General features: G+C 71.7%; 49 protein-coding genes. 26 read left to right on the top strand and 23 right to left on the bottom strand.

Translation table 11 applies throughout. From position 1 onward, the window contains the following. Window positions 1-149 precede the first annotated feature (149 nt). Complete coding sequence (locus HHL10_RS19885) at window positions 150-2,549, top strand: bifunctional diguanylate cyclase/phosphodiesterase (RefSeq protein ID WP_169162146.1); 2,400 nt, start codon at window positions 150-152, stop codon at window positions 2,547-2,549. A gap of 54 nt (window positions 2,550-2,603) precedes the next feature. On the opposite strand, the gene HHL10_RS19880 is transcribed toward HHL10_RS19885, so the two are convergent. Continuing rightward, window positions 2,604-4,424 carry a sensor histidine kinase gene (locus HHL10_RS19880; RefSeq protein WP_169162145.1) on the bottom strand — a complete coding sequence of 607 codons (1,821 nt, stop codon included), beginning with the start codon at window positions 4,422-4,424 and terminating at the stop codon, window positions 2,604-2,606. Between the two features lie 140 nt (window positions 4,425-4,564). On the opposite strand from HHL10_RS19880, the gene HHL10_RS19875 reads away from it, so the two are divergent. From HHL10_RS19875 to HHL10_RS19865, 3 genes are all read left to right on the top strand, one after another. Then, window positions 4,565-4,903 carry a DUF1161 domain-containing protein gene (locus HHL10_RS19875; RefSeq protein ID WP_169162144.1) on the top strand — a complete coding sequence of 113 codons (339 nt, stop codon included), beginning with the start codon at window positions 4,565-4,567 and terminating at the stop codon, window positions 4,901-4,903. Window positions 4,904-4,984: 81 nt separating this feature from the next. Next, the gene (locus tag HHL10_RS19870) at window positions 4,985-5,905 is read left to right on the top strand and encodes an aldo/keto reductase (protein ID WP_235971669.1); all 921 of its coding nucleotides are present in this window, start codon (window positions 4,985-4,987) and stop codon (window positions 5,903-5,905) included. Beyond that, window positions 5,905-6,573: a DUF6064 family protein gene (locus HHL10_RS19865; RefSeq protein WP_169162142.1), complete on the top strand. Its 669-nt coding sequence runs from the start codon at window positions 5,905-5,907 to the stop codon at window positions 6,571-6,573. Before HHL10_RS19870 ends, HHL10_RS19865 begins: the two co-directional genes overlap by 1 nt. A 20-nt stretch (window positions 6,574-6,593) precedes the next feature. On the opposite strand, the gene HHL10_RS19860 is transcribed toward HHL10_RS19865, so the two are convergent. Next, on the bottom strand, window positions 6,594-6,923 hold the full coding sequence (locus HHL10_RS19860) for a type II toxin-antitoxin system RelE/ParE family toxin (RefSeq protein ID WP_169162141.1): 330 nt from the start codon (window positions 6,921-6,923) through the stop codon (window positions 6,594-6,596). Further along, entirely contained in the window at window positions 6,920-7,171 is a 252-nt protein-coding gene (locus HHL10_RS19855; RefSeq protein WP_169162140.1) for a type II toxin-antitoxin system ParD family antitoxin, read from the bottom strand. Before HHL10_RS19855 ends, HHL10_RS19860 begins: the two co-directional genes overlap by 4 nt. Before the next feature lie 131 nt (window positions 7,172-7,302). Between HHL10_RS19855 and HHL10_RS19850 the strand changes: the two genes are divergently transcribed. The 3 genes from HHL10_RS19850 (at window position 7,303) to HHL10_RS19840 (ending at window position 12,442) form a co-directional block, all read left to right on the top strand. Next, window positions 7,303-8,127 (top strand): ABC transporter substrate-binding protein, encoded by an 825-nt coding sequence (locus HHL10_RS19850; RefSeq protein WP_169162139.1) that lies wholly within the window; start codon window positions 7,303-7,305, stop codon window positions 8,125-8,127. A 128-nt stretch (window positions 8,128-8,255) separates the two neighbouring features. Further along, entirely contained in the window at window positions 8,256-9,293 is a 1,038-nt protein-coding gene (locus HHL10_RS19845) for a diguanylate cyclase domain-containing protein (protein ID WP_169162138.1), read from the top strand. 173 nt (window positions 9,294-9,466) lie between these two features. After that, window positions 9,467-12,442 carry a CHASE3 domain-containing protein gene (locus HHL10_RS19840; RefSeq protein WP_169162137.1) on the top strand — a complete coding sequence of 992 codons (2,976 nt, stop codon included), beginning with the start codon at window positions 9,467-9,469 and terminating at the stop codon, window positions 12,440-12,442. Window positions 12,443-12,452: 10 nt separating this feature from the next. Here HHL10_RS19840 and HHL10_RS19835 read toward each other — a convergent pair whose 3' ends face one another. The 3 genes from HHL10_RS19835 to HHL10_RS19825 all read right to left on the bottom strand — a co-directional run bounded on the left by HHL10_RS19835 (window position 12,453) and on the right by HHL10_RS19825 (window position 16,379). Next, on the bottom strand, window positions 12,453-15,488 hold the full coding sequence (locus tag HHL10_RS19835) for a hybrid sensor histidine kinase/response regulator (RefSeq protein ID WP_169162136.1): 3,036 nt from the start codon (window positions 15,486-15,488) through the stop codon (window positions 12,453-12,455). Between the two features lie 339 nt (window positions 15,489-15,827). Then, window positions 15,828-16,034, bottom strand: coding sequence for a hypervirulence associated TUDOR domain-containing protein (locus HHL10_RS19830; RefSeq protein WP_169162135.1), 207 nt, complete (start codon window positions 16,032-16,034; stop codon window positions 15,828-15,830). Between the two features lie 63 nt (window positions 16,035-16,097). Continuing rightward, a complete protein-coding gene (locus tag HHL10_RS19825; protein WP_169162134.1) occupies window positions 16,098-16,379 on the bottom strand; it encodes a YkvA family protein in 282 nt (93 codons plus the stop codon). Between the two features lie 331 nt (window positions 16,380-16,710). Between HHL10_RS19825 and HHL10_RS19820 the strand changes: the two genes are divergently transcribed. After that, the gene (locus HHL10_RS19820; RefSeq protein WP_169162133.1) at window positions 16,711-17,217 is read left to right on the top strand and encodes a YidB family protein; all 507 of its coding nucleotides are present in this window, start codon (window positions 16,711-16,713) and stop codon (window positions 17,215-17,217) included. 150 nt (window positions 17,218-17,367) lie between these two features. Next, the gene (locus HHL10_RS19815; protein WP_169162132.1) at window positions 17,368-17,832 is read left to right on the top strand and encodes a GNAT family N-acetyltransferase; all 465 of its coding nucleotides are present in this window, start codon (window positions 17,368-17,370) and stop codon (window positions 17,830-17,832) included. A 25-nt stretch (window positions 17,833-17,857) separates the two neighbouring features. Here the strand turns inward: HHL10_RS19815 and HHL10_RS19810 are convergent, their stop codons facing one another. The 5 genes from HHL10_RS19810 to HHL10_RS19790 form a co-directional block, all read right to left on the bottom strand. Beyond that, on the bottom strand, window positions 17,858-18,064 hold the full coding sequence (locus HHL10_RS19810; protein ID WP_169162131.1) for a hypothetical protein: 207 nt from the start codon (window positions 18,062-18,064) through the stop codon (window positions 17,858-17,860). Between the two features lie 640 nt (window positions 18,065-18,704). Continuing rightward, complete coding sequence (locus tag HHL10_RS19805) at window positions 18,705-18,911, bottom strand: 4-oxalocrotonate tautomerase (RefSeq protein WP_169162130.1); 207 nt, start codon at window positions 18,909-18,911, stop codon at window positions 18,705-18,707. A gap of 26 nt (window positions 18,912-18,937) precedes the next feature. Next, a complete protein-coding gene (locus HHL10_RS19800; RefSeq protein WP_169162129.1) occupies window positions 18,938-19,693 on the bottom strand; it encodes a class II aldolase/adducin family protein in 756 nt (251 codons plus the stop codon). Beyond that, window positions 19,690-20,577 (bottom strand): class I SAM-dependent methyltransferase, encoded by an 888-nt coding sequence (locus HHL10_RS19795; RefSeq protein WP_169162128.1) that lies wholly within the window; start codon window positions 20,575-20,577, stop codon window positions 19,690-19,692. Before HHL10_RS19795 ends, HHL10_RS19800 begins: the two co-directional genes overlap by 4 nt. 94 nt (window positions 20,578-20,671) lie before the next feature. Continuing rightward, window positions 20,672-20,992, bottom strand: a complete 321-nt coding sequence (locus HHL10_RS19790; protein WP_169162127.1) for a hypothetical protein — start codon at window positions 20,990-20,992, stop codon at window positions 20,672-20,674. 503 nt (window positions 20,993-21,495) lie between these two features. On the opposite strand from HHL10_RS19790, the gene HHL10_RS19785 reads away from it, so the two are divergent. Together HHL10_RS19785 and HHL10_RS19780 are read left to right on the top strand one after the other, a co-directional pair. After that, window positions 21,496-22,362 (top strand): hypothetical protein, encoded by an 867-nt coding sequence (locus HHL10_RS19785; RefSeq protein WP_169162126.1) that lies wholly within the window; start codon window positions 21,496-21,498, stop codon window positions 22,360-22,362. 150 nt (window positions 22,363-22,512) lie between these two features. Further along, complete coding sequence (locus HHL10_RS19780) at window positions 22,513-25,524, top strand: EAL domain-containing protein (RefSeq protein ID WP_169162125.1); 3,012 nt, start codon at window positions 22,513-22,515, stop codon at window positions 25,522-25,524. Between the two features lie 121 nt (window positions 25,525-25,645). Here the strand turns inward: HHL10_RS19780 and HHL10_RS19775 are convergent, their stop codons facing one another. Together HHL10_RS19775 and HHL10_RS19770 are read right to left on the bottom strand one after the other, a co-directional pair. After that, on the bottom strand, window positions 25,646-26,092 hold the full coding sequence (locus HHL10_RS19775; protein ID WP_169162124.1) for a GNAT family N-acetyltransferase: 447 nt from the start codon (window positions 26,090-26,092) through the stop codon (window positions 25,646-25,648). A gap of 292 nt (window positions 26,093-26,384) precedes the next feature. Further along, on the bottom strand, window positions 26,385-27,017 hold the full coding sequence (locus HHL10_RS19770; RefSeq protein ID WP_169162123.1) for a dioxygenase family protein: 633 nt from the start codon (window positions 27,015-27,017) through the stop codon (window positions 26,385-26,387). A 185-nt stretch (window positions 27,018-27,202) separates the two neighbouring features. Between HHL10_RS19770 and HHL10_RS19765 the strand changes: the two genes are divergently transcribed. Then, a complete protein-coding gene (locus tag HHL10_RS19765) occupies window positions 27,203-28,273 on the top strand; it encodes a metallophosphoesterase (protein ID WP_169162122.1) in 1,071 nt (356 codons plus the stop codon). A gap of 90 nt (window positions 28,274-28,363) precedes the next feature. Here HHL10_RS19765 and HHL10_RS19760 read toward each other — a convergent pair whose 3' ends face one another. Both HHL10_RS19760 and HHL10_RS19755 read right to left on the bottom strand, forming a co-directional pair. Next, window positions 28,364-28,966, bottom strand: coding sequence for a DUF2242 domain-containing protein (locus HHL10_RS19760; protein WP_169162121.1), 603 nt, complete (start codon window positions 28,964-28,966; stop codon window positions 28,364-28,366). Between the two features lie 34 nt (window positions 28,967-29,000). Beyond that, window positions 29,001-29,930 carry a LysR family transcriptional regulator gene (locus tag HHL10_RS19755; protein WP_169162120.1) on the bottom strand — a complete coding sequence of 310 codons (930 nt, stop codon included), beginning with the start codon at window positions 29,928-29,930 and terminating at the stop codon, window positions 29,001-29,003. 156 nt (window positions 29,931-30,086) lie between these two features. Here HHL10_RS19755 and HHL10_RS19750 point away from each other — a divergent pair, with 156 nt between their 5' ends. From HHL10_RS19750 to HHL10_RS19720, 7 genes are all read left to right on the top strand, one after another. After that, entirely contained in the window at window positions 30,087-31,433 is a 1,347-nt protein-coding gene (locus HHL10_RS19750; protein WP_169162119.1) for an MFS transporter, read from the top strand. Between the two features lie 124 nt (window positions 31,434-31,557). Continuing rightward, window positions 31,558-32,076, top strand: coding sequence for a 2-oxo-4-hydroxy-4-carboxy-5-ureidoimidazoline decarboxylase (gene uraD / locus HHL10_RS19745; protein ID WP_169162118.1), 519 nt, complete (start codon window positions 31,558-31,560; stop codon window positions 32,074-32,076). A gap of 14 nt (window positions 32,077-32,090) precedes the next feature. Further along, on the top strand, window positions 32,091-32,594 hold the full coding sequence (locus HHL10_RS19740; protein ID WP_169162117.1) for a hydroxyisourate hydrolase: 504 nt from the start codon (window positions 32,091-32,093) through the stop codon (window positions 32,592-32,594). 90 nt (window positions 32,595-32,684) lie between these two features. Further along, window positions 32,685-33,041: a hydroxyisourate hydrolase gene (gene uraH, locus HHL10_RS19735; protein ID WP_169162116.1), complete on the top strand. Its 357-nt coding sequence runs from the start codon at window positions 32,685-32,687 to the stop codon at window positions 33,039-33,041. A gap of 17 nt (window positions 33,042-33,058) precedes the next feature. Further along, a complete protein-coding gene (locus HHL10_RS19730; RefSeq protein ID WP_169162115.1) occupies window positions 33,059-33,526 on the top strand; it encodes a nucleoside deaminase in 468 nt (155 codons plus the stop codon). Between the two features lie 300 nt (window positions 33,527-33,826). Next, window positions 33,827-35,203 carry a S8 family peptidase gene (locus tag HHL10_RS19725; protein WP_169162114.1) on the top strand — a complete coding sequence of 459 codons (1,377 nt, stop codon included), beginning with the start codon at window positions 33,827-33,829 and terminating at the stop codon, window positions 35,201-35,203. 29 nt (window positions 35,204-35,232) lie between these two features. Beyond that, window positions 35,233-35,472: a hypothetical protein gene (locus HHL10_RS19720; RefSeq protein WP_169162113.1), complete on the top strand. Its 240-nt coding sequence runs from the start codon at window positions 35,233-35,235 to the stop codon at window positions 35,470-35,472. Between the two features lie 43 nt (window positions 35,473-35,515). Here the strand turns inward: HHL10_RS19720 and HHL10_RS19715 are convergent, their stop codons facing one another. Next, the gene (locus tag HHL10_RS19715) at window positions 35,516-36,151 is read right to left on the bottom strand and encodes a glycoside hydrolase family 19 protein (RefSeq protein ID WP_169162112.1); all 636 of its coding nucleotides are present in this window, start codon (window positions 36,149-36,151) and stop codon (window positions 35,516-35,518) included. A gap of 280 nt (window positions 36,152-36,431) precedes the next feature. Here HHL10_RS19715 and HHL10_RS19710 point away from each other — a divergent pair, with 280 nt between their 5' ends. Together HHL10_RS19710 and HHL10_RS19705 are read left to right on the top strand one after the other, a co-directional pair. Next, window positions 36,432-37,115, top strand: coding sequence for a DUF4197 domain-containing protein (locus HHL10_RS19710; RefSeq protein ID WP_169162111.1), 684 nt, complete (start codon window positions 36,432-36,434; stop codon window positions 37,113-37,115). Between the two features lie 193 nt (window positions 37,116-37,308). Then, window positions 37,309-39,054 carry a methyl-accepting chemotaxis protein gene (locus tag HHL10_RS19705; RefSeq protein WP_169162110.1) on the top strand — a complete coding sequence of 582 codons (1,746 nt, stop codon included), beginning with the start codon at window positions 37,309-37,311 and terminating at the stop codon, window positions 39,052-39,054. Window positions 39,055-39,173: 119 nt separating this feature from the next. On the opposite strand, the gene HHL10_RS19700 is transcribed toward HHL10_RS19705, so the two are convergent. Together HHL10_RS19700 and HHL10_RS19695 are read right to left on the bottom strand one after the other, a co-directional pair. Then, entirely contained in the window at window positions 39,174-40,388 is a 1,215-nt protein-coding gene (locus HHL10_RS19700; protein ID WP_169162109.1) for a urate hydroxylase PuuD, read from the bottom strand. A 271-nt stretch (window positions 40,389-40,659) separates the two neighbouring features. After that, window positions 40,660-41,583: a LysR family transcriptional regulator gene (locus HHL10_RS19695; RefSeq protein ID WP_169162108.1), complete on the bottom strand. Its 924-nt coding sequence runs from the start codon at window positions 41,581-41,583 to the stop codon at window positions 40,660-40,662. A 104-nt stretch (window positions 41,584-41,687) separates the two neighbouring features. Here HHL10_RS19695 and HHL10_RS19690 point away from each other — a divergent pair, with 104 nt between their 5' ends. Genes HHL10_RS19690 through leuD form a run of 3 tightly spaced genes read left to right on the top strand, consistent with a single transcriptional unit; the run spans window position 41,688 to window position 44,760 of the window. Further along, window positions 41,688-42,653, top strand: a complete 966-nt coding sequence (locus HHL10_RS19690; protein ID WP_169162107.1) for a tripartite tricarboxylate transporter substrate binding protein — start codon at window positions 41,688-41,690, stop codon at window positions 42,651-42,653. Between the two features lie 51 nt (window positions 42,654-42,704). After that, window positions 42,705-44,123: a 3-isopropylmalate dehydratase large subunit gene (gene leuC / locus HHL10_RS19685; protein ID WP_169162106.1), complete on the top strand. Its 1,419-nt coding sequence runs from the start codon at window positions 42,705-42,707 to the stop codon at window positions 44,121-44,123. Beyond that, entirely contained in the window at window positions 44,116-44,760 is a 645-nt protein-coding gene (leuD, locus tag HHL10_RS19680; protein ID WP_169162105.1) for a 3-isopropylmalate dehydratase small subunit, read from the top strand. Before leuC ends, leuD begins: the two co-directional genes overlap by 8 nt. A 329-nt stretch (window positions 44,761-45,089) precedes the next feature. Here the strand turns inward: leuD and HHL10_RS31230 are convergent, their stop codons facing one another. The 5 genes from HHL10_RS31230 to HHL10_RS19655 form a co-directional block, all read right to left on the bottom strand. Continuing rightward, entirely contained in the window at window positions 45,090-46,823 is a 1,734-nt protein-coding gene (locus tag HHL10_RS31230; protein ID WP_169162104.1) for a methyl-accepting chemotaxis protein, read from the bottom strand. 204 nt (window positions 46,824-47,027) lie between these two features. Next, window positions 47,028-47,930, bottom strand: a complete 903-nt coding sequence (locus tag HHL10_RS19670; protein WP_169162103.1) for a LysR family transcriptional regulator — start codon at window positions 47,928-47,930, stop codon at window positions 47,028-47,030. A 59-nt stretch (window positions 47,931-47,989) separates the two neighbouring features. Beyond that, window positions 47,990-51,736: a trifunctional transcriptional regulator/proline dehydrogenase/L-glutamate gamma-semialdehyde dehydrogenase gene (gene putA / locus HHL10_RS19665; RefSeq protein WP_169162102.1), complete on the bottom strand. Its 3,747-nt coding sequence runs from the start codon at window positions 51,734-51,736 to the stop codon at window positions 47,990-47,992. A gap of 137 nt (window positions 51,737-51,873) precedes the next feature. Next, window positions 51,874-52,353 (bottom strand): Lrp/AsnC ligand binding domain-containing protein, encoded by a 480-nt coding sequence (locus HHL10_RS19660; RefSeq protein ID WP_169162101.1) that lies wholly within the window; start codon window positions 52,351-52,353, stop codon window positions 51,874-51,876. A 164-nt stretch (window positions 52,354-52,517) separates the two neighbouring features. Then, the gene (locus tag HHL10_RS19655) at window positions 52,518-53,222 is read right to left on the bottom strand and encodes a GntR family transcriptional regulator (protein ID WP_169162100.1); all 705 of its coding nucleotides are present in this window, start codon (window positions 53,220-53,222) and stop codon (window positions 52,518-52,520) included. A gap of 459 nt (window positions 53,223-53,681) precedes the next feature. On the opposite strand from HHL10_RS19655, the gene HHL10_RS19650 reads away from it, so the two are divergent. Beyond that, window positions 53,682-54,971 (top strand): Glu/Leu/Phe/Val family dehydrogenase, encoded by a 1,290-nt coding sequence (locus HHL10_RS19650; RefSeq protein WP_169162099.1) that lies wholly within the window; start codon window positions 53,682-53,684, stop codon window positions 54,969-54,971. Window positions 54,972-55,059: 88 nt separating this feature from the next. Then, a partial coding sequence (locus HHL10_RS19645; RefSeq protein ID WP_169162098.1) for an ABC transporter substrate-binding protein occupies window positions 55,060-55,349 on the top strand: 290 nt, incomplete at its 3' end.

Here is a 55,349-nt window from a genome sequence, read left to right as displayed (position 1 = left end):
TACAAGCCTGGGCTTGTGAAAGCGGCCTGCGAGACCGGGCCGGGAAAACAATGTGTATCAAGCTGGCCCCTTGGCGCCCCTGACGCCGGGCCGTGGATGCGGTAGAGCAGCAGACGGCATCACGGCCATGTGCCCCGCGGAGGTTTTCCATGGCAAGCAACGGCTCCGGCACCGAAGAGTACGAACGCCTCGCGCGCGCCCTGCGCACGCTCAGCGGCTGCCACCGCGCGCTGCTGCGCGCCACGGACGAGCCCTCGCTGCTGCGCGAGGTCTGCCGCCTCGTGGTCGAGGAGGCCGGCTACCGGCTGGCGCGCATCGGGCGCGCCGAGCATGACGCGCAGCAGAGCGTGACGGTGCTGGCCCAGGCCGGGCTGGACCCCGAGGCGGCCGAGGTCGCGGCCCTGCGCTGGAGCGACACCGAGCAGGGCGGCAGCGCCACGGGCCAGGCCATCCGCAGCGGCCGGCCCTGCGTGATCCGCGACGCGCTGGACGAGCCGTTTCCGCCGCTGTGGCGCGACTTCTGCCGCCGCCACGGCATCGGCTCGCTGCTGTCGCTGCCGCTGCGCATCCAGGGCGAGGTCTTCGGCGCGCTGACCATCGCGGCGCCGGAGACGGACGCCTTCAACGGCTCCGAGCGCCAGGTGCTCGACGAGGTGGCCGACGACCTGGCCTTCGGCCTGGAGGTGCTGCGCCTGCGCCAGCACCGCGAGCAGGCCGAGGGCGAGCTGCGGCGCCTGCACCGCGCGCTGCGCACGCGCGCCTCGGTCAACCGCGCGCTGGCGCAGGCGCAGGACGAGACGGCGCTGCTGCACGAGCTCTGCCGCGTGGTGGTGGACGACTGCCGCTACGAGCTGGCCTGGATCGCCTACCTGGACGACGACGGCGGCCTGCGGCCCATGGCGCAGGCCGGCTGCGGCGAGGTGCAGATGGCGCCGCGCCGGCGCTGGGGCGCCACGGAGGCCGCGCGCGCGGTGGTGCGGCGGCTGCGCGGCGGCGGCCCGGTGATCCTGCGCGAGCTCGCGCGCAACGCCGCCTATCCCTTCCCGGAGGAGGCGCGCGAGCGCGGCTACGGCGCGGTGGTGGTGCTGCCGCTGAGCGTGGAGGGCGCGCTGGCGGGCTCGCTGCACATCGTGGCGCTGGACGCCGACGCCTTCGACGCCCAGGAAGTCGAGCTACTGCTGGCCACCACCGCCGACCTGGGCTATGGCCTGGGCGCGCTGCGCCAGCGCGTGCGCGCCGCGGCGGCGGAAGAGCGGCTGCGGCGCCTGGCGCTGACCGATGCCGTCACCGGGCTGCCCAACCGCGAGCGGCTGCGCGCGCTGCTGGAGGAGGCCATCGCCGCGGCGCGGCGCGAGCACCGGCCGCTGGCCTTCCTGCGCGTGGGCCTGGAGCATTTCCGCGACATCAACGAGACGCTGGGCAGCGCCGAGGTGGACGCCTTCGTGCACGCCGTGGCGCAGCGGCTGGAGCAGGCCGTGGGCGCGGCCGGGCAGCTGGGCCGGCTGCTGGAAGCCGAGTTCGCGGTGCTGCTGCCGCGCGCCGGCGCCGAGCCCGCCCGGGCCCTGGCGCACCGGCTGCTGACGGCGCTGTACGAGCCCATCGAGATCCAGGGCCTGCTGCTCGACGCGCGCGCCAGCGTGGGCCTGAGCCTGTTCCCCGGCCACGGCACCGACGCCGATGCGCTCATGCGCCGCGCCGGTATCGCGCTGACGCAGGCCCGCGGCTCGGGCAACTCGGTGGCGCTGTTCAAGGGCGGGCTGGACCGCGAGTGCGCGCGGCGCATGGCGCTCATGAGCGAGCTGCGCGGCGCCATCGAGCGCGACGAGCTCATGCTCTGGTGCCAGCCCAAGCTGCAGGTGAAGTCGGGCCGGGTCTGCGGCGCGGAGGCGCTGGTGCGCTGGAAGCATCCGCGCCTGGGGATGGTCAGCCCGGGCGACTTCATCAAGCACGCCGAGAACACCGGACTGATCACGCCGCTGACCTACTGGATGCTCGATGCCGCGCTGCGCCAGCTCTACGCCTGGCACGAGCAGGGCGAGTGGCAGCCGCTGTCCATCAACCTCTCGGCACGCGACCTGCACGACCCCAAGCTGCTGGAGCGCGTGGAAGGGGCGCTGGCCACCTGGGGCGCCGAGCCGGGGTGGATCGAGTTCGAGCTCACCGAGAGCGCGCTGATGCTGGACCCGACCGCGGCGCTGGAGACGCTCTCGCGGCTCAAGCGGCTGGAGCTGCGCCTGGCCATCGACGACTACGGCACCGGCTATTCCTCGCTGGCCTACCTGCGCCAGCTGCCGGTGGACACGCTCAAGATCGACCAGTCCTTCGTGCACGGCATGCAGCGCGACCAGGGCTGCGAGGCCATCGTGCACTCCACCATCGAGCTCGCGCACAGCCTGGGCCTGAGCGTGATCGCCGAGGGCGTGGAGGACCAGGCCACGCTCACCCGGCTCGATGCGCTGGCCTGCGACATGGCGCAGGGCTACTGCATCAGCCGCCCGCTGCCGGCCGAGGAGTTCAAGGGCTGGTGGATGCAGAAGGCGCGGCATTGAGCCGGCAGGGCGGGGTGCCTCGGCCCGGACATCGGCATGGCCGCAGTTGCGTGCTCACCCCGGCGCACGCTCCTCGGCATCCACCTTCGCCTCTGCGTGTGTCTGGGCCGCCACCGCCTCGGCCGGTGCCGGCGGCAGCGGCAGCTCGCACCAGAACTCGCTGCCCTGGCCGGGCTCGCTCCTCACGCCCAGCGTGCCGCCGTGCAGCTGCACCAGCCGCTTGACGATGGACAGGCCCAGCCCGATGCCGCCGCCGCCCTGCGCCGGCGCGCCCTCGGCGCGCGTGAAGGGCTCGAAGATGCGCCGGCGCTGCTGCGTGGTCATGCCCACGCCGGTGTCGGTGACGGTGAGCCGCCAGCGCCCGGGGCCCAGCGGCACGATGCCCAGCGCCACGCTGCCCGAGAGCGTGAAGCGCAGCGCGTTGGACAGCAGGTTGTGGAGGATCTGCGCCAGCCGCACGGGATCGCCCAGCACCGGCGCGCCGCTGGCCGCCGCGCCCATGTACAGCTCCAGCTTCAGGCCCTTGGCGCGGGCCTCGGCCTCGAACAGCCCGACGCACTCCTGCGCCACCGCCGCCAGCGTGAAGGGCACGCGCTCCAGCTCCAGGCGGCCGGCCTCCAGCCGCGCGTAATCGAGCAGGTCGTCCACCAGCGCCAGCAGCAGCCGGTTCGAGCGCTCCATGGCCTGCAGCTCCTTGCGCTGCGCCCCCAGCGGCGGCAGCGCCGCCGCCAGGCGCCGCGTCATGCCCAGCAGCCCGTGCAGCGGGGCGCGGATCTCCTGGCTGATGGTGGAAAGGAACTCGGTCTTCTCGCGGTTGGCGGTGGCCAGCTCCCGGATGGCCGCGCGGCGGCGGCGCAGCACCACGTAGGTCCACAGCGCCAGGGCGGCGATCACGGCATCGAGCGCCAGGGTACCCAGGCCGACCAGCCAGGCCGTCTGGCGCCAGGCGCGCAGCATCAGCGTCTCCGTGACGGTGGTGATCACGGCCAGCGGGTAATCGTCCAGCGCCTGCGCCACCGCCAGCCGGGCATCGGCCTCGCCGGGGTCAGCGGCGCGCAGCGTCTCGGTGTACAGGCTCACGCTGCGGCGTCCCTGCAGCAGCGCCTCGGTCAGCGCGCGCAGCGCCGGCCCGTCGCGGTAGGAGGCGGTCATGGCGCCGGGGCGCTGCGGGTGGCGCACCAGCAGCGTGCCGTCGCGGCGCAGCAGCAGGATGGCGGTGTGCTCGGGGCTGAGGTTGATGGAGCCGTAGAAGCGGTCGAAATACGCCACCTCCACGCCCGTGATCGCCAGCCCCAGCGTGTGCCCGGAGCGCGAGCGGATCTTGCGCGACAGGAAGAAGGTCCAGCGCCCGGTGTCGCGGCTGAGCACGGGGGCGGAAACGAAGGTCTCCAGCGCCGGCTGCGCCAGGTGCGCCTTGAAATAGTCGCGGTCGTGCACGTTGACATGCGGCGGCGGGAAGGCCTGGCTGTTGACCAGGATCTGCCCCTGCAGGTCCACCACCGCCACGTCGCCGGCCAGCCCGGCCTCGACGCGGCGCTCGCGCAGGAAATCGAACATGCGCCGCGTGCCGGCGATCTCGCGCAGCCGCGCCTCGCTGTCGCCGTCCTGCGCCTGCACCTGCTCCACCACGCTGCCCAGCGCGGTGTTGGCGGTGCGCACCACCTGCCGCGCATGCTCGGCCACGGTGGCCGAGTAGTTGTCCATGTACAGCCGCCAGGTGGCGAGCGCGTCCTCGCGCTGGCGCCACAGCATCAGCGCCGAGGTCAGGCTCAGCGCCAGCATCAGCACGCCACCGGCAACGAGCACCAGCATCTCGCGCAGCCGCTCGGGCTGCCGGGTGCTGCGCGGGGCGGGCAGGGCTTCGGTGCTGGACATGGGCAGAGCAAGACAGGGCGCCGAAGGCAACCCGGGAATAGGGAGGGGGCGGGCGGGGCGGCGCATCATAGCCACGGGGCTGGAGCGCGGATTGCCGCCGCACAAGCCGTTGACAACTTTTCGGACTAGGAGAAACCCTGATGTTGAAGCCGACCCTGGCCGCTTTGGCGCTGCTGCTGGCGGGAGGGGCCGCCCGGGCCAGCAACTGCGAGGAGATCCAGGCCGAGATCGCGGCCAAGTTCCGCGCCAACGGCATCGGCGGCACCCGGCTCGCCATCGTGGACATGGACGCCGACGTGCCCGGCCGCGTGGTGGGCCGCTGCGCCCAGGGCAGCAGGAAGATCGTGGTGGTGCAGGCCGGCGTGCCGGAAGCCGGCGCCGCGCCGCGCGAGGCCGCACCGCCCGCGCCGCGGCGCCGGGAGGTCATCACCGAGTGCCGGGACGGCACGGTGGTGCTCCGCGGGGACTGCCCGCGCTGAGCGCGGGCCGTCCCGACGCGGCAACCCCAGCAACACCGCGCCGGCCGCCCGCATGGGATGCTCGCCCGCATGAACCATCGGATGCTGTCTGGACGCCGCCGCGCGCTGGCCCGGCTCGCGGGCCTGGGCGCGGGCCTGCTCGCATCCGCCGCCCCGGCCCAGCCGGTCGCGGCGCTGCCGCTGCGCCCCATTCCCTCCAGCCGCGAGCGGCTGCCCGTGGTCGGGCTGGGCACCTGGATCACCTTCAACGTCGGGCGCGACGCCGAGCTGCGCGAGGAATGCACCCGCGTGGTGGAAGCCTTCCTGGCCGGCGGCGGCCGGCTCATCGACTCCTCGCCCATGTACGGCTCCGCGCAGGAGGTGGTGGGCCATACGCTGCGCACGCTGGGGGCGCGTGACCGCGTCTTCGCCGCCGACAAGGTCTGGACCGGCAGCGGCAAGGACGGGCCGGCGCAGGTCGAGACCTCGCGCGCTTATTGGGGCCTGCCGCGCCTGGACCTGCTGCAGGTGCACAACCTCCTGGCCTGGGAGGAGCATTTGCCCATGCTGCAGCGCATGAAGGCCGCCGGGCGGCTGCGCTACGTGGGCATCACCACCAGCGAGGGCCGGCGCCACGCCGAGTTCGAGCGCGTGATGGCGAGCCGGCCGCTGGACTTCGTGCAGTTCACCTACAACCCCGTGGACCGCGAGGCCGAGCAGCGGCTGCTGCCGCTGGCGGCCGAGCGCGGCATCGGCGTCATCGTCAACCGGCCCTTCCAGCAGGGCGAGCTGCTGCGGCGGCTGGCGCGCCACCCGGTGCCGGCCTGGGCCGCCTCGGAGCTGGGCGCCACCAGCTGGGCGCAGCTGGTGCTGAAGTTCATCGTGTCGCACCCGGCCGTGACCTGCGTGATCCCGGCCACGACCCAGGTGGCGCATGTGCGCGAGAACCTGGCCGCCGCCACCGGCCGGCTGCCCGACGCGGCGCTGCGCCAGCGCATCGCGGCCCACGTGCAGGCGCTGTGATGCCGGAGTGGTGGACCTACGCCCCGGCCGACTTCCAGCTCTTCTCGGCGCGCACCTACGCGCGGCTGGTGGAGGCCCACAACCGCGCGCTGTGGCCGGCGCAGTGGCTCGACCTGGCCTGCGGCGCGGTGCTGTGGCTGGCGCTGCTGCGGCGCGTGTCCTGGGCGGCGCGGGCCCTGGCGGCGCTGGCCGCGCTGTGGTGCATCGGCCTGGCCTGGGACTTCTTCCACCTGCGCTACGCGCAGATCCACTGGGGCGCGCCGGCCATGGCCGTGGGTTTCTCGTGGCAGGCGTTGCTGCTGGCGGTGCTGGCGCGGCGCAATGCCTTCCAGCCGTTGCCCGCGCCGCGCGCCCGTGCCGCGGCCCTGATGCTGCTGGCGCTGGCGCTCGTGGGCTGGCCGCTGCTGGCGCCGCTGACGGGCGCGTCGTGGTGGCGCGCCGAGGTGCCGGGCCTGATGCCCGCGCCCACCGTGCTGGCGATGCTGGCGCTGGCGCCGCTGGCCACGGCCCGCGCGCGGCGCTGGCTGCTGCCCTTGCCGCTGTTGTGGTGCGCGGTGGAGGCGCTGACGCTGGCGGCGCTGGGCTCGGCGGCCTGGCCGCTGCTGCCGCTGGCGGGGCTGGCGTGCCTGGTGGCGCCCACCGTGTGCAGCGCGCACCGGGCCGGGTGAGCCTGGCGCGGCCGGTGTTGTCAGGGCGCTTTGGGCTCGCGCAGCCACTGCGGCAGATCGCGCGCGCCATGCAGCACGCGCCAGACGTCGATGCGGTCCGCGCGCTCGACGTAGAACACCAGGTACGGATAGCGCTTGAGCGGCCAGCAGCGCAGGCCGGGCAGGTTCAGCTCGTGGGCCCAGCGCGGCGAGCCCGTGGCCGGATGGCGGCCGATGTGGGTGTAGGCCAGTTCCAGCGCATCGACGAAGCCCAACGCCGCCTCTTCGGCGCCTTCCGCGACATAGCCGTCCATGGCCGCCTCCACGTCGCGGCAGGCCTGGGCGCGAGGAATGACGGGCTTGAACCTCACTCGGGACCGGCCGGCTTGCGCGCCGGGCGGACCCGCTCGCGCAGCCCGTCGAAGTATTCCGGCGTGGCCGGCGCCGCCGGCTCGGACGCCGCGCCCGCGAGCAGCAGCGCGCGCAGCTGCTGCCGCTCCTGCTCCTTGCGGATGAGCTCGCGCACGTACTCGCTGCTGGTGCCGTAGCCGCGCTGGCTGACCTGCTCGTCGACGAAGGCCTTGAGGCTGTCAGGCAGGGAAATGTTCATGGTGCCCATCGGGGCAGGGTAGGCAGCCTGCCAAAATTTGGCAAGAACAGGGCCGGCCCGCCCGGGCGATGCCCTCCCACATCGAGAAGGAGCACGGACTTGCCTTCCCTTCACTTTCCGCGCCGCGCGCGCCACCGGTCATGAGCGGCGCCGACTTCCAGGACAGCGGCGCGCGGCCCGAGCGCATCGTCTGCCTGACCGAGGAGCCCACCGAGGTGCTGTACGCGCTGGGCGAGGAGCGGCGCATCGTGGGCATCTCCGGCTTCACGGTGCGCCCGCCGCGCGCGCGCCAGGACAAGCCGCGGGTGTCGGCCTTCACCAGCGCCAAGGTGGACCAGATCCTGGCGCTGCGCCCGGACCTGGCCATCGGCTTCTCCGACATGCAGGCCGACATCGCGCAGGCGCTCATCCGCGCCGGCGTGGAGGTGTGGATCGCCAACCACCGCAGCGTCGCCGGCATCCTGGGCTACGTGCGCCGGCTGGGCGCGCTGGTGGGCGCCTCGGCGCGGGCCGAGGCCTATGCGGCACAGCTCGAAGCACGCGTGGAGGCGGTGCGCGCCGCGGCGCGGCGGCTGCCGCGCCGGCCTCGCGTGTACTTCGAGGAATGGGACGAGCCGCAGATCAGCGCCATCCGCTGGGTCAGCGAGCTCGTGGGCATCGCCGGCGGCGACGACATCTTTCCCGAGCGCGCCGCGGCGCCGCTGGGGCGCGATCGCATCATTGCCGACCCGGGCGAGGTCATCGCGCGCCGGCCGGACCTGATCGTCGGCTCCTGGTGCGGGAAGAAGTTCCGCCCCGAGAAGGTGGCGGCGCGTCCGGGCTGGCAGGACGTGCCGGCGGTGCGCGACCGCGAGTTGCACGAGATCAAGTCGCCGCTGATCCTGCAGCCCGGCCCGGCCGCGCTCACCGACGGGCTGGACGCGCTGCACGCGCTCATCGCGCGCTGGGCCGCCGCCCGCGGCTGAGCCGCCGCCAGCGCGCGCGGCGTGCGTGCACTATTGCTCGAAGGCGCGCGGCGGCGGCGGCATCGGGGCTGAAATCGCGCCGATCCGCGCCGAAAGTGCGGGGTTCCGCTCCGCGCCGCTGCGCCGCCATGCCCGAAGAACAACGCCCCGTGCCCGCCTTGCCCTGCCTGCTGGTCGTCGATGACGACCCGGGCTCCATCCTGCTGCTGAGCCGGGTGCTCGAAGCCGAGGCCCGCATCGTCTTCGCCACCAGCGGCGAGGCCGCGCTGCAGCAGTTCCAGGCGCATCAGCCCGACCTGGTGCTGCTGGACGCGCACATGCCCGGGCTCAGCGGCTTCGACACCTGCCTGCGCCTCAAGGCCGATCCGCGCAGCGCCGACGTGCCGGTGATCTTCGTCACCGCCTTCACCGACACCGAGACCGAGACGCACGCGCTGGACATCGGCGCGGTGGACTTCATCCACAAGCCCATCAATCCGCCGGTGGTGCGCGCGCGCGTGCGCACGCACCTGGCGCTCAAGCAGAAGACGGACGCGCTGCGCCGGCTCTCGGTGGTGGACCCGCTCACCGGCATCGCCAACCGCCGCGCCTTCGACGACACGCTCAGGAAGGAGTGGCTGCGCGCCATGCGCCACCAGCACGCGATATCGCTGCTGATGATCGATATCGACCATTTCAAGCGCTACAACGACGCCCACGGCCACCGCGCCGGCGACGCCTGCCTGCGCCAGGTGGCCGAGCTCATTGCCGGGAGCACGCGCCGCAGCGGCGACCTGGCCGCGCGCTACGGCGGCGAGGAGTTCGCGGTGATCCTGCCCCATGCCGCTGCCGCGCGGGCGCAGGCCTTCGCCCAACGCCTGTGCGAGGCCGTGCGCGGGCGGGCCCTGCCGCACGGCGCCTCGCCGGTGGGGCCGTGCGTGACGGTGAGCATCGGCGCGGCCACGCTGCGCCGGCCCTGCGAGACGCCGGCCGGGTGCCGCGCGCCCTGCCGGGACTGCCCGCGTTTCGAGCGTTGCCTGGCGGCGCCGGAACACCTGGTCGAACTGGCGGACCGGGCGCTGTTCCAGGCCAAGCACGACGGACGCGCCCGCGTGGTGGCGCACGAGAACCTGATCGGCGGCGACGCCGGCTCCAGGGCCCGGGCCCTGGACTCCGCCGCTCCCTGACCCCGCCGCCCCGCACCCCAGCCTCCCACGCCATCCGTGCGCGCCGGGGCCGTCGCGGCGGCCTCCCATGCACATCTCCCGGCCACCGCATGCCCGAGCTTTCCACGCTTTACTCTTCGCCGCCTCCTTCGGCCGCTCCTGCCGGCGGCCGCCCGGCCGCGGCGCGGCGGCGCATGCTGTCATGGCTGCGCGCCGCGGCCACCGCCGCCGCGCTGCTGGCGCTGATCGCCATCGGCTCGGTGACGGCGCGGCAGCTCTCGGCGCTGGCCGAGTCCGACTGGTGGGAGCGCCACTCCCTGCAGGTGCAGCGCGACCTGGAGGAGTTCTCGGCGGCGCTGTTCGAGGCCGAATCGTCCCAGCGCGGCTACCTCATCACCGCCGACGACGGCCAGCTGGAGCAGCACCAGCGGGCGCAGCGCGAGGCGCGGCACCGCCTGGCGGCGCTCAAGCAGCTGACCCGCGACAGCCCGACGCAGCAGGCGCTGCTGGCCGGGCTGGAGCCGGCCTTCGAGGGGCGCCTGGCCGACATGGAGCGCGTGGTGCAGCTGCGGCGCCGGCGCGGCTTCGAGGCGGCGCGCGCCGAGTTGGAGCGCATCTCGACGCAGGGCCTGATGACGCAGATCCGCCACACGCTCGATGCCGCCGGCGCCGAGGAGCAGCGGCTGCTGGCGCAGCGCAGCGCTGCCAAGGCCGCCGATGCCGCAGACACGGTCTGGCTGCTGGCCGTGGGCGGGGCGCTGGCCACGCTGACGCTGCTGGGCGTGCTGGTGTTCTTCTGGCGCGAGGCGCGCCGGCGCCGCCGCTCCGAGGCGGCGCTGCAGGCGCAGCAGAACCAGCTCGAAGCGCTGGTGGCCGCACGCACCGCCGAGCTCGCGCGCAGCGAGGCGCGCCAGCGCCTGTTCACCGAGCAGGCGCCGGTGGCGCTGGCGATGTTCGACCGCGAGATGCGCTACCTGGCCGTGAGCCGGCGCTGGCTGCGCGACAACGCGCCCGGCGACGCCGATCTCATCGGCCGCTGCTTCTACGACCTGCTGCCGGCCGTGCCCGCGCACTGGCGCACCATCCACCAGCGCGCGCTGGCCGGGGAGGTGGTGACGACGGAGGGCGAGCGCATCACCCGCGCCGACGGCGAGCTGCGCTGGCTGCGCTGGGACGTGCGCCCCTGGCACGACGCGCAGGGCGCCGTGGGCGGCATCCTGATCTTCACCGAGGACATCACGGCGCGGCGCGAGGCCGAGCTGGCGCTGGCCGACACCCAGGAGCGGCTGCGCCGCTACAACAGCGACCTCGCGCGCGAGGTCGAGCTGCGCACGGCCGAGCTGTCGCAGCGCCAGCAGGAGCTGCAGGCGGCCAAGGAGGCGGCGGAGCAGGCCAGCCAGGCCAAGAGCGCCTTCCTCTCCACCATGAGCCACGAGATCCGCACGCCCATGAACGCCATCCTGGGCACGGCGCAGCTGCTGGAGCGCCAGGTGCAGGACCCGGAGCAGCAGCGCCTGGTGCGCACGCTGCGCCAGGCCGGGCGCGGGCTGCTGGCGCTCATCGACGACGTGCTGGACCTCTCGCGCATCGAGGCCGGCCATGCCGCCGTGGTGCGCGCGCCCTTTGCGCTGCGCGAGGTGCTGGACCCGCTGCTGGACGTGCTGGGCGCCAGCGCCGCGGGCAAGGGACTGGCGTTGGCGCTGGCGCCGCTGCCCGAGGGCGTGGACACGCTGGTGGGCGACGCCCAGGGCCTGAGCCAGGTGCTGACCAACCTGGTGGGCAACGCCGTCAAGTTCACCGACGTGGGCAGCGTGGTGCTGGGCGTGGCGGTGCACTCGCGCCAGCCCGGCTCGGTGAGCCTGCGCTTCTCGGTGCGCGACACCGGCATCGGCATCGCGGCCGAGCGCATCGACGGCATCTTCGAGGCCTTCGTGCAGGCCGATGCCTCCATCCACCGCCGCTACGGCGGCACCGGGCTGGGCCTGGCCATCTGCCGCCGCTTCGTGGACCTCATGGGCGGCGAGATCGGCGTGCACAGCCAGCCGGGCGTGGGCAGCGAGTTCTGGTTCGTGCTGCCCTTCGGCCTGGCGTCGCCGCAGTGCACGCGCCCGGCCGCCGCGCCGGCCGAGGTGGCCGAGGCCCCGCGCGCGGCGGCGCGCCTGGCGGGGCGGCGGCTGCTGCTGGTGGACGACAGCCCGGTCAACCTGGAGATCCTGCAACGGCTGCTGGAGCACGAGCGCGCCGAGGTCGTCACCGCCGCCGACGGGCTGCAGGCGCTGGAGCAGCTGCGCGCGCGGCCGCGCGATTTCGACGCCGTGCTGATGGACCTGCAGATGCCGCACATGGACGGGCTGCAGGCCACGGCCTGCATCCGCACCGACCCGGCCCTGGGGACACTGCCCGTGATCGCGCTGACCGCGGCCGTGCTGCCCAGCCAGCGCGAGCAGGCCATGGCGGTGGGCATGGACGACTTCCTGGTCAAGCCTTTCGAGCTCGACACCCTGGTGGCCGTGCTGCTGCGCTGCACCGGCGGCCCGGCCCGGCCGGAGCCGGTGGCGCCCGTACCGGCCCCGGCCACGGGCCAGGACACGGGTTTCCCGGTGGTGCCGGGCATCGACACCGCGCGCGCCGCGCGGCGCATGCTGGGCGACAAGGCGCTGTTCCTGCGCCTGCTGCACGGCCTGCGCGAGGATTTCGGCGCCGTGGTGGAGGCCTGCCGTGCCGACCTGGCGCGCGGCGAGGCCAAGGCGGCCGCGGCCCGGCTGCACAAGCTGCGCGGCATTGCCGGCAACCTGGCGGCCGAGGAGGTGGCGCGCCGCGCCGGCGAGCTGGAAAACCTGCTGCGCGAGGGCGCCGCGGCGCAAGCCGGGCCGGGGCTGCAGGCGCTGGAGGCGGCGCTGCGCGTGCTGCTCGGCGGCCTGCCGCCCCTGCCGCCGCGCGAGGTGCCGGCGGAGGGCGCCACCGCCGAGATCAGCCCGCAGGCCGTGCGCGAGCTGGTGACGGCGCTGGACGAGGGCGACCTGAGCGCGCTCAACGCCTTCGAAACCCTGCGCGGGGCACTGGCCGCGCGCCATGGCCCCGAGGCGGTGATGGACATGGCCCGCGCCGTGGACAACCTGCGCTTCCCGGCCGTGGCAGCGCAGCTGCGGGCCTGGTATCCGGGGGAGTGAGGCGGCTCCCTCACTCCTCTGCCGCGTAGCGCCGGATCGAGCCCAGCGCCTCCTCCAGCGCCACCTGCAGCGCCCCGATGCACACGCGCATCTCGGGCGTGCCGCAGCGCCGCTCGACCGCGTCGGCGCGGGCCTGCACCTCGGTCAGCGCCAGGCTGGCGGCGGCGCCCTTGAGCTTGTGCGCCAGCGCCCCGGCGGCGGTGGGGTCGGCCGTGGCCATGGCGTGCGCGCTGTCGGCGTACTCCTGGGCGAACAGGCGCAGGCAGTGCCGGTACAGCCCCAGGTCACCCCAGGCCGCCAGCCCCTGGCGCACCGACACGCCGGGCCAGTCGACGATGGCGTCGGCGCTCTGCGCATCGGCCGCTGCCGGTGAGGCAGCGCCAGTGGTCCGGACCACGGCCGGGGCCGACGTGGCGATGGCCGTGTCCCCGGGCACGTCGTCCGCCCCGCAGGCCGCGTCGGCGTCCGTGCCGGGCTCCTCGGTGCGGCGCGCGAGCCGGCGGATCAGCGCCAGGGAGGCGGGGATGTCGAAAGGCTTGGGGATGAAGCCGTCCATGCCGGCAACGGTGGCAGCGTCGCGCTCGTCGGGCATGGCGCCGGCGGTCAGCGCCACCACCGGCAGCCGGGCCAGGGCGGCATGGCTGCGGATCTGGCGCAGCGTCTCGTAGCCGTCCATGCCGGGCATCTGCACGTCCATCAGCACCAGGTCCACGGCATCGGCATGGGCCTGCAGCCACTGCAGCGCGTGTGGCCCGTCCTCGGCCAGCGCAACCTGCGCGCCCTCGCGGCTGAAGATGCGCTGCGCCACCTCGCGGTTGATGTCGCTGTCGTCCACCACCAGCAGGCGCAGCCCCTGCAGCGGCGCGCCGGCCGCCGGTACCGTCGCCTTCGTCTTCGCCTTCGCCGTCGTTGCCGCCGCCGCGCCGGGCCGCTGCCGCGCGCGGCGCACGGCGGCCTGCAGCATGGCCGGCGTCACCGGCTTGGTCAGCACCGCGTCGGCCAGGGCGCCGGCGCCGCCGGCATGGAGCAGCTGGCGCGTGGTGGAAACGGCGCTGGCGCGGGTCAGCGCCACCACCACGGGCGCCGGGGCCGTGCCCCTGCGGCGCAGGACGCGGGCCGCGGCCACCAGGTCCATGTCGGGACACTGCGCGTCGAGCAGCACCACGTCGGCGCGCGTGCCCGCCAGCACCTGTTCGGCCGGCAGGTCGTGGCGCAGCGCGCGCGCGCTCCAGCCCAGCAGCGCCGCACCCCGCAGCAGCGCCTCGCGCGTGGCCGGGTGGCCGGCGGCCAGCAACAGGTGCAGGCCGGCATCGGCCGCCGGCGGGGGCGCGGCCGCCGCGTCCCGTGCCAGGGCCACGGTGAACCAGAACTCGCTGCCCGCGCCGCTCTGGCTGCTCACACCCATGCAGCCGCCCATCAGGTTCACCAGGCGGCGGCAGATGGCCAGGCCCAGCCCGGTGCCGCCGTAGCGCCGCGTGGTCGAGGCATCGGCCTGGGTGAAGGGCGCGAACACCGCCTCCTGCTGCGCCGGGGTCAGCCCGATGCCGGTGTCGCGCACCGTGAAGCGCAGCATCACCCGCGGCGCGTCCTCGGCCTCGACGTCCACCTGCACCTCCACCTGCCCGCGCTCGGTGAACTTGATGGCGTTGCCCACCAGGTTGACCAGGATCTGTTCCAGCCGCAGCGCGTCGCCGCGCAACCCGTCCAGGCCCGGCGGGGGCGGGTGGATCACCAGCTCGATGTCCTTGGCGCCCGCGGTGGTGCTCATCACCGTGGCCAGGCCGTCGAACAGCTCGCCCAGGCGCAGCGGCGTCTCCTCCAGCTCCAGGCGGCCGGCCTCGACCTTCGAGTAGTCCAGGATGTCGTTGATGATCGCCAGCAGCGAGCGGCCGGCGTGGTGCACCTTGCGCACGAGCTCGCGCGCCTCGCCGGGCAGCTCGGTCTTCTCCAGCAGGTAGGCCAGGCCCAGCACCGCGTGCATGGGCGTGCGGATCTCGTGGCTCATGTTGGCCAGGAAGCGGCCCTTGGCCTGGTTGGCGGCCTCGGCCTCGCGCACGCGCAGCGCCAGCTCGGCATTGAGCCGGGTGCGCTCCTCCAGCAGCGCCTGCACCGCCATGCCGGCGCGCTCGCGCTCGGCCGTGGCCAGGCGCTGGCGCCGCACCGCGCGCTGGATCAGCGCCGTGGCCACCCCGGTGGTCAGCACCACCAGCAGCCCCAGCCCCGAGATGGTCAGCGCGTTGCCTTGCCAGTCCGACAGGTAGTCCGCGGTGGCCAGGCCGACGAAGGCGTAGAACGGGTACTTCTGCAGCCGCCGGTAGGCCACGCTGCGCTCGACGTCGTCCACGGGCGTGGTGGTGAGGTAGGTGCCGGCCTCGGGGTCGGCCTGCAGCCCGTTGAGCGCCTGCGGCGAGATGTTGCGCGTGCCCACGGCGTCGCGCGACGGCGGCTCGCGGTGCACCAGCGACAGGTCGGTGCTGCGCAGCGTCGCCGCGCCGCGCGGGCCCAGCGCGATGGACATGGTCTTGCTGAAGGCCGTGGTGGGCAGGCTGGCGTAGACCACGCCGGCGAAGCTGCCGTCGGGCCCGGCCAGGCGCCGCGCCAGCACGATCACCCACTGCTGCGAGGCGCGCGCGTACACCGGCCCGAACACGACCGGGGCGGCGGCGTCATGGTGGCGCGCGAGCTGGAACTGCTCGCGCTCGGCCAGGCTCAGCGGCGTGCGCCGCGTCACGGCCTCGCCGAAGCGCACGATGCCGTCGGCGCCGGTCACGCGCAGGCTGGCGAGCTCGGGCAGCAGCGCCTGCTGGTCGGCCAGGAACTGCTCGAAGCGCTCGGTGTTCACCGGGCCCTGCGCGGCCTGGGCGGTGTAGTGCGCGGCCACCGAGCGCAGCACGACGTCGGTGCGGTCGAACACGGCGCTGAGCTGGCGCTCCAGCAGCTCGGCCAGGTTCTGCGTGGCCACCAGCGCCCGCGCGCGGTACTGCTGCTTGTCGTGCCACAGCGCCATGGCCACCAGCAGCCCCACCAGCACGACGATGGTGAGCATGAACAGCGCATACGGCAGCCTCGACAGCGGCGGCAGCAGCTCCTGCGCCGGCGCGGAGGGCGGACCGTCCGAAACCGCCGGGGCCCCGGGGGGAGGTGCGAAGCGCTGGGCTGGCGTGACAAAGGACATGGGCCGCGGAGGGGGAGCGGATTAATTAACAAAGTGTAAGAGCCTGCGCTGCTCCTCCTGTCGCGGCGCCGCGTCGCTGCAAGGCCGGGCGGGCCCGGACACCGGGCGCGGACATGCTCCCGGCCGGGGACGGGGGACGGGGGACGGGGGACGGGGGACGGGGGACGGGGTGGCGCCCGGGCCAGCCCGACTTGTGCGGCGTGCGCGCCCTCAGACCTTCTTCAGCGCCCCGGCCTTGTGGATGGCCTTCTTGCCGGTCTTGGAGCTCCGGACCTCGTATTGCGGCTCATCCCTGGAGGCCTTGACGGTGTGGCCGCCGGCCTGGGCCTCGCCGGTGAGCCTGCGCGTCACCGTGCCGCGCGTGGGGCCCTGCGGCGTGTTCCATTCGACCTCGTCGCCTTTTTTCAGATCGGCCATGTGCGGCTCCCGGGCTGGGCAAGGCCCCTGGCGGGGCGGCTCGGGCCAGCGTCCGCCACGGCGCTATGAGCGCGCGCCGGAGCGCTGCTCGGCGGCGCGGGCGATGTCGGGCGGCAGGCGATTGAGCAGGAAGCGGATCGCCAGCGGCACCAGCACCAGGTCGTCCACCACGCCGATGATGGGCAGCGTGTCGGGCAGCAGGTCCACCGGCGACAACAGGTACAGCGCGATCAGCGCCGTGCCCCATTTCAGCCAGCCCGGCGACCCGGGATGGCGCAGCGCGAACCACAGCCGCCGCGCGTCGCCGCGCACCAGGCTCCACAACACGGTCAATCGCTTCCACATGTCTGAACTGCTCCATGAGGGCTCGAACGGCGGCCCCGGCACCGCAGGTGACGGCAGGCCGCCGCCAGGCAAGAGGAGTCGGCACCAGCGGTAACAGTTCCGTGCCGCCGCCGCTTTGCCGCCGGGGCAGTGTCGCCTCGGGTGAGATTCCGCACCGCGGGGGTGGCAATCGCCGTCGGCCCGCACGTGAGCACGCGAGGCATGGGCAGCGCCCTGGATCTTTCCCGGAGTGTGGCGGACCGGCCCGGGACGGGTTCCAGGCATCGAGCGCGGCAGCCGCGTACGGCGCTTGCCGTGCCCGGGAATTTGCTGCACCCGCGAGGAGGGCGTCATGGGCTTGCTTGATCAGTTGCTGGGCGGTGGCGTGGGCGATGCGGCAAAGGACCCGCAGGTCGCCGCGGTGCCGGAAGCGGTGCTGAGGCGGCTGCTGCCGGTGGTGCTGGGCCTGCTGGCGGACCGGCGCGGCCCCGGGGCGGCGGCCGTCGTGCCGCCGGGCGCGGTGCAGGCCCCGGTGGCGGCGCCGGCGCTCGGTGACCTGGGCGGGCTGGCGGGCCTGCTGGCGCGCTTCTCGCGCCACGGCCATGGTCCGCTCGCCAGCTCCTGGGTGCGCCGCGGCGCCAACGAGGCGCTGGCGCCGGAGATCGTGGCCGAGGTGCTCGGCGCGCAGGAGCTGGCGGCCATCGCCGCGCACGCCGGCGTGGGCGAGGAGGAGGCGCGCCACGGCCTGGCGGTGCTGCTGCCGGCGGTGGTGGACCACTTCACACCCACCGGCGAGCTGCCCGCGCGCGCGGAGCTGCTGACCCGCCTCACCGACTACGAGAAACGGCTGCCGCGCTGAGCGAGGCCACCCCGTCCTTCACGGCGAAGCGATTCCGTGCGGCGGGCAAAGCCCTGTTGCGGCCCGGGTGACTCGGCCGCGCCGCATTGGAGGCGCGGCGGCGGCGCGATGCTGGCGAGCGGCCCTTTGGCCGTGAGTGGTGTGGTTGACATGTTCATCGTTCCCGCGATCCGGCTCGCCTTGCCGGATGACGCTGCCGGCATCGCGCGCATGTCGCGCGAGTTCATCGAAGACGGGCTGGACTGGAGCTGGCGGCGCGAGCGCGTGCTGCGCGCGATGGCCGATCCGGCCGTCAACGTGGTCGTGGCCCACGACGGACGCACCCTCACGGGTTTCGGGATCATGGAATACGGCGATCTGCACGCGCACCTGGCGCTGCTGGCGGTGGCGCCGCCGTACCGGCAGCGGCGCGTGGGCTCGCGCCTGGTGGCTTGGCTGGAGCAGCCCGCGCGCATTGCCGGGCTGGAGAAGGTGCGCCTCGAAGCGCGGGCCGACAACCCGGGCGCGCTGCTGTTCTACCGCCGCCTGGGCTTCGAGGCCACCGGCCGGGCCGCCGGCTACTACGGCGGCGAGATCGACGCGGTCCGCTTCGAGAAGTCGCTGCGCCTGGGCTGAGCCCGCGCCGGCCCGCGGGCCGCGCTCAGCGCCGGTCGGAGCGCGCGCACAGGTGCACGACCAGCGCGAAAGCATTCATTGCCAGCCCCAGCACGCCCAGCATCACGAAGAAATTCCGGCCCGGGAGGTTCGATTCGGCCAGCAGCAGGATGCCGATCAGGTTCAGGCCCAGGCCGATGAGGGCCATGGCGATCGGATGCTTCTGGTGCAGTTTCCGGCTGGAGAGCAGCATGTCCATTCCTTCCACGACAGACCAGCCTCGTGGGCCGGTTTGGACGACGCCGTCGCGCACGGCGCGGGACCGAATCGCTCGTCCTGCCGCCCACTGTCAAACCTGTGGGCCGGCCACGCCAGCGGAAATTTCACCTAGCCGCTCCCGCAATATGGGGGCACCCGCCGCGGAACTTCATCCCGGCCATTGCCGGGGTTATGCCGGTGGTAGGGCCATTTGAATGGCCGCCGCGGTGGGTGCAAATTGGGGACGAATATGGCGGGATTTGTCGCCATGCCGGGCCTGCCCGAAAAGCGTCCGTGAGCTTGGGCGCCGCAATGCGCGGCCGGCAATGGTTCACACTGTTGAAATAAGAAATACGAGGCCGGGTTTACATAAGCTTGATTGGCGACCGGCGCCACGGCGGAGTACGACCACGCGCCGCAATCGGATGCGCAAATGCGGTTGCTCCGTGCCGGATCGAATGCCGGCGGTGTTTTGCCCGGGTCGTACGCAATATCGCGGCGGCGTGGCGATATTGCGCTCGGCGTACAGCGCGGCCCGGTACTTCAAATTCATCCGCCCGGCCCGGCATGCCGGCGCCGCGCGTTTGTCGCTCCTCGCCGCACGGCGCTTGTCAGCGCCCGGCGCGGGACCGGCTTCACGTTGCGGGCTTGTCCGGCGTGCGCTCGCTCCAGAGCACGCCGCCGGTGGCCCAGTCCTGGCGGGCGATGTCGTAGAAGACGACGTCCACGCCGTCGGGGCTGCCGCCGAGGACGCGCACGCAGGCCTGGGTGAGTTCGCGGGCCAGATCGGCCTTTTGCTGGGGGGTTCGGCCTTCGAAGAGTTCAACGCGGAGGGTGGGCATGGTGTGGTTCCTGGGGTTGTGATGTTTCAGTCGCGAAAGCCCGGCGACAGGCGTTCGGCGCGGCGCAGCAGGGCCGGCCATTCGGCGTCGCCGTCCCACTCGCTGCCGTCGCCGACCCACTGGCGGTAGGTGCGCTCGGCCAGTTCGGGGCTGGCCACCCGGATATCGGCACCCGCGGCCATGGCCTGCAGTTGCGCTTGCGCCGCGCGCTCCAGCAGGTGCATCAGCAGGAAGGCCTCGGCCACCGTGCGGCCCACGGTGAGCGTGCCGTGGTTCTCCAGGATCAGGCCGTCGAGCGTGCCGAGGCGGGCCACCAGCCGCTGCTGCTCCTCGCCGCCCAGCGCCAGGCCCTCGTAGGCATGGCGGCCCAGCCGGCCGTACAGCCGCATGGCCCATTGCGAGGTCGGCAGCAGCCCTTCGGGGCGCATCGCCAGCGCCACGCCCCAGGGCGCATGCAGGTGGATGACGCACTCCACGTCCGTGCGCGCGGCATGCACCGCGCCGTGGATGGCAAAGCCGCTGGGATTGACGCGGCGGCCGCTGCCGTCCACCACCCGCCCGTGCAGGTCCACCTTGACCAGGTTGGAGGCGCACACCTCCTCGAAGGCCAGCCCGAACTCGTTGAGCAGGTAGACGCCCGGCTCGCCGGGCACGGCGGCGGAGAGGTGGGTGTAGATGGTGTCGTCCCAGCCGGCCAGCGCGGCCAGGCGGTAGGCGGCGGCGAGATCGATGCGCACTTCGCGCTCGGTGCGCGGACGCCGGGAGGTGGTGGCGGCGCTCATGGCTTGACGAACTTCAACACGAACTGGTCCTTGGGCTGCAGCGGGTGCGGGATGTTGCGGTCGCGGGGGTCGGCGGGATTGCGCAGGAAGTCGCCCTGTCCCACCAGCTGGAACCCGGCGGCCTCGACCTCGCGGCGCAGGAAGGCCTCCTCGATGCGGTGCAGCGTGCCGGACTCGGAGATGCCCGTGCCCGGCCGCCCGGCGTGGTCGGCGATGACGTAGAAGCCGCCGGGCTTGAGGGCGCGGAAGATGGCGCGGTTCATGGCGCCGCGGTCCACGCCCAGGAAGCCCAGGTCGTGGTAGTTGAACATCAGCGTGACGAGGTCGAGCCGGCCCTGCGCCTCGGGCAGCACCGGGTCCTCGAAGTTGCGCACCACCGGCACGATGCGCGCGGCGGCGACGCCGGCGCCCAGCAGCCGCTGCTCCCGCTCGGCCAGCGCCACCGGCGAGGGAGGACGCGGCGGTGGCGCCGCGGCCGGCATGCCGTCGGTGGGCACGGACGCCGGCGGGCCGCCTTCGGGCACCGGGGGCGGCGTGCGCGCCGCCGCGCGCGGCGCGCTCTGCCCGTAGACCACGCCGCCGGGCCCGATGGCGCGCGCCAGCAGCTCGGTCGTGTAGCCGCCGGACGCGCTCAGGTCCAGCGCCACCATGCCCGGGCGCACGCCGATGAAGGCCAGCATCTCCCCGGGCTTGCGGCGCAGGTCGTTGCCGCGGTCGGCGGCGCTGCGTTCCGGGCTGGCCACGATGGCCGCGATGCGCTCGGCCGGCAGCGCCGCCCCGGACGGCGCCGGGGCCCGGTGCAGCGCGCAGGCGCCCAGCAACGACCCGGCGGCGGCCAGCAGGCCGGCGCGCCGCAGAACCCGGCGACAGCGGTGTGGAAGCATAGGGTCGCCCTCCTGGGGCAGCCGGACCGACACGGCCCTGCCTGCCCGTCCCGGGCCTTCGGCAGGCCGGCCCGGACAGCCTTCAGCCCAGCCCTCAGGGTGTGGACAGCGCCTTGATGGCCGTCTTGTCCTCCTCGTGGATCTGCTTGGCCTCGGCCTTCTGCGCCTTCTGCACGGCCTTCGCCTCCTTCTTGCAGGCACGCTCGGCGCTGCCATCGGCGGTGACCTCGCAGTCGGCCTTGTTGAGCTCGTGGTTGGCGTCGGCCAGGTCCTTGCGGGCCTCGTACTCGGCCTTGGACTGCGTTTTCAAGTCCTTGGCTTCCTGCTTCGAGATGGCCGGCGTTTCCTGCGCGGCCACGGGCAGGGCCTGGCCCGCGAGCGTGGCGGCAAACAGCGCGGCGATGAGGACTTTCATGGTCTCGGATTCCCTGGGTGAAACACCCTGCCCGCTTGGCAAGCGCCGTGCCCCGTGCCGCCCACCGCCATGCCCGCCCCACCCCGGCATTGCCCCGGGGCTGCGGGCCGGGAGCCCTTCCAATAATTTCGGCACCCGGGGATTTTCCCTTCGGGCTCTGCTGCAAGCCCTCAATCGCATACCAGGAGGTAACTCGAAGAAAACAAACCAAGCCGTCGTCTGAAAACCAACCGTGCCTGTGCCGGCATGCAATTTTCGAGAACGGACCGCGCAGGGCGCCACCTCGCAAAAGGGCGGCTGCCGACGTGGCGGGTGAAACCTTGCCTGCGCCACGCCCTGATGACAGGCCAGATATTCAGACTATTTGATTGAGGCGGCGACGCAGCTTTGAGTTGACAGTTTCAAGCCACAGGCGGCCAATCGGGCCGGTTCGGACTATTCAATGGCCGGGAGTACCCCTCTTCATTCCAGGGATGCGGCAAGAGTTATTGCGAGGAGATGCCATGTCCAAATTCGATTGCGAATCGTCACGGGTGTGGGGACCAGTCCGGCGCCATGCCGCCTGGGCGGCCGGCGCGGCCAGCCTGGCCGGCATGCTGGCCGTGTTGCCGGTCCAGGCGGAACTGGGCGAGCAGAGCCTGGGCGCCACGCAAGCCACGCCGGAGAGCACGGGCGTGTTCTACGTCTATCCCGGCCGGCCGCGCGTCTGGCTTTCCAGGCACGGCAACCTTTTGCGTTTCGAGGGGCCGCAGGGTTATGACCATATTGGCGTGGGCGAGCTCAGCGAGGGTTATGTGCTGTGCTACGGCTCCCGCCAGGCCTGGGACGTGGGCTATACCGAATCCGGTTTTGGTCCGTCCAGCGCGAGTTGCTCCGGCAGTTCCTGCACCATCATCCGCAACACCACCGACGGCCAGTTCCGGCTGCGCCAGGTGATCTGGAAGAACGAGATCGAGCGTGCCCTCAATGTCGAGATGACGCTGACCAAGCTGGGCCAGAGCCCCGCCTACGGCGTGATATTGAGGCGGCAGGTGGACCCGGATGTGGATGCCGGCGGCTCGCTGGGCTCGGGCAGTTTCGTCAATTGGTTTGGCGCCACCGAGCGCGAATCGGTATGGGCCTGGAATTCAAGATATGACACCAGCCGTGAGGGGCATGCCGTCACGCTGCGGCAGATCATCCGCTCGCCGGGTTACGTGCCCTACTGGGCCAAGGTGACCGCGCAGATTCTCGACACCAGTTGCAGCCCGGGGAACTTGGCCGAGAGCGGGCCGGTGCAGGGCGATTACGGCGCGACGCTGCAATACGACGTCGGCACCATGAACGCAGGCGCGGTGTTCACCGGCCGGGTGCAGTACCAGCGCAACTGAGGGTTCCACGCCGCAGGCGGACGCCGGGGCGCCGGTGGGCGCTCAAAGCGTGCTTCTTGCACGGGCGTCCGCCCGGCGCGGCGCCCCACCGCCCGGCCCGGGGCGGTGCCGTCCCGACAATGCGACGCCTTCAGACAAGAGCCGCCTTTTTTGTCCGCCGCCCCTCTTCCCCACGACGAAGCCGACCGGCTCGACGCCCTGCTCCAGCTCGACGTGCTCGACTCCGCCCCGGAGCAGGAGTTCGACGCGCTGGCGCGGGTCGCGGCGGCGGTGTGCGGCACGCCCATCGCCCTGGTCAGCCTCATCGACGCGCAGCGCCAGTGGTTCAAGGCCCGGGTCGGCCTGCCGGGCGTGGACCAGACGCCGCGCGAAGCCTCTTTCTGTGCCCATGCCCTCCTCGGCGAGGCCCTGCTGGAGGTGCACGACACGCACCGCGACCCGCGCTTTGCCGACAACCCGCTGGTCACGGGCGCGCCGCACCTGCGCTTCTACGCCGGCGTGCCGCTGCAATTGGCCAGCGGCGCGCGCGTGGGCACGCTGTGCGTGGCCGATTTGCAGCCGCGCCGGCTCGATGCCGTGCAGCGCGAGGTGCTGGCGCAACTGGCCACCGCCGCGGCGCGGGCGCTGGAGGGCCGCCGCGCCCTGATGGCCGAGCGCCGGCTGCGCGAGGCGGCCTGGCACGCGGCGGCGCTGGTGCACAACAGCGTGGATGCCATCGTCGCCCTGGCGCCGGACGGCACGGTCACGCACTGGAACGCGGCGGCGGCGCGGCTGTTCGGGACCACGGCCGAGCAGATGCGCGGCCAGCCCATCGCCCGGCTGGTGCCCGACGGATGCGAGCCGGCATGGGAAGACCCGGCGGCGCTGCTGGCGCGGCAGCCCGAGGGCCTGCAGTACGACACGGTGCGCCTGCACCGTGACGGCGGGCCCATCGACGTGTCGGTGAGCCTGGCGCCGATCCACGCGCCGGACGGGCGGCTGGTGGGCGCCACCAAGATCATTCGCGACATCCGCGCGCAGGTCCGCGCCGCGCAGGCGCTGAGCGACGAGCGCCGCCGCCTGGCCTGGATCATCGAGGGCACGGGCGCGGGCACCTGGGAATGGAACGTCCAGACCGGCGAAACCCGCTTCAATGCGCGCTGGGCCGAGATCATCGGCCGCACGTTGCGGGAGCTGGCGCCGGTGTCGATCCGGACCTGGTTCGAGCATGCGCATCCCGAGGACCTGGAGCGCTCGGCCGCGCTGCTGCAACGGCACTTCGAGGGCGAGAGCGACAGCTACGACTGCGAGCTGCGCATGCGCCACCGCGACGGGCACTGGGTGTGGGTGCATGACCGCGGCCGCGTCATGACGCGCAGCGCCGACGGCCGGCCGGAATGGATGTTCGGCACGCACGTGGACATCAGCGCGCGCAAGCGCCAGGAAGAGGCGCTGCGCCGCCTGGGCGCGGAGCTGGCCGAGCAGCACGAGCGGCTGCGCGTGACGCTCGATTCCATCGGCGATGCCGTCATCACCACCGACGCCGCCGCGCGCGTCACCTGGCTCAACCCGGTGGCCGAGCGCCTCACCGGTTGGCCGGCGGCGCGAGCGCGGGGGCGCGCGCTGGCGGAGGTGTTCCGGCTGGTGGGCGAGCACACGCGCGCGCCGCGGCCCTGCCCCGTGGCCGCCTGCCTGTACGGCGACCCGGTCCAGGGCCCGGTGGAGCCCGGCGTGCTGCTCGCGCAAAACGGCCGCGACTTCGCCGTGGAGGAGTCGGCTGCGCCCATCCGCCGCGAGGACGGCGCGGTGCTGGGCGCGGTGCTGGTGTTCCGCGACGTGACGGAGCAGCGCCGCATCGCCGGCGAGCTGCGCTACCGCGCCACGCACGACGCGCTCACCGGGCTGGTCAACCGCGAGGAGTTCGAGGCGCGGCTGCAGCGGCTGCTGGAGCGCGCGCAGCAGGAACGCAGCGAGCACGCGCTGCTGGTGCTGGACCTGGACCAGTTCAAGCTCGTCAACGACCGCTGCGGCCATGCCGCCGGCGACCGGCTGCTGCAGCAGGTGACCAAGCTGCTGCGGGAGACGCTGCGCGCGCGCGACACGCTGGCGCGCCTGGGTGGCGACGAGTTCGCCGTGATCCTGGAGCACTGCGACTGCGCCCACGCGCAGCAGCTGGCGCAGCAGATCTGCCAGCGCCTGAACGACTTCCGCTTCGTCAGCGAGGGCGAGCGGCTGCGCATCGGCGCCAGCATCGGCCTGGTGCCGGTGGATGAGCGCTGGCGCACGCTGGGTGCGGTGATGCAGGCGGCCGACAGCGCCTGCTACGCCGCCAAGGACGGCGGGCGCAACCGGGTGCATGTCTGGCTCGACAGCGACGAGACGCTGCGCGTGCGCCACGGCGAGATGCGGCTGGCGGCGCGGCTGGAGCAGGCGCTGGACGAGGACCGCTTCGTGCTGCACGCACAGCGCATCCAGGCTCTGGACGACGCCGGCGCCAAGCTGCATGCCGAGGTGCTGCTGCGGCTGCGCGAGCCCGATGGCAGCCTGGTGGCGCCGGGCGCCTTCCTGCCCGCGGCGGAGCGTTTCCATCTGGCCTCGCGCATCGACCGCTGGGTGCTGGCGCACACCATCGCGCTGCTGCAGGCGCAGCCCGACCTGGGCGGCATCGAGCTGCTGAGCGTCAACCTGTCGGGCCAGTCGATAGGCGACCGGGCTTTCCACCGCGAGGCCATCGCCGCGCTGACCGCGGCCGGGCCGGCGCTGTGCCGCTGCCTGTGCCTGGAGATCACGGAAACCGCGGCCGTGACCAACATGGCCGACGCGGTGCGCTTCATCGCGCAGGCGCATGCGCTGGGCCTGCGCATCGCGCTGGACGACTTCGGTGCCGGCGCCTCGTCCTTCGGCTACCTGACGTCGCTGCCCATCGACCTGCTCAAGATCGACGGCCAGTTCGTGCGCAGCCTGATGGACGACGCGCTGGACGACGTCACCGTGCGCTGCTTCCAGGAGGTGGCGCGCGTCATCGGCGTGCGCACCGTGGCCGAGTTCGTGGACCGGCCCGGGGTGCTGGCGCGGCTGCGCGAGATCGGCGTGGACTACGCCCAGGGCTACCTGCTGCACCGGCCCGAGCCGGCGGCGCAGCTGCTGCGCATGGCGGCATGGCCTGGATCAGGCCAAGCTTGAGGCGAATTGGTTTCCCACGGTGAACAGTCACGTCACTCACTGACCCTCAGCGTTTGGATTGTCCCGTACAAGGTGCAATGTGCGGTGTCGGCCCGGTTCAGCGCGCCGCGCCGGCCACCTGTCAGTGGCTTTCGAAGAGGTGGCGGTACTGAATGAAGCCGGTGCGGCTGGCGATGCGGTCGTAGAGCTGGCGCGCCTGGTGGTTGCCTTCCTGCGTCAGCCAGTGCACGCGCGAGGCGCCGGCGGCCTGTGCCTGGGCGTAGACATGCTCGATCAGCGCCCGGCCGATGCCTTGGCCGCGATGGCTCTCCAGCGTGAACAGGTCCTGCAGGTAGCAGTAGTCGCCGGCGCTCCAGCAGCTGCGGGGGTAGATGTAGTGCACCAGGCCGACGAGCCGGCCCTCGCTCTCGGCCACGGCGCAGTGCATCGGCTCTTTCGGGTCATGGAAGCGCGCCCAGGTCAGCTCGGTGACGGCAGCCGGAAGCTCGGCCGCGTAGAAGCGCTGGTAGCCCTGCCACAGCGGCAGCCACTGGTCGTAGTCCTGGGGCTGGGCGGATCGGATGTGCATTCGGTTCTCGGTCGGTGTGGGAAGGGCGCGGCGCCCATGCGCCGCGTACGCCGTCGGCCTCCTCGTCCCGGCAAGGGCGACACCCGGAGCCTATAACAACATACACGTCGCACTCTGTGACTTATCGACTTCGAATGCCCCCCTTCTCACGCGCCGAGTGCCGGGCCCCGACTTGTAAAGGGAACGAAGGACGTGAGGAAGAGGGAACGAGGTTCCTTGCCCCCAGAAAAGAAAGTGCAGCACTGTGGTCGGGTGTTTTACAGCATGCGTGTATGTTGTTGTACAACCCTGATCAGGCTTCCACCACGAGCGGGAACTCGCAGGCCAGCCCGTCCGGCCCGGCCACGAAGGGCCGCGTGACGGCCTCGCGCTCCGCGGCCGAGAGCCGGCGCCACAGGCCGTCGCGCGCATTGCCCGGGTCGCCCTCGACGTAGAGCTGCGTGGTGAGCAGTTCGCGCCCGAGCGCCCTGACCTTGAAGTGGATGTGCGGCGCGCGCCCCGCATAGGCCACCGGGCGGATGGTGTGGAAGTGGTAGCCGCCATCGGCGCCGGTGAGGACGCGGCCGAAGCCCTGGAAGGCCGGATCGGCCCGGTCGCCGTCGCCGGGATGGTGGTAATGGCCCTGGCCGTCGCACTGCCAGATCTCCACCACCGCGCCCGCCAGCGGCATGCCGGCGGTGTCGGTCACCGTGCCGCTGACCCAGCAGGGCTGGGCGCCCATGTAGCGGCGCGCGCCGTGGGCCAGCAGGTCGGCATCGGTGTCCTCGCCGAACCGTACCGGGTAGAACGGCCCCTCGGTCTGCGCCGGTGTGGGCCGCAGCCGCGCCGCGGCCCGGCCGGCGGGGGGCAGCGCCGTCACGGCCAGGCCCGCGGCCAGGCGCGCAAGGAGTTGGCGGCGCAGCGGAAGAGCGATCCGGGAGGTCATGGCAAGGCTCCTGAGGCAATGAGGCCGGGCGGCCGGAACCGGCGCGGTTTCAGCCCGGGCTGACCGGCGGCAAGCCGCGGCGGCTCGGGCCCTGGTCCACTGCGCCCTGCCGTGCGGCTTGGCTGTCATGCAAGCCCCCGACAATCCGGTGTTCGACAACAACAGTTTCCCGAGGGAGTTTTGCCATGCACGCCGCCCTGCCCGATGGCCCGCTCGACATCGTGGGCGATGTCCACGGCGAGCATGAGGCGCTGTGCGCGCTGCTGGCCGCGCTGGGGTATGACGCCGCGGGCACACACCCGCAAGGACGCCGCCTGGTGTTCGTGGGCGACCTGTGCGACCGCGGCCCGGACAGCCCCGGCGTGGTGGCGCGCGTGCGCGCACTGGTGCGCGCCGGCCGGGCCGTGGTGCTGCTGGGCAATCACGAGCTCAACCTGCTGCGCGGCCAGCGCAAGCAGGGCAGCGACTGGTTCTGGAACGAGGGCGCGCACCGCGACTTGCGCTTCGTGCCCTACGCCACGCTCAACAGCGAGGCCGAGCGCGCCGAGGTGTTGGCCTTTTTCGAGACGCTGCCGCTGGCGTTGTCGCGGGCGGACCTGCGCGTGGCCCATGCCGCCTGGGACACGGCCGCGGTGGCCCGGCTGGCGCAGCTGCAGGGCCAGGGCACGCGCGCCGAGCTGTTCGAGTGGCTGGACGACGCCACCGACGCCACGCTGCAGGCGCAGGGCTGGCGCGCCGCGGCCCGGGCCGAGAAGGCGTCCTGGCGCCACCGCCTGGGTGACCCGGCCGTGCCGGTGCCCATGCTGGAGGCCGTGGCGCGCTGCGACGAGGTGCGCCAGCGTGGCAACCCGCTGCGCGTGCTGACCTCGGGGCTGGAGCGCCGCGCCGGTGCGCCCTTCTTCCACAACGCCCAGTGGCGCTTCACCGAGCGCGTGCCCTGGTGGAATGGCTACGCCGAGGACACGCCGGTGGTGGTGGGGCATTTCTGGCGCCATTTCCCGCCGCTGCAGCGCGCGCACCTGGGCCGCGGCGGGCCCGACCTGTTCGAGGGGGTGCCGCACTTGGCCTGGCTGGGCGCGCGCGGCAAGGTGTTCTGCGTGGACTACTCGGTGGGCGGGCGCTGGCTGGAGCGCCGCGGCGAGGTGCCGTGCGGCCACACCCGGCTGGCGGCGCTGCGCTGGCCCGAGCGCACGCTGGTGCTCGACAGCGGCGAGACGGTGGAAACCACGGGTTTCGACAGCATGGCCACCGTGTGAGCGGCGGATGAAACTCCGGCCTGCCTTATCCGGCAAAAAAATACCGCAGCCGCTCTGAAATCCCGCTCTGAATCCGGCCCGGAATTCCGCTCAGAATTCCGAATAGGGCATCAATCCCAGGCCAACCTCGTCGCTGGGCAGTTTGCTGGGGGTTTCCAGGAAACGGTCCAGGATTTCAAAGAAGCGGTCGTAGAAGCGTGGCACGGTCACGGTTTCGCTGGCCACCTTGACCATGGAATCGTTGCCCACGGCAAAGGGCAGCGACACTGAGCCCAGCGCGCCCACGCCCACGCTGGCGGAATTGCTGCTCTTCTTCAGCTCGTAATGCTCTTGCACCGCGCTGACGAAGACGTTGCTGCGCCGCTCGGCGTCGGGCCGGGCATTGGCGGTGCACACGACCCGGATCTCCATTTCCACATGGTGGCCGCTGGGCACCTCGAAATTCTTGCGCCCGCGCATCTCGGTTTCCTGGACCGTGCTCACCACATAGCCCTGGCTCAGCAGCGCCTGCCGCGCCGCCTCGCAGGCCTGCGCCGGCTCCACCGCCACCGTGCGCGCAAAACGGTCGGTGGCGTCGAAGGTTTCGACCAGACGCCCGCTGGGCGGTTTGACCGAAGCGCAGCCCCACAGTTGCAGCAGAAATACCGCAGAAACAATGGCCTGGACGGCCCTGGAATATCTGGACAAAGGCATGCGGTGATTATCGGGGAGTGTTTTGACGGTCGCTTCATGGCCCGGCGTCGGGCGCCATGCGCCGCGCCGAGGCCGACATCAGCGCGCGCAGCCAGCGGTGCGCGGGCGAGCCCTGCGAGCGCTCGTGCCAGAGCTGGTAGAAGCGCATGGGCGGAAAGTCGAAGGGCGCCGGCACGATGGCCAGCGGCAGCAGCGCCGCGTAGTGCGCCGCGAAATGCCGCGCGGTGGTGAACACCAGGTCGGTGTCCACCAGCAGCTGCGGCGCCAGCTCGAAGTACGGCACCACCACGCGCGCGTCGCGCGCCAGGCGCAGGCCCGCCAGGTGCGTCTCCACCAGGCCGCGCTGCGCCGCCGAGTACGGCAGCGGCACCAGGTGGCGTGCGGCCAGGTACTGCTCGCGGGTCAGGCCGGTGGTCACGCGCGGGTCGTGGCGGCTGAGCAGGCACACCACCTCGTCCTGCAGCAGCAGCGACAGGTGCAGCGCGGGCGGCGGGCTGGGCCAGTTGCCCACCACCAGGTCCAGCTCGCCCTGCGCCAGCGCCTGCTCCACGTCCACCTCCGTCCCCAGCGGCTGCACCACCAGCCGCGCGCGCGGCGCCTCGCGGCAGAAGCGCGCCACCACCGCGCCCAGGAAGCCCGCGGCCATGAAGTCGGGTGAGCCGATGCGGAAGGTCTGCTGGCTGGCCGCCGGGTCGAACTGCTGCGGGCCGGCCAGCATGGCGTCGATCTCGCCCAGGGCGCGGCGCGCCTGGTCGCGCAGCAGCAGCGCGCGCTCGGTGGGCGCCATGCCGCCCTTCTCGCGCACCAGCAGCGGGTCGCCGAACAGCTCGCGCAGCCGCTTGAGCGCGATGCTCACCGCCGGCTGCGACTGCCCCAGCCGGATCGCGGCGCGCGAGACGTTGCGCTCGCTCACCAGCGTCACCAGCACGCGCAGCAGGTGGCTGTCCACGGGGTCGCGGCTCATCGGCGCTGAGACCTTTATTCGGTTTTCCGAATGGCGCTTATAGCAGCGCGCGTGCGCCGCGCCGGGCGGGCGCCTCCAGACTGCGCCCACCCTCACAAGGCGCCGTCCGAAGCGCCTTTACACACCGGCCGGCGACCCGGCCCCAGGAGACACCGCATGAACACTGCAAGCGTGGCCAACGCGCCGCCGAGCGCCGCCCCCGGCGAGCTCGACGGCATCTACCGCAAGATCCTCTGGCGGCTGATCCCGTTCCTCATGGTGCTGTGGGTCCTGGCCTGGATCGACCGCGTCAACATCGGCTTCGTCAAGCTCACCATGCTCGACGACCTGAAGTGGAGCGAGGCCGTCTACGGCCTGGGCGCGGGCATCTTCTTCCTGGGCTACTTCTTCTTCGAGGTGCCCAGCAACCTGCTGCTGCAGAAGATCGGCGCCAAGAAGACGCTCATGCGCATCACCATCGGCTGGGGGCTGACCAGCATCGTCATGATGTTCGTCACCACGCCGACGATGTTCTACGCGCTGCGCTTCCTGCTGGGCGTGTTCGAGGCCGGCTTCTACCCCGGCGTCATCCTGTATCTGACCTACTGGTTCCCGGACCGCCGCCGCGCCAAGGCCTTCGGCATGTTCATGTCGGCCTCCGCCCTGGCCGGCGTGCTGGGCGGGCCGCTGGCCGGCACGATCATGACCGGCCTGGACGGCGTGAACGGGTGGCAGGGCTGGCAGTGGGTGTTCCTGCTCGAAGGCATCCCCTCCGTGCTGGCCGGGCTCGTGACCTGGCTCTACCTGACCGACAAGCCCGCCGATGCGCGCTGGCTCACGCCGCGCGAACGCGAGCTGGTGCAGGCCGACCTGGAGCGCGACCAGCGCGCGCTGGGCCACCGCGAGCACAGCCTGCTGGCCTCGCTCAAGGACGGCCGCATCTGGCTGCTGATCCTGGTGTTCTTCTGCATCATCGCCGCCAACTCCTCGCTGACCTTCTACGGCCCGACGCTGGTCAAGGAAGTGGGCTTCACCAGCCCGGCGGCGGTGGGCTGGATCATGTCCGTCGCGTACCTGTTCGGCGCGGCCGGGATGATCCTCAACGGCTTCCATTCCGACCGCCACCAGGAGGCGCGGCTGCATTGCGGGCTGGCCGCGGCGCTGGGCGCGGTCTCGCTGCTGGCCGTGGCGCTGTTCCTGCCGCTGGGCGCGCTGCCCACGCTGGTGGCGCTGACGCTGGCCATCGTCGGCACCATGAGCGCCATCCCCGTGTTCTGGCAGATGCCCAACCGCGTGCTGGCCGGCACCGCCGCGGCCGGCGGCGTGGCGCTGATCAACTCCATCGCCAACCTCGCGGGCTTCGGCGCGCCCTACATGCTGGGCCTGATCAAGACCTCCACCGGCAGCCTCACCAGCGGGCTGTACATCGTGGCCGCCGTGGAGCTGTGCGCCACGCTGCTGATCCTGCGCTTCGTGCCCCGCTTCACCCAGGCGCCCCTGCCCCAGGCGCAGCCGGCCCATTGAGGCCCATCCGAACCCCAACACCCCGTTCGGGCTGAGCCTGTCGAAGCCTCTGGTCCAGTGGGCCTGCAGGCCCATCGACGAGCTCAGGGCGAACGGCAAAAGAGCGACCTACGCATCCCACACCATGAACCCGATGTCCCTGCAACAGATCAACGCCCTGGACCGCGCCGCCTTCGTCGCCGCGCTGGGCCGCAGCTTCGAGCATTCGCCCTGGGTGGCGGAGGCGGCCTGGGCCGGGCGGCCCTTCCGCGACCTGGACGAGCTGCACGCGGCCATGATGGCCGTGGTGCGGCAGGCGCCGCGCGCCACGCAGCTGGCCTTCCTGCGCGCCCACCCCGAGCTCGCCGGCAAGGAAGCCCAGGCCGGCACCATGACCGGCGAGTCCGTGTCCGAGCAGGCCAGCGCCGGGCTGGACGCGCTCAGCCCCGGGGATTTCAAGCGGCTGCGCCAGCTCAACGCCGCCTACCGGGCGCGGCACGGCTTCCCCTTCATCATCGCGGCCCGCCGCCACGGCAAGGCCGAGATCCTGGCCGAGCTGGAGCGCCGCACCGGGCTCGACAGCGAGGCCGAGCTGCAGGAGGCGCTGGCGCAGATCGCCGCCATCACCCGGCTGCGCGTGGACGCGCTGGCCCGCGCCGACTGAGCCCGGGAGACGCCATGGACGCTCATCAAGATCCCACGGCGCGCCGCCGTTTCCTGCGCACCGGCCTGGCCCTGGGTACGGCCACGCTGCCGGCGCTGGCCGGCGCGGCCGAGGCGCCGGCAGGCTTGGCCACGGCGCCGCGCTCGCAGGCCGGCGCGCCGCCGCGGCTGACGGTGCACGCCATCGACATGTTCCACGGCGCCACCGGCGCGGGGCTGCGGCTGTCCCTGTCGCGCTTCGACACGGCCAAGCGCGAGTGGCAGCACCTGCTGGACGCTGACACGGTGGCCGGCGGGCGCACCGCGCAACCGCTGCTCGACGGCGAGGCCTACCGCGCCGGGCGCTACGAGCTGCTGCTGCACCTGGGCGACTATTTCAGCCGCCTGGGCGCGAAGCTGCCGCAGCCGGCCTTCCTGACCGAGGTGCCGCTGCGCTTCGTGATCCGCGACGCCGCCGAGCGCGTGCACCTGCCGGTGCTGTTCTCGCCCTGGGGCTACTCGTACTACCGCGGCAGCTGAGGCTGCTGCGTCATCTCGACGTTCCGTTCGGGCTGAGCCCTTCGACAAGCTCAGGGCGAACGGGAAAGACTGTTCTGAAAGGAGTCCGCCATGGCCGGCATCTCGACCCATGTGCTCGACAACCACCACGGCCGCCCCGGCGCGGGCATGCGCATCGACTTCTCGGCCTGGCGCGACGGGCGCTGGGAACTCGTCAAGACCCTGCGCACCAATGCCGACGGCCGCACCGACGAGCCGGTGCTGCCGGCCGAGGCGGCCCGGCCCGGGCAGTACGAGCTGCTGTTCCACGTCGCGGAGTACTACGAGCGCCAGGGCCTGCGCCCGGCCGAGGCGCTGTTCGTGGACGCGACCGTGCCGGTGCGCTTCGCCATCGCCGACACCAGGCAGCATTACCACGTGCCGCTGCTGTGCACGCCGTGGAGCGCGTCCACCTACCGCGGCAGCTGAAAGGAGGAATCTCATTCATGACCCTGGACGACACCACCGCCATGCAACGCGCCATCGCCGCCTCGCGCGCGGCGCTGCAAGCCGGCAACCGCCCCTACGGCGCGGTGCTGCTCTCGCCCCAAGGCGAGCTGCTGCACGAGGCCGCCAACCGCCAGGTCACCGAAGGCGACTGCACCGCGCACGCCGAGATGGTGCTGGTGCGCGAGGCCACCGCCCGGCTGGGCGCCGCGGCCCTGCGCGGGGGCACCGTGTTCGCCAGCGGCGAGCCCTGCGCCATGTGCGCCGGCGCGCTGTTCTGGGCCGGCGTGCGGCGCATCGTCTACGCCGCTTCCAACCCGCTGATGGCCGGGCTGCTGGGCGGCGAGCTGCTGCCCGTGCGCTGCGCTGAAGTGCTGGCCGGCGCGCAGCCGCCGGTGCGCGTGGAGGGCCCGCTGCTGGAAGAGGCGGCAGCCGCGGTGCTGCGGCAGGCGGCGCGCGGCGCCTGATCCTGAGACCGGCGCCCTGCGGGCAAGCCCGCGCCGCCCGCCTGGGCGGGATGCATGCGGCCTGAACCGCGCCGGCTGGGGCGTGCCCACCGTGGGAACGTGACCAAGGTCCGTTTCCATGGGCCGGAGGTCGAAGGGAGACTGCAGCGCCCGGTGAGCTGCCCGCGACACCGGCCTGCGGCCGTAAGCCGCATGGCGCCGCGCGGGTGCAAGAGCCGCAGCGCCCGCGGTACTCCGGTGCCGCGGGCCGATGGCATCCGGCCCCCCCCTCCAACGCCGCTTCCGCACGAGGAGAGCTTCATGGCACGTCGCCCCATCCCTCCCAGCCCGCCCGCCGACGCCCCGGCGCCGGCCTCGAACGCCCAGCCCCGGCTCGGCATGGTCATGCGCTTCACGCCCCAGGCGGCCGCCACCGGTGTGCGGCGGCTGGAATCCGGCGGCTTCCGCGTTGCCTCGTCGCGAGACTTCAAAGACAGCCTGGCCGTGCCCAATGACTTCGGCGGCGCCGACGTGCAGTACTTCGAACGCTTCGGCATCGCCATCGTCCGGGGCGACAGCGAGCGGCTCAAGCCCGTGCTGCAGAAGTCGATGGAAGAACGCGTGCTCAGCGCCGTGCGCGCCGAACGCAGCTACCGGCCGCTGGGCATGGCCTCCCCGGCGTCCGGGCTCCAGGCCGAAGCCCTGTCAGCGCCGATGGCGGGCCCTCTGGCGCTGCCCGATTACCTGCGCGGCTACCGCGACGCCGTGGACCACTTGGTGGAACGGCTGCTGGCCGGCGACAGCGCCGACACCGCCGAGGCCGGGCCCTCGGTGGAGCGCTTCAGCGAGAACAGCGTCACCTGGGGCCTGCAGGCGATCAAGGCGCTACCCAGCTCGCTCAGCGGCGCGGGCATCAAGGTCGCCGTCCTGGACACGGGCTTCGACGACCAGCACCCCGACTTCCTGGGCCGGGCCGTGACCAAGAAGCTCTTCGCCAGCCACAGCTCCGAGGACGACGTGCACGGCCATGGCACCCATTGCATCGGCACCGCGTGCGGTCCGCTGCGGCCCAGCGGCGTGCCGCGCTACGGCGTGGCCTATGAAGCCGAGATCTATGCCGGCAAGGTGCTGGGCGATGACGGCTTCGGCACCGACCGCTCCGTCATCGCCGGCATGGATTGGGCGCTGGAGCAGGGCTGCCAGATCATCTCCATGTCGTTGGGCGCGGCCACCAGCGTCGGTGACCAGCCCAACGACGACTACGAGCAGATCGGGCAGGTCTGCCTCGATGCCGGCACGCTGGTGGTCGCCGCGGCGGGCAACGAGAGCGAGCGCCCGGGCCGCATCAACCCGGTGGGCTCGCCGGCGAACGCATCCACCATCCTGGCCGTCGGTGCCGTGGACAGCAGGTACCGGCCAGCGCCCTTTTCCTGCGGCGGCATCAACCCCGAGCAGGAGGTGGATCTGGCCGCGCCCGGCGTGGACGTTCTGTCCAGCGTGCCCGGCGGCGGCCATGCGCGCTGGGACGGCACCAGCATGGCCACGCCCCATGTCGCCGGCGTGGCCGCGCTGATCGCGCAATCCAATCCCACCTTCCGCGGCTGGGCGCTGTGGGCCAGGTTGCTGCAGCTGGTGCGGCCCCTGCGCCATCCCGCGCGGGACGTGGGCAAAGGCCTGCTGCAGGCCCCTCGACGCTAGACTGGCCGCGTCGTACCGAGGAACACGCCATGGGCTCCGAGCCGTCAGACCAGCTTGCCGTCACGATCCGCATCGAGCCCAAGGACGCGGGCCGCTTCGGCGCCATCGTCCAGCAGCTGGAGCGGCTGGGCGCCTCGGAGCTGGCGCCGCATCCCCGCCTGGGGATCATCAACTGCAACCTGCCTGCCGGGCAGCTGGAGGCCTCGCGCGAAGTCGAAGGCGTCGCCTCGGTACGGCAGGAGCGCAGCTACGGCGTGCGCTCGCATTGACGCCTCCGGCGTGCCTGTGGCGCGCCGGCCCGGGCCGCCGTGCTCAGCAGCGCATGTCCTCCAGCGCCGCCAACGCGCCGCGGTACAGCGCCCGGCGCTCGTACAGGCCGCTCATCGGCGACACCGGCTCGTGCAGCAGGAAGCGGGTGATGGCGTCGAACTGTAGCCGGTCGGCCAGCTCGTTGAGCCCGCGGCTGTGCCAGAGCCAGGCCGCCGCCCAGCACGCGTCGGCCGGCCGCGCCACCAGGTCGGGCTGCTCCTCGTAAGGGCGCTGCAGCGCCGTGCCGGCGGCGCAGTAGGTGGCGCGGCCCAGCAGCCGGATCAGGCCGCGGCCACGGTAGCGCCAGCCGTCGCCACTGGCGGCGTCACCGTTGCCATGGCAACCGGCGTGGACGGTGTTGGCCAGGGCCTGGGGCGCGCCCACCAGCGCCTCGGCGGTGCCGAGGTCGGGCACGCGCAAAGGCCAGGTCGCGCAGATGCGCTCGGGCGTGCGGTGCAGCATGCGCTCCTCCAGCACCACGAAGCCGCGGCTCTCGAAGGCGCACTGCGAGACGAAAGCCGCCACGCGCGCCGGCGTGTGGATCTCGAAACGCTCGCAGGCTTGGGCCAGCGGCCCGGCAAAGGCCTCGGCGACCCGGGGTGCGATGCCTGCCGCAATGAGCGTGGTGGAGTTCAGCATGTCGGGTCCTGGCCACACCGGACATCAGGCGCGTGCCGCCACGCCGCAAGCGCTACACGACCGCACGCACCGCCCGCGCGCAGTTTGCGCGCTGCAGCAAAGCCGGTCCGCACAAATCCGACATGCCGACGCGGATTCGTGACACCGCGCGGGCCGGGCCGGATCACCCTGTCGGCCGGGGCGGCGCGCTTGGCTATGCTCAAAGGCTGTCCAGCGACGGCGGCGCTCAGCGCGGGAGGCCCTGCGTGCCGTCCACTCATTCACTTTTCAGGAGACCTCCATGCAACGACGCGCACTCATGCGCGGCATCCCGGCCGCCCTGCTGCTGGGCCCGGCGCTGCTGCGGCCCGCACAGGCTCTCACCTCCACCGACGCCGCGGCCGGCATGCGCACCGCGCTGGAACGCGGCGCGGCCAGCGCGGTGGACCTGCTGGGCCGCCCCGATGGTTTCCTGGGCAACCCCAAGGTGCGCATCCCGCTGCCACCGGCGCTGGATCAGGCCGCCGGGGTGCTCAAGCTCATGGGCCAGCAGCGCCAGGTGGACGAGCTGGTCACGGCCATGAACCGCGCCGCCGAGGCGGCCGTGCCCGAAGCGCGCACGCTGCTGCTCGATGCCGTGAAGTCGATGTCGGTGGACGACGCGCTGGGCATCGTGCGCGGCGGCGACACCTCCGTGACCGAGTTCTTCGCCGCCAGGACCCGCCAGCCCCTGACGCAACGCTTCCTGCCCATCGTCACCCGGGCGACGGAGAAGGTGGCGCTGGCGCAGCGCTACAACGAGCTCGTGGGCCGGGCCGGCGCCATGGGGCTGGTGAAGGCGGAGGACGCCAACCTGGAGCGCCACGTCACGGCCAAGGCGGTGGACGGCCTGTATTTCATGATCGGCGAGGAAGAACGCAAGATCCGCAAGGACCCGCTGGGCACCGGCAGCGCCCTGCTGCAGAAGGTGTTCGGCCGGCCCTGAGCCGGGCTCCGGACAGCCAAGCGTGCAATCCGCCCAGCCAATGGCCGAAATTGCTGGGGAAAAGGCTTGACTTGGCACAGATCAAGTCCCAGCGGCTTCGGGCACATTGACCCCGCAAGCCGCAGTGCTCCACCACGTGACAAGCATCGGGCCGGCGCTGGCGCCGGGGTGGACGACAAGAGGACAAGAAGCAATGAGACTCGCCGACTTCAAGATTGGACAACGCCTGGGCACGTCGTTCTGCCTGGTCACGCTCATGACCGTGGCCTCGTCCGGGCTGGCCTTGTACAAGCTCTCGGAGATCGAGCGCAACATGGAGGTCGTTGTCAAGGAGAACAACGTCGCGGCGGCCTACAGCCGCACCATGAACGACGTGCTGCACAACGCCAACCGCATCCTGCCCACCCTGGTGCTGCTCAAGGACGGCGCCGAGAAGGAAAAGCTCAAGCAGGAGCTCACCGACATCCGGCAGATCTACGACATCTCGCGCACGGCGCTGGACGACCTGCCCAGCAGCGACGAGTTCAAGGCGCTGCTCAAGCGGCTCGACGAGGTGCGCGACGCCGTGCGGCCCATCAACAACCGCGTCTTCGAGCTGGTGCTGGCCGACCAGGGCGACGAGGCGATCGCGCTGCTGCAGCAGGAGGCGCGGCCCAAGACGCTGCAATGGCAGGCGCTGATCGAGGAAACCATGCGGCTGCAGGACGCCGCGAACTGGAAGAGCTTCGACGAGGCCACGGCCAGCTACGTGGCCGCGCGCAACATGCTCATCGGCTCCACGCTGGCGATGCTGGCGCTGTCGGCGCTGCTGGGCTGGCTGATCACGCGCTCCATCACGCGGCCGCTGCGCCGGGCCTGCGAGATCGCGCAGCATGTGGCCGGCGGCGACCTGACGGTGGACGTGCGCGCCGAGGGCCGTGACGAGACGGCGCAACTGCTCAGCGCGCTGAGCAACATGCAGGTCCAGCTCACCGCCACGGTGGGCAACGTGCGCAACAACGCCGAGGGCGTGGCCAGCGCCAGCGCGCAGATCGCGCAGGGCAACCAGGACCTGAGCCAGCGCACCGAGCAGCAGGCCTCCTCGCTGGAGCAGACGGCCTCGGCCATGGAAGAGCTGGGCAGCACCGTCAAGCACAACGCCGACAACGCCAGCCAGGCCAACCAGCTCGCGCAGGGCGCCTCCGACGTCGCCATCAAGGGCGGCACGGTGGTGGCGCAGGTGGTGGACACCATGCGCGGCATCAAGGAGAGCTCGCACAAGATCGCCGACATCATCGGCGTCATCGACAGCATCGCCTTCCAGACCAACATCCTGGCGCTCAACGCCGCCGTGGAGGCCGCGCGCGCCGGCGAGCACGGCCGCGGCTTCGCGGTGGTGGCCGGCGAGGTGCGCAGCCTGGCCCAGCGCAGCGCCACCGCGGCCAAGGAGATCAAGTCGCTGATCACCGACAGCGTGGACCGCGTGGACCATGGCTCGGGCCTGGCCGACCAGGCCGGCCGCACCATGGAAGAGGTCGTGGCCGCCATCAAGCGCGTCACCGACCTGATGGGCGAGATCAGCAGCGCCAGCGTCGAGCAGAGCAAGGGCGTGGCGCAGGTCGGCAACGCCATGACGCAGATGGACCACGCCACCCAGCAGAACGCCGCCCTGGTCGAGCAGAGCGCCGCCGCCGCCGAGAGCCTGCGCGAACAGGCGCAGCGGCTGCTGCGCGCGGTGGCGGCCTTCCGGCTGGAACAGGACCTCGGCACGCCGGCCGCGTCCAACGAGGCGTCCATCGGCAGCCCGTCCACGGCTGCGGATCACGGCACGGGATGGGACGGCGCCGAGCGGCGTGGGCCGGACCGTGCTCACAACGTCATGCGGCCGGACTTCAGCCGTGGCCAGGCCCAGGGCGACGACCCGGCCCTGCGCACCGGCACGCACGAGCGGAAGGCCTGACGCCCGCTTTCACCGGCGGCTGAAGCAAAAAAACGGCGCCCCTTGGGGCGCCGTTTCACATTAGGGCATCACGCGCCGGCGACGGCAGCCGCTGCGTCATGCCGGCGCCGCAAGGTGCCTCACTGCGCCTGCGCGCCGGCCTCGAACCAGCGCCGCAGCAGGTCGCGCTCGGCCTCGGTGATCTGCGTGGCGTTGTTCAGCGGCATGAGCTTCTGCACCACGGCCTGCTGGTACACGGCCTGCGCATGCGAGCGGATGAGCTCGGGCGTGTGCAGCGCCACGTTCTTGTTCTGCACCTGCGCGTTGTGGCAGAGCGTGCAGCGCTGCTCGATGACGGCCTGCACCTGCGCGAAGGACACCGGCGCCTTGGCCGCGGCCAGCGTGGCTTCGCTGCGCGGCGGCGGCGCCAGCCACAGCGCCAGGCCGGCCAGCGCCAGCGTGCCCACCACGGCGTGCTCCCACGGCGTGCGCTTGCCCAGCACATGCGCCTTGTGGCGCGACACGAAGCTGTGGCGGATGAGCGCGCCGGCGAGCATCAGCAGCACCAGCACCAGCCAGTTGTTCGTGCCCTGGTACAGCCAGCCGTAGTGGTTGGACAGCATCGCGATGAGCACCGGCAGCGTGAAGTAGGTGTTGTGCACGCTGCGCTGCTTGCCGCGCTGGCCGTGGATCGGGTCCACCGGCTGCCCCGCGCGCAGCTGCGCCACCACGGTACGCTGCCCCGGAATGATCCAGAAGAACACGTTGGCGCTCATTGTCGTGGCCAGCATCGCGCCCACCAGCAGGAAGGCCGCGCGCCCGGCGAAGAGCTGGCACGCCAGCCACGAGGCGAAGATGACGAACACGAACACGCAGGCCCCGACGATGGCGTCGCCGTTCTTCTTCTGCCCCAGCGTGCGGCAGATCGCGTCATAGATCAGCCAGAACGCCGCCAGGAAGCCCAGCGCCGCGGCGATGGCCGCGCCCGGTGACCAGTCGTACACGCTCTTGTCCACCAGGAAGGTGCCGGCGTTGAAGAGGTACAGCACCGTGAACAGCCCGAAGCCCGTGAGCCACGTGGAGTAGCTCTCCCAGTACGACCAGTGCAGGTTCTCGGGCAGCGGCAGCCACTTGGGCGCCACCATGTACTTGTTGGAGTGGTAGAAGCCGCCGCCGTGCACGGCCCACATCTCGCCGTCCACGCCCTTTTGCTTCAGGTCCCCGTGCGTGGGCGCACTGAGGCTGTTGTCGAGCATGACGAAGTAGAACGAGGCGCCGATCCAGGCGATGGCGGTGATGACGTGGGCCCAGCGCAGCAGCAGGTTGGCCCAGTCGATGAGGTACGAGACGTCCATGGGGGATATCGCAGGAAGCGCCGGCAGCGCGTGCCGCCGGCTCCTTCCCCTCACCACAGCGGGCTCTGTGAGGAGCGAAGGTCGCAACCTGATGCGGCGCTTCCCGGGGAAAGCAGCGGCACGGGCTCCGCGGCGACGCGATTGAAGTGCATACAGTTTAGTGCACGTGCCAGTCCCTGCCGCCCGGATGGAACGCGTGCGCCGGGCGCGGTCCCGCCCGGCCAGTGGCGGCGCCGAGCCGTGGCGCCCGCGGTTGCGCTGCGCCGCGCCGTCACCACCCTTGCCATTCGTCGTCCAGGGCGTCGTTGTGCTTCCTGAACCAGTCCACCAGGAAGTCCACCAGGGCCCGTGTCTTGGCCGAGAGGTGGTTGCGCGTCGGGAACACCGCATAGATGTCCGCGGCCGGCAGGCTCCAGTCCGGCAGGATGAGTTTCAGCTTGCCGGCCCTGATGTACGCGGCCGCATCCCACAGCGAACGCATCAGGATGCCGTGCCCATCCAGCGCCCAGCCCAGCGCGGTCTCGCCGTCATTGGTGCTCAACGGGCCGCGGACCTTCACGGTCTCGTGCCTGGCGCCATGGCTCAGGTGCCACGTCCCGAAGGTCTCGTCGCCTTCGCGGATGAAGATGCACGCGTGCTGCGAAAGATCACGCGGCGACATCGGTTCACCGGCGTGGGCCAGGTATGCCGGTGCGGCGAGCAGCAGGCGGCGGTTGCGCGCCAAGCGCCGCGCCGTGAGCCGCGCGTCGGGCAGGTCGCCAAACCGCAGTTGCAGGTCGAAGCCCTGCTCGACCAGATTGACGGGCTTGTCGCCCAGGTGCAGTTGCACCTCGACCTCCGCATAGCACCTGGCGAACGCGGACAGCGCCGGGGCCAGATGCCGGCGGCCAAAGCCCAAGGTGCCGCTGACCCGCAGCAGGCCCTTGGGCTGCGCCCGGCTACCCGCCACCGTGCGCTCCAGCGCCTCCAGCTCCGCCAGCACGCGCGCGCCCTCGACCAGGTAAGTCTCGCCTTCCGGCGTCAGGCTGAGGCGGCGCGTGGTGCGATGCAGCAACCGTACGCCCAGCCGCAGCTCCAGCGCCGCCAGGCGCTTGCTCACGGTCGAAGGCGTCACGCCCATCTCCTGCGCCGCGGCCGCCAGGCTGCCCTGCTTCACGACATGGCTGAAAAAAGTGAGGTCTGAAAACGCATCCATTAGTGAATCTGACGCACGAAAGAAGTTCGAGAGAAGAAATTGTGTGGCTTTAGTTCACGTATAGCATTTTGGGCATCGCTTCACCACCACACAGGAGACAAGCCATGCAACGCCGACGCGTCCTCGCCGCCCTCGCCCTGTCCGCGCTTGCCGCCGGCCCGGCCCTGGCGCAGACCTACCCCGAGCGCGCCGTCAAGCTGGTCGTGCCCTACGCGCCCGGCGGCAGCGCCGACATCGCCGCGCGGCTGATTTCGGACGAATGGGCCAAGGCGCTGGGCGGCACCATGTTCATTGAGAACAAGGCCGGTGCCGGCGGCAACCTGGGCGTGGACGCCGTGGCCAAGTCCAAGGCCGACGGCTACACCATCGGGCTGCAGACGGTGTCGCTGGCCATCAATCCGGCCCTGTTTCCGAAGATGCCCTACGACACGCTGAAGGACCTGGCGCCCATCGGCATGGTGGCCAGCTCCCAGCATGTGCTGGTGGTGAACAACAACCTGCCGGCCAAGAGCGTGAAGGAACTGCTGGCCCTGCTCAAGGCGCAACCGGCCAAGCACACCTACGGCTCGGCCGGCCCGGGCAGCACCTTCCACATGGCCGCCGAGCTGTTCAAGGGCGTGTCCGGGGCGACGATCACGCACATTCCCTACCGGGGCGGTGGCCCGGCTCTGGCCGACACGATCGGCGGGCAGGTGGACATGAGCTTCCCGGTGCTGTCCGCGGCGCAGCAGCAGGTGCAGTCCGGCAAGCTGCGCGCGCTGGGCGTTACCGGCTCCAGGCGTTCGACGCTGATGCCGGACGTACCCACCATCGCCGAGGCCGGACTGCCCGGCTACGCGTTCGAAACCTGGTTCATGGTGTTTGCGCCGGCGGGCACGCCCAAGCCCGTGATCGACAAGCTCAATGCGTCGCTCAACCAGGCACTGAACTCCTCCGCGCTGAAGGAGCGCATGGTGCGGGAGGGCTACGACCCGATTCCCTCCACGCCGGAGCAGGCCCGCGCCCGCCTCGAAAAGGAGATGCCGCAGTGGGCCAAGCTCATCAAGGAGCGCGGCATCACCGCGGAGTGACCGTTGACCCGGCCCCACGCCATTCCCGAAGCCGTTTCTTCATCCGACCCGATGACTGCCAAGACCCTCTACGACAAGCTGGTCGAGTCACACACCGTGGCCCGCCTGGACGAGCAGAACGTGCTGCTGTTCTGCGACCTGCACCTGATGAACGAGTACACCAGCCCGCAAGCCTTTGCCGGGCTGCATGAGCAGGGCCGCGGCGTGCCCGTGCCGGGCCAGAACGTGGCCGTGGTGAGCCACATCATCCCGACGCACCCAGGCACCGTGCGCGTGATCGCCGACCCGGCCTCCGCATTGCAGGCGAGCAACCTCAAGCGCAACTGCGAGCGCCACGGCATCCCGCTGTTCGACACCAACGACCACCTGCAAGGCATCGAGCACGTCGTCTCTCCCGAGCACGGCATGATCCGCCCGGGCATGGTGGTGATCTGCGGCGACAGCCACACCACCACCTACGGCGCGCTGGGCGCGCTCGGCTTCGGCATCGGCACCTCCGAGGTCGAGCATGTGCTGGCCACGCAGACGCTGGTGTATCGCCTGGCCCAGGCCATGCGCATTCGCATCGATGGCGAATTGCCTCTCGGTGCGACGGCCAAGGACCTGATCCTGATGATCATTGGCCGCATCGGCGCGCAGGGCGCGCGCGGCTTCGTGGTGGAGTTCCGCGGCAGCGCCATCGATGCCCTGTCCGTCGAGGCCCGCTTCACGCTGTGCAACATGGCGGTGGAGGCCGGCGCGCGCGGCGCACTGATCGCGCCCGACGCCAAGGCCATCGAGTACGTGCTGGAGCGGGCCGGCGACATCACGGGCGCCATGCGCGAACAGGCGCTGGCGTACTGGCAGACACTGCACAGCGATGCGGATGCGCGCTTCGACGTCGAGCACCAATTCGACGCCAGCGCCGTGGCGCCGCATGTCACCTGGGGCACCAGCCCGGACCAGGTCATCCCGGTGTCCGGCCGCGTGCCCAGCCCGCAGGCGCAGCCCGATGAGGTGCTGCGCCGCAGCACCGAACAGGCGCTGCGCTACGTGGCGCTGCGGCCCGGCACGCCACTGGAGGGCACGCCGGTGCAGCATGTCTTCATCGGCTCATGCACCAACGGGCGCATCGAGGACCTGCGTGCCGTGGCCGACGTCGTGCGCGGCCGCAGCGTGGCGCCGGGCGTGCGGGCGATGGTCGTGCCGGGCTCGGGCGCCGTGAAGGAGCAGGCCGAGGCCGAGGGCATTGCGGCGCTGCTGATCGGCGCCGGCTTCGAGTGGCGCAACCCCGGCTGCTCCATGTGCCTGGCGATGAACGACGACGTGCTCGATGCGGGCGTGCGCTGCGCCTCGACCACCAACCGCAATTTCGAAGGGCGCCAGGGCCGCGGCGCCATCACGCACCTGATGAGCCCCGCCATGGCCGCCGCGGCGGCCGTCACCGGCGCCATCACCGACGTTCGCAAACTGGAGCGCATCCATGGCTGACCAGCACCTGATCGAAGGCCGTGCCGCGGCCCTGCGCATCGAAAACCTCGACACCGACCAGATCATGCCCAAGCAGTTCCTGCGCGGCATCGACAAGTCGGGACTGGTGCCGGGCGTGCTCCACGACCTGCGCTTCGATGCAGCAGACCACCAGCGCCCCGGCTTCGTGCTCAACCGGCCGGAATACGCCGGCACCAGCATCCTGATAGCCGGGGCCAACTTTGGCTGCGGCTCCAGCCGCGAGCACGCCGTGTGGGGCCTGCAGCAGTACGGCATCCGGGCCGTGATCGCGCCGAGCTTCGGCGAGATCTTCTATTCCAACGCCATGAACAACGGGCTGCTGCTGGCCATGCTCACGCCGCAGGAGATTGCCGCGCTCATGGCGGACGCGGACGATCCGGCACGCAACACCGTGCGCATCGACCTGGAGACCATGACGGTGCGCAGTGCCCGTGTCGAGGCGCGCTTCACCTTGTCGGCGCGGCATCGCCGCATGCTCATGGAAGGGCTGGACGTCATCGGCCTGACACTGACGCAGCGCGCGCAGATCGAAGAGTTCGCGCAGCACCACTGGGCCCGGCATCCCTGGCTGAAGGATGTTGCCGCCACAACCAGGCGGCGGCTCGTGGCCGGCTGATTCCAGTTCGTGCTTGCCGGTGAAAGTGCCTGGTCAGGTCCGAGCAGGCCGATGCCGGGCAAGCGCCTGAACGAAGACCGGCGTCAGCAGCGGCCCTTCTTGGCTTGACCAGGCGGGCAGAAATTGCCGCCTCCGCCGCTGGGCCGGTCCGCCGGATCGACCACCACGGAGCCCGCAGGCGTGTACACGGCACAGCCATACAGGGAAGACAGCGCAAAAACCAAAGCCAGGAAGACTCGCATAGACATCGAGAGGCGATTGAACGACAGGACCGCCATCGTAGTCGCCAGCGGCCCGGCCGCTGCACCGGGCTGGTCAGGCCGTGCGGTTCAGAGCGTTGCCCACTCCTCGGCGTCCGCGTTCGCCGCCGCCTTGCCGGGCGTGGGCTGGGCCGCCCCGCGCCGGAAGTCGAGCCGCATCACGTTGTCCGCGCGGCCGGGGTCCGCACGCTCCGTGCCGCCCGAGGCCGCAGGCCCGGGCGCTACGGTTGCGGCGGCACCGGCCTGGGCCAGCTTGAACACCGCCACGGTATTCACCAGCTGATCGGCCTGCAGCTTCAGGCTTTGCGCCGCCGCGGCGCTTTCCTCGACCAGCGCGGCATTCTGTTGCGTGGCCTTGTCCATCTCGAAAACGGCCTCGCCGACCTGCGCCACACCCGAGCTCTGCTCCCTGCTGGCCGCGCTGATGTCGCTCATGAGGTTCGTCACCCGGCGAATGGAGGCGACCACCTCGTTCATCGTCGCCCCGGCGCGATCCACCAGCTCGGTGCCCTGCTCCACGCGCTCGACGCTGGTCTGGATGAGCTCCTTGATCTCCTTGGCCGCCTGTGCGCTGCGCTGCGCCAGGTTGCGCACCTCGCCGGCCACCACGGCGAAGCCCCGCCCCTGTTCACCCGCCCGGGCTGCCTCGACGGCCGCATTGAGCGCCAGGATGTTGGTCTGGAACGCGATGGCGTCGATCACGCTGATGATCTCGGCGATCTTGCGCGAGCTGGCGTTGATCTCCTGCATGGTGTCCACGACCTGGCTCACCACCTCGCCGCCCTGCACCGCGACCTGGGAAGCGCTCGCCGCCAGCTGGTTGCCCTGCACCGCGTTGTCGGCATTCTGCTTGACCGTGGCCGCCAGCTGCTCCATCGAGGCCGCGGTCTGCTCCAGCGCCGAGGCCTGCTCCTCGGTGCGGCTCGACAGATCGTTGTTGCCCTGCGAAATCTGGGCCGAGGCCGCGGCCACGCCTTCCGCATTGGCGCGCACGGTGGCGACGATGATGGCCAGGCTTTCCTGCATGCGCTTGAGCGCGGCCAACAGGCTGTCGCGGTCGCCGGTACGCAGTTCGATCGGCACGCTGAGGTCGCCGTCGGCGACGCGCTGCGCCAGCGCCGCGGCCTCGGCCGGCTCGCCGCCGAGCTGGCGCAGCACGCTGCGCACGATCAGGGTGCCCAGTGCCGCGGCCAGCACCACCGCGGCGGCCACGAGCGCGGTCGTCCACCAGAGCGCCGAGTGATACGTTGCGCGCGCAGCCGCCGCGGAGGCCTCGGAGGCCCTGTCGTTGATGTCCACTAGCTTGCCGATCTCGTCGGCCATGGCGTTGAAGGCGCTCCGCGAGGCGCCACGGTACAGCGCCTTGGTGTCCTCCATGCGTTCCTCGCCGGCGCGCGAGAGAGCAATGAGCTGCTCATGCAGCGCCAGATAAGCGTCGCGCCGCTTCTTGAACTCTTCGTAGCCGGCACGCTCCTCGGGCGAGGAGAGCAGGGCCTCGTAAGCCTTCTGCTTGTCCTGGAAGGCGGCCTTGCCCTCGTTGATCCGTGCCTCGACCGCGCTGCGCTCCGCGGCTTCCGAGGAGATCACGTGATCGGACTCCTGCCGGCGCAACTGGTTGGCCGTTGCGCGCAGCTCACCGAGCGCCTTGATGCTCGGCAGCTTGTCGTCCGCCAGCTCCTGCATGCGCTCGTTCACGCTGGAAAGCCGGCTCAGCGCAAAGCCGCCCACGCTCAGGGTCAACAGCACAAGAACCGCGAACGCCAGGCCAAGCTTGGTGCCCAGCTTCATTGACTTGGTACGCATGCAACGGCCTCCGAGAGGATGTTTTTGATCAGGGTTAACGAGTGTAACTATTGCATCAACCCGGCCGAGACAAATTCCCTCGCGTCAATCGGTGCTTACACCAGCATATTCATCTGCTGGCAACAGAGATGGAGTAGGCGGCCACCGGTCGAAGGACTCGACCCAGCGGACCCGTCTGCGTGCTGAACTGGAGTTGGAGCGAGGTCAGCCGCGGCTGCTGCCCGCAGCCTGCTGCAGGTGCGCGATGAGCGCGCGGGTGATGTGGCTGAGCGCCTGCGTGTCGCGGACCACGATGGCCATGTGCCGCTCGGCCCAGGCCTCTTTCAGATCGACGCCCTGCAGGCGCCCGGCCGCGACATGGGGCGCCAGCACGCCGGCTGGCAGCAGCGTGATGCCCAGCCGCGTCTCCACCAGCCGGCACATGGCATCGAAGCTGCTGACCTGGACGCGCTGCTGCAGCGCGCGGCCGCAGGCCTGGGCGCCCTGCTGCATCAGCGCCGACAGCGAGCTTTCGGCATGGGGGCCGACGAAGGGATAGGCCAGCGCGTCGGCGAAGCGCACGGCCTTGCGCCGTGCCAGCGGATGATCCCTGGGCACCCCCAGCATCAGCCGGTCGGTGCGGTAGGGCAGCGTGTCGAGCCCGGCCTGCGCCGCGGCGCTGGCGACGATGCCCAGGTCGGCGCTGCCATCGGCCACGGCGCGGGCCACGGCCTTGCCGGTGCGCTCCTCCAGCGAGACCTGCACGTCCGGATGGCGCGTGAGGAAGGCCTCCAGCTCCTCGGGCAGGAACTGCGTCAGCGCGGAAGCCACGGCATGCAGCCGGATGTGGCCTTTCATGCCACCGGCGTACTGGCCCAGTTCCTCGTCCATGCGCCGCACCAGCAGCAGCATCTGGCGCGCATGATGCAGCAGCGACTGCCCGGCCGGCGTCAGCGCCACGCCGCGCGGCTGGCGCACGAGCAGCGGCGTGCGCGCCAGCGCTTCGAGCTCGCCAATGCGCTTGCTCACGGCCGAGACCGCCAGGTGCTGGCGCTCGGCAGCGCGGGTCAGGTTGCCGCACTCGGCAACCGCGACGAAGAGCTCCAGGCTGGTCAGATCGTGGCGCATGGCCGCGAATGTGCCAGACGGCGAGCGCCGTCCGGACACTGCGACCGTGCGCCCGAAGCTCAGCCGATGGTCATCAGCGAGGCGTTGCCGCCGGCGGCCGCGGTGTTGATGCTGGTCGCCTTCTCAACCACCAGCCGCTCCAGCGGCACGTCAACTTCGCCCGGCTGCAGCCGCTCGATGCCGACGATGGGGCCGGGCCGCTCCGCCAGCCGGCGCCGGATGCCTTGCAGCTCCGAGGTGCTGCCGTGGAACAGCGCGGCGTCGAAGCTCACTTCCGGCGAGCCCCAGTCGCGGGCCAGCACGACGCTGCCCTGCACCTGCGCGGGCAGCTTCTCCAGCAGCGGGCCGCACTCCACCGGCCACACGCAGCGGCTGCCCACCGCCAGCACCGCGGCCAGCTGCATCAGGCGGTCGTCGTCGCTGCCGGCCAGGCTCAGCACGGCCTCGCGCGCGGCAATGCCGTAGACGTTCTTCTCGCCCGTCGGCCCGGGCAGCGTCTGCGAGGCGCCGCTGCGGGACTGCTGGTGGAAGCGCTGGCAGGCCTGCGCCAGCGGCAGCCTGGACTGGCTGCGCGCCCACTCCTGCAGCGCATGCAGCGCCGGCGGCATGTCCCGGCCATAAGGCCCCAGGTCCAGCGCGCCGCCCGGCTCGAACAGCCGCGTCATCACGTCGCCCGGGCGCTGGGACAGCAGCCGGTACAGGTACAGCGGGCCGCCGGCCTTGGGGCCGGTGCCGGACAGGCCTTCCCCGCCGAAGGGCTGCACGCCCACCACGGCGCCGACGATGTTGCGGTTCACGTAGATGTTGCCCGCGTGCGCCGCCTTCAGCACCCGGCCGATGGTCTCGTCGATGCGGGTGTGCAGGCCCAGCGTGAGGCCATAGCCCGTGGCGTTGATCTGCGCCAGCAGCGCGTCCAGATCGTCGCGCTGGTAACGGATCACGTGCAGCACCGGGCCGAACACCTCGCGCTGCAGCTCCGACAGCTGCTCCAGCTCGATCACCGTGGGCAGCATGAAGGTACCCCGCCGCAGCACGGCCGCGTCGCAGGCGCCGAGTTGGTGCACGCGGCGGCCCTTGGCGCGCATGCCTTCGACGTGCTTCTCGATGCCGGCCAGGGCCTCCGCATCGATCACCGGGCCCACGTCCACCGCGAGCCGGTCCGGGCTGCCGACGCGCCACTCGGCCATGGCGCCCAGCAGCATCTCGATCAGGCGGTCCGCCAAGTCCTCCTGCACGCACAGCACGCGCAGCGCCGAGCAGCGCTGGCCGGCGCTGTCGAAGGCGGAGGCCAGCACGTCGGCCACCACCTGCTCGGCCAGGGCCGAGGAGTCCACGATCATCGCGTTCTGGCCACCGGTCTCGGCGATCAGCGGGATGGGACGCCCGTTGGCATCGAGCCGGCCGGACACGGCGCGCTGCAGGATGCGCGCGACCTCGGTCGAGCCCGTGAACAGCACGCCGCGCACGCGCGCGTCGCCCACCAGGCGCGCGCCCACCACCTCGCCCGCGCCGGGCAGGAACTGCAGCACGTCGCGCGGCACGCCCGCGGCCCACAGCGCGCGCACGGCCTCGGCGGCGATCAGCGGCGTCTGCTCGGCCGGCTTGGCCAGCACCGGGTTGCCCGCGGCCAGCGCCGCCGACACCTGCCCCATGAAGATGGCCAGCGGGAAATTCCAGGGGCTGATGCACACCACCGGGCCGACCGGCACATGCGAGCCGGGCTGGAAATCGCTGCGGACCTGGCGCGCGTAGTAGCGCAGGAAGTCCACCGCCTCGCGCACCTCGGCAATGGCGTTGGCCGCCGTCTTGCCCGCCTCGCGGATGAGCAGGCCCATCAGGCGCGGCATGTCCTCTTCCAGCCGGTTCGCGGCGCGGTCGAGCATGTCGGCGCGCGCGGCCGGCGGCGTCGCCGCCCAGCGCGGCGCGGCCTCGGCGGCGTGGTCGAAGGCCAGGTCCACATGCTCGGCCGTGGCGTTCTGCACGTGGCCCACCACGTCGCCATGGTCGGCGGGGTTGCGCACCGCCTCGCGCGCGCCGGCCACCGTGCCGGCCGCCAGCAGCGGCTCGGCCGTCCAGGTTTCGGCGGCGCTGGCGCGCAGCGCGGCCTGCAACCGGGCCAGCTCATGCTCGTTGCTCAGGTCGATGCCACGCGAGTTCGGGCGCGTCGGGCCGTACAGCTCGCGCGGCGCCGGGATGGCCGGATGCGGCAGGCCGAAGCGGCCTTCCTTCTGCGCCAGCTCATCGGCCACGTCGATCGGGTCGCGCACCAGCTCGTCGATGGAGATGGAGGTGTCGGCAATGCGGTTGACGAAGGAGGTGTTGGCACCGTTCTCCAGCAGGCGCCGCACCAGGTAGGCCAGCAGCGTCTCGTGCGTGCCCACCGGCGCGTAGACGCGGCAGGGCCGGCCCAGCTTGCCCGCCCCGGTGCCCACCACCTGCTCATACAGCGGCTCGCCCATGCCGTGCAGGCACTGGAACTCGTACTGCCCCGGCTGGTAGCTCGCGGGGTCGGCCAGGTGGTAGATGGCCGCCAGCGTGTGCGCGTTGTGCGTGGCGAACTGCGGATACACCTGCTGCGGCGCGGAGAGCAGCTTGCGCGCGCAGGCAACGTAGGAGATGTCGGTGTGGTGCTTGCGCGTGTAGACCGGGTAGCCGTCCTGCCCGTCGAGCTGGGCGCGCTTGATCTCGGAGTCCCAGTACGCGCCCTTGACCAGGCGGATCATCAGCCGGCGATCGCTGCGGCGGGCCAGGTCGATGATGTAGTCGATCACGTAGGGGCAGCGCTTCTGGTAGGCCTGGATCACGAAGCCGATGCCGTTCCAGCCCTTGAGCGTCGGCTCGAAGCACAGCCGCTCCAGCAAGTCCAGCGAGATCTCCAGCCGATCCGCCTCCTCGGCGTCGATGTTGAGGCCGATGTCGTAGCGCTTGGCCAGCGCGGCCAGGCGCAGCAGCACCGGGTAGAGCTCGTCCATGACGCGGTCGTACTGCGCGCGGCTGTAGCGCGGGTGCAGCGCCGAGAGTTTTATCGAGATGCCAGGCCCTTCGTAGATGCCTCGCCCCGCTGACGCCTTGCCGATGGCATGGATGGCGCGCTCGTAGGACTGCAGGTAGCGCTGCGCGTCGTGCGCCGTCAGCGCCGCCTCGCCCAGCATGTCGTAGGAGTATCTGAAACCCTCGGCCTCGCGCACGCGGGCGTTGCCCAGCGCCTGCTCGATGGTTTCGCCGGTGACGAACTGCTCGCCCATCACTCGCATGGCCATGTCCACGCTCTTGCGGATCAGCGGCTCGCCGCCCACGGCCACCATGCGCCCCAGCGCGGCCGACAGCCCCGACTCGCTGTGCGTGGCCGTGAGCCGGCCCGTGATCAGCAGGCCCCAGGTGGCGGCGTTGACGAACAGCGACGGGCTCCTGCCCAGGTGCGCGTGCCACTGGCCGCGCGAGATCTTGTCGCGGATCAGCGCGTCGCGCGTCTCGCGGTCCGGAATGCGCAGCAGCGCCTCGGCCAGGCACATCAGCGCCACGCCCTCCTGCGACGACAGCGCGTACTCCTGCAGCAGCCCCTGCACCAGGCCGGCGCGGCCCGCGGAGGGCTTCCTGTCGCGCAGCGTCGAGGCGATGCGCGCGGCCAGCGCCTGCGTCTGCGCCTTCAGCGGCGCGGGCAGCCGCGCCAGCTCGGCCAGCATCGGCAGCGCCTCGACCTCCGGCTTGCGCCAGGCGGCCGTGATGGCCTCGCGCAACTCGGAGCCGAAGGCCACGGGATGCAGGAATTCCGCAAACGGGATCAGGGAGGTGGACGGGGTGTTCATGTCACGGGCGGGTAAAGCGCAATGACAAGACTGTGGATCAAATCACTCCGCATCTTTCACCGTAACCACGTCGCCACACCGAATATTCTTCGGCAGCCCACGGCCAACGGCCGGATGGCTGGTGGCTTGTTCGAGGCTCACATCCCGGACAGCGGGAGATGGGTGGAGTGCTTCACCTCCTCCATGACCGCGTAGGTGCGCGTCTCGCGCACGCCGGGCAGCAGCCACAGCACCGTGCCGGCGAAATGGCGGTAGGCCTCCATGTCGGCGCAGCGGATCTTGAGCAGGTAGTCGAAGCCGCCGGCGACCATGTGGCATTCCATGATCTGCTGGTGCACCTGCACCGCCGCCTTGAAGTGCTCGAAGATGTGCGGCGTGGTCTTGTCCAGCAGCACCTCGACGAACACCAGCATGCCCGCGCGCAGCTTGAGCGGATTGAGCCGGGCCTCGTAGCCCAGGATGTAGCCCTCGCGCGTGAGCCGCTGCACCCGCGCCAGCACGGCCGTGGGCGACAACGCCACCTCCTCGGCCAGCTTCAGATTGGTCATGCGGCCGTCCTCCTGCAGCGTCCTGAGGATCAGGAGGTCGATGCGGTCCAGCTCAGTGGTGTCGGGCATGTAGAGAGTTGTTCGCCTGAAGCTGCCGAATTTGAACAAAGATTCGGAAGCACCGGCCCTATCGTTGCGGTCCTTCGGTGAACTTGCCTGCCCGGACCCGAGTCCCCATGCCCTCAAGCGTTTCAGACTGCCGGCCGGCGCGCCGGGCCGCGGCCTCGGGCACGCTACGCGCCGCCCTTGCCGGCCGCCCCGTCCTGCGCGTCCGGCTGGGGCAGATGGCGCCGCAGCAGCTCGCAGGCCGCCATGATGTGCTCGTGCACCAGCCGGGCCGCCTCGTCCGCGTCGTCGCGGCGGCAGGCATCCACCAGCGCCTGGTGCTCGGTGTCGGCCGTGTCCCGGCCGCCGTCCCGGGTCAGCTGGATGTGCAGGTAGCGCTCGGTGCGGTTGTTGATGGATTGGATCAGGTTCATCAGGAACGGCCGCTGCGCGTCCTGGTACAGGCAGGAGTGGAAAGCCCAGTGCAGCTCGGCCCAGCGAAAAGGATCGTGCTCCTGCGCGAACTCGTCGCACAGCCGCTGCGCCCGCTCCAGCGTCGCCGGGGTCATCCTGGGCACCGACAGGCGCATCGCGTTCGACTCCAGCATCGCCCGCACCTCGTAGATCTGCACGATCTCGGACTCCGACAGGCTGTGCACCACCGCGCCGCGGTTGCGCTGGAACGCGACCAGGCCCTCGGCCTCCAGATGCTTCAGCGCCTCGCGCACCGGGATCTTGCTGACCTTGAACATCGCGGCCACCTCGTCCTGTCGGATCGGCTCGCCCTCGTGCAGTTGCCCCGTGACGATGGCGTTGCGCAGGTGCTTCGCAATGACATCCGAGATCGTGGGCGGCAGGCCCAGGTTCGGGACGTCGTTCAGGTCAAGAGGCACGGGGTTCACCTTGGAGCGGGAGTCGGAGGCGAAGCGTATACGAAATTCCCAGATGCCCCGAGCCTCCGGACTTCAACGTGCTCACGCACCGCTGCGGCGCCTTTGGTGGAGCACTTCACCAACTCGGCGCCAGCAAATGCTGCAAACCAGCACCTCGTTGGTGCGCATAGTGGTTTGCACCTAGGCACAAAACATGCGTCTACCGTATACGATCTTTCCTATACGCAGTCGTTGATGTCTTTGCAGCTCCCAAGCTCCCGCATGAAGCCTGTTTCCCTTCACGCCAACCGGGGTGTGCCGGTCAGCCGCATGGCCCGGCGCCAACCGCAGCCGCACTGAAGGGGCGTTTCGCATTACCGGGCCAGGCCACCTGCACCAGGCGCCTTGCCGCACCGAGGGCACCAAGCCCTTCCACCGTCTTGTCAACGCCAGCCGGCATTGGGCGCCGGCCGAATCGCCATGTTGCTCAACGAGACCTCCACTCCGCTGTCCTTCGCCAGCGCTGATCCGCACAGCCCCTGGGCCACCTACATCGCGCAGGTGGACCGGGTGGCGCCCTACCTGGGCCACCTGTCGAAGTGGATCGACACGCTCAAGCGCCCCAAGCGCGTGCTCATCGTGGACGTGCCCATCGAGATGGACGACGGCAGCGTGCGCCACTTCGAGGGCTACCGCGTGCAGCACAACCTCTCGCGCGGGCCCGGCAAGGGCGGCATCCGCTTCCACCCCGACGTGACGCTGGACGAGGTCATGGCGCTGTCGGCATGGATGACCATCAAGACCGCCGGCGTGGGCCTGCCCTTCGGCGGCGCCAAGGGCGGTGTCCGCGTCGATCCGTCGCAGCTTTCGGTCAAGGAGCTCGAGCGCATGACGCGCCGCTACACCAGCGAGATCGGCTTGATCATCGGCCCGCAGCGCGACATCCCGGCCCCGGACGTCAACACCAACGCCCAGGTCATGGCCTGGATGATGGACACCTATTCCATGAACACCGGCGCCACCGCCACCGGCGTGGTCACCGGCAAGCCCATCCACCTTGGCGGCTCATTGGGCCGGGTCAAGGCCACCGGCCGTGGCGTGTTCGTCACCGGGCGCGAGGCGGCGCGGCGCATCAACCTGCCGCTGGAGGGCGCGCGCGTGGCGGTGCAGGGCTTCGGCAACGTGGGATCGGTGGCGGCGCAACTGTTTGCCGAGGCCGGCACGCGCATCGTGGCCGTGCAAGACCACAGCGGCACCATCGTCAACCCGGCCGGCCTGGACGCGCTCAAGCTCGGCGAGCACGTCGCGCGCCACGGTGGCGTGCGCGGCTTCGAGGCTGCGGAGCCGGCCGACAGCGACGCGTTCTGGGACGTGGAGTGCGACATCCTCATCCCCGCCGCGCTCGAAGGCCAGATCGACAGCGCCCGCGCGCAGCGCATCAAGGCGCGGCTGGTGCTCGAAGGCGCCAACGGCCCCACGCTGCCCGAGGGCGACGATGTGCTGCAGGAGCGCGGCATCCTGGTCGTGCCCGACGTGATCTGCAACGCCGGCGGTGTGACGGTGAGCTACTTCGAGTGGGTGCAGGACTTCTCCAGCTTCTTCTGGACGGAAGAGGAGATCAACGTGCGCCTGGACAAGATCATGACCGACTCGCTGCGCTACATCTGGCAGACGGCGGACAAGCACCGCATCACGCTGCGCACCGCGACCTTCGCGGTGGCCTGCGAACGCATCCTCAGCGCGCGCGAGGAGCGCGGCCTTTACCCCTGAAGCGGCTGCGGCGGCGCCGCTTCAACCCATGTGGAACCGGCCGGCCGGCCGGTGTCCCACTTGTTTGAGAACTCAACGGAGAACCTTCATGAAACAGTTCACCCTCGGCGCGCGGCAGCTCCTCACCGCGCTCATGCCCGTCGCCCTGGCCGCCGCCTCCTTCGCCGCCCAGGCGCAGCAGGTCGTGAAGATCGGCTTCAGCAGCCCGCTGTCCGGTCCGCAGTCCGCCTATGGCGTGGACAACCGCGACAGCCTGCTGCTGGCCGTCAAGGAGCTCAACGCCAAGGGCATCCAGGTCGGCGGCCAGAAGGTCACTTTCGAGGTCGTGGCCGAGGACGACGCGGCCGACCCGCGCCAGGGCGTGGCCGTGGCGCAGAA

Origin of the sequence: Azohydromonas caseinilytica (assembly GCF_012927045.1) — a bacterium.
GTDB classification, from domain to species: Bacteria; Pseudomonadota; Gammaproteobacteria; order Burkholderiales; family Burkholderiaceae_C; genus Azohydromonas; species Azohydromonas caseinilytica.
The sequence above is the reverse complement of the archived record's forward strand: the minus strand, read 5'-3'. Positions and strand labels throughout refer to the sequence as shown.

What these genes read in the sequence shown, in the direction of transcription:
- HHL10_RS19775 (WP_169162124.1), bottom strand. Translation starts at nt 26,092, where the DNA reads ATGCACATCCGATCCGCCCAGCCCCAGGACTACGACCAGTGGCTGCCG.
- HHL10_RS19670 (WP_169162103.1), bottom strand. Translation starts at nt 47,930, where the DNA reads ATGCGCCACGATCTGACCAGCCTGGAGCTCTTCGTCGCGGTTGCCGAG.
- HHL10_RS19810 (WP_169162131.1), bottom strand. Translation starts at nt 18,064, where the DNA reads ATGCTGCTCTCCAGCCGGAAACTGCACCAGAAGCATCCGATCGCCATG.
- HHL10_RS19870 (WP_235971669.1), top strand. Translation starts at nt 4,985, where the DNA reads ATGCTGTCTGGACGCCGCCGCGCGCTGGCCCGGCTCGCGGGCCTGGGC.
- HHL10_RS19790 (WP_169162127.1), bottom strand. Translation starts at nt 20,992, where the DNA reads ATGAAAGTCCTCATCGCCGCGCTGTTTGCCGCCACGCTCGCGGGCCAG.
- HHL10_RS19690 (WP_169162107.1), top strand. Translation starts at nt 41,688, where the DNA reads ATGCAACGCCGACGCGTCCTCGCCGCCCTCGCCCTGTCCGCGCTTGCC.
- HHL10_RS19800 (WP_169162129.1), bottom strand. Translation starts at nt 19,693, where the DNA reads ATGAGCGCCGCCACCACCTCCCGGCGTCCGCGCACCGAGCGCGAAGTG.
- HHL10_RS19855 (WP_169162140.1), bottom strand. Translation starts at nt 7,171, where the DNA reads ATGGGCACCATGAACATTTCCCTGCCTGACAGCCTCAAGGCCTTCGTC.
- HHL10_RS19825 (WP_169162134.1), bottom strand. Translation starts at nt 16,379, where the DNA reads ATGTGGAAGCGATTGACCGTGTTGTGGAGCCTGGTGCGCGGCGACGCG.
- HHL10_RS19705 (WP_169162110.1), top strand. Translation starts at nt 37,309, where the DNA reads ATGAGACTCGCCGACTTCAAGATTGGACAACGCCTGGGCACGTCGTTC.
- HHL10_RS19830 (WP_169162135.1), bottom strand. Translation starts at nt 16,034, where the DNA reads ATGGCCGATCTGAAAAAAGGCGACGAGGTCGAATGGAACACGCCGCAG.
- HHL10_RS19650 (WP_169162099.1), top strand. Translation starts at nt 53,682, where the DNA reads ATGTTGCTCAACGAGACCTCCACTCCGCTGTCCTTCGCCAGCGCTGAT.
- HHL10_RS19660 (WP_169162101.1), bottom strand. Translation starts at nt 52,353, where the DNA reads ATGCCCGACACCACTGAGCTGGACCGCATCGACCTCCTGATCCTCAGG.
- HHL10_RS19740 (WP_169162117.1), top strand. Translation starts at nt 32,091, where the DNA reads ATGGACGCTCATCAAGATCCCACGGCGCGCCGCCGTTTCCTGCGCACC.
- uraH (WP_169162116.1), top strand. Translation starts at nt 32,685, where the DNA reads ATGGCCGGCATCTCGACCCATGTGCTCGACAACCACCACGGCCGCCCC.
- HHL10_RS19880 (WP_169162145.1), bottom strand. Translation starts at nt 4,424, where the DNA reads ATGTCCAGCACCGAAGCCCTGCCCGCCCCGCGCAGCACCCGGCAGCCC.
- HHL10_RS19885 (WP_169162146.1), top strand. Translation starts at nt 150, where the DNA reads ATGGCAAGCAACGGCTCCGGCACCGAAGAGTACGAACGCCTCGCGCGC.
- HHL10_RS19785 (WP_169162126.1), top strand. Translation starts at nt 21,496, where the DNA reads ATGTCCAAATTCGATTGCGAATCGTCACGGGTGTGGGGACCAGTCCGG.
- HHL10_RS19820 (WP_169162133.1), top strand. Translation starts at nt 16,711, where the DNA reads ATGGGCTTGCTTGATCAGTTGCTGGGCGGTGGCGTGGGCGATGCGGCA.
- HHL10_RS19795 (WP_169162128.1), bottom strand. Translation starts at nt 20,577, where the DNA reads ATGCTTCCACACCGCTGTCGCCGGGTTCTGCGGCGCGCCGGCCTGCTG.
- HHL10_RS19730 (WP_169162115.1), top strand. Translation starts at nt 33,059, where the DNA reads ATGACCCTGGACGACACCACCGCCATGCAACGCGCCATCGCCGCCTCG.
- uraD (WP_169162118.1), top strand. Translation starts at nt 31,558, where the DNA reads ATGAACCCGATGTCCCTGCAACAGATCAACGCCCTGGACCGCGCCGCC.
- HHL10_RS19695 (WP_169162108.1), bottom strand. Translation starts at nt 41,583, where the DNA reads ATGGATGCGTTTTCAGACCTCACTTTTTTCAGCCATGTCGTGAAGCAG.
- HHL10_RS19760 (WP_169162121.1), bottom strand. Translation starts at nt 28,966, where the DNA reads ATGCCTTTGTCCAGATATTCCAGGGCCGTCCAGGCCATTGTTTCTGCG.
- putA (WP_169162102.1), bottom strand. Translation starts at nt 51,736, where the DNA reads ATGAACACCCCGTCCACCTCCCTGATCCCGTTTGCGGAATTCCTGCAT.
- HHL10_RS19865 (WP_169162142.1), top strand. Translation starts at nt 5,905, where the DNA reads ATGCCGGAGTGGTGGACCTACGCCCCGGCCGACTTCCAGCTCTTCTCG.
- HHL10_RS19805 (WP_169162130.1), bottom strand. Translation starts at nt 18,911, where the DNA reads ATGCCCACCCTCCGCGTTGAACTCTTCGAAGGCCGAACCCCCCAGCAA.
- HHL10_RS19725 (WP_169162114.1), top strand. Translation starts at nt 33,827, where the DNA reads ATGGCACGTCGCCCCATCCCTCCCAGCCCGCCCGCCGACGCCCCGGCG.
- HHL10_RS19770 (WP_169162123.1), bottom strand. Translation starts at nt 27,017, where the DNA reads ATGACCTCCCGGATCGCTCTTCCGCTGCGCCGCCAACTCCTTGCGCGC.
- HHL10_RS19835 (WP_169162136.1), bottom strand. Translation starts at nt 15,488, where the DNA reads ATGCTCACCATCGTCGTGCTGGTGGGGCTGCTGGTGGCCATGGCGCTG.
- leuD (WP_169162105.1), top strand. Translation starts at nt 44,116, where the DNA reads ATGGCTGACCAGCACCTGATCGAAGGCCGTGCCGCGGCCCTGCGCATC.
- HHL10_RS31230 (WP_169162104.1), bottom strand. Translation starts at nt 46,823, where the DNA reads ATGCGTACCAAGTCAATGAAGCTGGGCACCAAGCTTGGCCTGGCGTTC.
- HHL10_RS19850 (WP_169162139.1), top strand. Translation starts at nt 7,303, where the DNA reads ATGAGCGGCGCCGACTTCCAGGACAGCGGCGCGCGGCCCGAGCGCATC.
- HHL10_RS19765 (WP_169162122.1), top strand. Translation starts at nt 27,203, where the DNA reads ATGCACGCCGCCCTGCCCGATGGCCCGCTCGACATCGTGGGCGATGTC.
- HHL10_RS19710 (WP_169162111.1), top strand. Translation starts at nt 36,432, where the DNA reads ATGCAACGACGCGCACTCATGCGCGGCATCCCGGCCGCCCTGCTGCTG.
- HHL10_RS19720 (WP_169162113.1), top strand. Translation starts at nt 35,233, where the DNA reads ATGGGCTCCGAGCCGTCAGACCAGCTTGCCGTCACGATCCGCATCGAG.
- HHL10_RS19755 (WP_169162120.1), bottom strand. Translation starts at nt 29,930, where the DNA reads ATGAGCCGCGACCCCGTGGACAGCCACCTGCTGCGCGTGCTGGTGACG.
- HHL10_RS19875 (WP_169162144.1), top strand. Translation starts at nt 4,565, where the DNA reads ATGTTGAAGCCGACCCTGGCCGCTTTGGCGCTGCTGCTGGCGGGAGGG.
- HHL10_RS19815 (WP_169162132.1), top strand. Translation starts at nt 17,368, where the DNA reads ATGTTCATCGTTCCCGCGATCCGGCTCGCCTTGCCGGATGACGCTGCC.
- leuC (WP_169162106.1), top strand. Translation starts at nt 42,705, where the DNA reads ATGACTGCCAAGACCCTCTACGACAAGCTGGTCGAGTCACACACCGTG.
- HHL10_RS19840 (WP_169162137.1), top strand. Translation starts at nt 9,467, where the DNA reads ATGCTGTCATGGCTGCGCGCCGCGGCCACCGCCGCCGCGCTGCTGGCG.
- HHL10_RS19845 (WP_169162138.1), top strand. Translation starts at nt 8,256, where the DNA reads ATGCCCGAAGAACAACGCCCCGTGCCCGCCTTGCCCTGCCTGCTGGTC.
- HHL10_RS19715 (WP_169162112.1), bottom strand. Translation starts at nt 36,151, where the DNA reads ATGCTGAACTCCACCACGCTCATTGCGGCAGGCATCGCACCCCGGGTC.
- HHL10_RS19750 (WP_169162119.1), top strand. Translation starts at nt 30,087, where the DNA reads ATGAACACTGCAAGCGTGGCCAACGCGCCGCCGAGCGCCGCCCCCGGC.
- HHL10_RS19700 (WP_169162109.1), bottom strand. Translation starts at nt 40,388, where the DNA reads ATGGACGTCTCGTACCTCATCGACTGGGCCAACCTGCTGCTGCGCTGG.